Annotated in this window: 49 protein-coding genes (2 of these 49 only partly in view); 19 read left to right on the forward strand and 30 right to left on the reverse strand. The window is 63.5% G+C overall.

Translation table 11 applies throughout. The annotated features are described in order from the left end of the window. Positions 1 to 596, forward strand: partial view of a cytochrome c gene (locus DyAD56_RS16730; RefSeq protein WP_102303894.1) — the end only. Its footprint begins 688 nt before the window's first position; 596 of the gene's 1,284 nt are visible here — the last part of the coding sequence; its start codon lies beyond the left edge, outside the window; it ends in the stop codon at positions 594 to 596. Between the two features lie 6 nt (positions 597 to 602). Here DyAD56_RS16730 and DyAD56_RS16735 read toward each other — a convergent pair whose 3' ends face one another. Then, entirely contained in the window at positions 603 to 1,580 is a 978-nt protein-coding gene (locus DyAD56_RS16735; RefSeq protein WP_102303895.1) for an NAD-dependent epimerase/dehydratase family protein, read from the reverse strand. Between the two features lie 91 nt (positions 1,581 to 1,671). On the opposite strand from DyAD56_RS16735, the gene DyAD56_RS16740 reads away from it, so the two are divergent. Next, complete coding sequence (locus tag DyAD56_RS16740; RefSeq protein ID WP_102303896.1) at positions 1,672 to 2,565, forward strand: LysR family transcriptional regulator; 894 nt, start codon at positions 1,672 to 1,674, stop codon at positions 2,563 to 2,565. Here the strand turns inward: DyAD56_RS16740 and DyAD56_RS16745 are convergent. Further along, positions 2,550 to 3,059, reverse strand: a complete 510-nt coding sequence (locus tag DyAD56_RS16745) for a mismatch-specific DNA-glycosylase (protein WP_102303897.1) — start codon at positions 3,057 to 3,059, stop codon at positions 2,550 to 2,552. The two genes, DyAD56_RS16740 and DyAD56_RS16745, sit on opposite strands and share 16 nt — an antisense overlap. A gap of 181 nt (positions 3,060 to 3,240) precedes the next feature. Here DyAD56_RS16745 and rng point away from each other — a divergent pair, with 181 nt between their 5' ends. Together rng and DyAD56_RS16755 are read left to right on the forward strand one after the other, a co-directional pair. After that, positions 3,241 to 4,728: a ribonuclease G gene (gene rng / locus DyAD56_RS16750; protein ID WP_102303898.1), complete on the forward strand. Its 1,488-nt coding sequence runs from the start codon at positions 3,241 to 3,243 to the stop codon at positions 4,726 to 4,728. Between the two features lie 38 nt (positions 4,729 to 4,766). Continuing rightward, positions 4,767 to 8,675: a YhdP family protein gene (locus DyAD56_RS16755; protein WP_102303899.1), complete on the forward strand. Its 3,909-nt coding sequence runs from the start codon at positions 4,767 to 4,769 to the stop codon at positions 8,673 to 8,675. 49 nt (positions 8,676 to 8,724) lie between these two features. Here the strand turns inward: DyAD56_RS16755 and DyAD56_RS16760 are convergent, their stop codons facing one another. After that, a complete protein-coding gene (locus tag DyAD56_RS16760) occupies positions 8,725 to 9,930 on the reverse strand; it encodes a sterol desaturase family protein (protein WP_102303900.1) in 1,206 nt (401 codons plus the stop codon). 142 nt (positions 9,931 to 10,072) lie between these two features. On the opposite strand from DyAD56_RS16760, the gene tldD reads away from it, so the two are divergent. The 4 genes from tldD (at position 10,073) to DyAD56_RS16780 (ending at position 14,553) form a co-directional block, all read left to right on the forward strand. Beyond that, positions 10,073 to 11,512 carry a metalloprotease TldD gene (tldD, locus tag DyAD56_RS16765; RefSeq protein ID WP_102303901.1) on the forward strand — a complete coding sequence of 480 codons (1,440 nt, stop codon included), beginning with the start codon at positions 10,073 to 10,075 and terminating at the stop codon, positions 11,510 to 11,512. Between the two features lie 110 nt (positions 11,513 to 11,622). After that, complete coding sequence (locus tag DyAD56_RS16770) at positions 11,623 to 12,783, forward strand: DUF4034 domain-containing protein (RefSeq protein WP_102303902.1); 1,161 nt, start codon at positions 11,623 to 11,625, stop codon at positions 12,781 to 12,783. A 157-nt stretch (positions 12,784 to 12,940) separates the two neighbouring features. Continuing rightward, a complete protein-coding gene (locus DyAD56_RS16775; RefSeq protein ID WP_199179010.1) occupies positions 12,941 to 14,347 on the forward strand; it encodes a putative sulfate exporter family transporter in 1,407 nt (468 codons plus the stop codon). Further along, positions 14,344 to 14,553 carry a hypothetical protein gene (locus DyAD56_RS16780; protein ID WP_199179011.1) on the forward strand — a complete coding sequence of 70 codons (210 nt, stop codon included), beginning with the start codon at positions 14,344 to 14,346 and terminating at the stop codon, positions 14,551 to 14,553. The genes DyAD56_RS16775 and DyAD56_RS16780 overlap by 4 nt, the downstream gene beginning before the upstream one ends. Positions 14,554 to 14,593: 40 nt before the next feature. Here the strand turns inward: DyAD56_RS16780 and yjgA are convergent, their stop codons facing one another. Next, positions 14,594 to 15,178 carry a ribosome biogenesis factor YjgA gene (yjgA, locus tag DyAD56_RS16785; protein ID WP_233202538.1) on the reverse strand — a complete coding sequence of 195 codons (585 nt, stop codon included), beginning with the start codon at positions 15,176 to 15,178 and terminating at the stop codon, positions 14,594 to 14,596. Between the two features lie 28 nt (positions 15,179 to 15,206). Beyond that, on the reverse strand, positions 15,207 to 15,455 hold the full coding sequence (locus DyAD56_RS16790; RefSeq protein ID WP_102303905.1) for a DUF1653 domain-containing protein: 249 nt from the start codon (positions 15,453 to 15,455) through the stop codon (positions 15,207 to 15,209). Between the two features lie 371 nt (positions 15,456 to 15,826). Between DyAD56_RS16790 and pmbA the strand changes: the two genes are divergently transcribed. Both pmbA and DyAD56_RS16800 read left to right on the forward strand, forming a co-directional pair. Next, on the forward strand, positions 15,827 to 17,179 hold the full coding sequence (pmbA, locus tag DyAD56_RS16795) for a metalloprotease PmbA (protein ID WP_102303906.1): 1,353 nt from the start codon (positions 15,827 to 15,829) through the stop codon (positions 17,177 to 17,179). Positions 17,180 to 17,278: 99 nt separating this feature from the next. Beyond that, positions 17,279 to 17,716, forward strand: a complete 438-nt coding sequence (locus tag DyAD56_RS16800) for a DUF4870 domain-containing protein (RefSeq protein ID WP_102303907.1) — start codon at positions 17,279 to 17,281, stop codon at positions 17,714 to 17,716. Between the two features lie 43 nt (positions 17,717 to 17,759). Here DyAD56_RS16800 and DyAD56_RS24115 read toward each other — a convergent pair whose 3' ends face one another. The 8 genes from DyAD56_RS24115 to DyAD56_RS16840 all read right to left on the reverse strand — a co-directional run bounded on the left by DyAD56_RS24115 (position 17,760) and on the right by DyAD56_RS16840 (position 27,248). Continuing rightward, the gene (locus tag DyAD56_RS24115; RefSeq protein WP_199179012.1) at positions 17,760 to 18,509 is read right to left on the reverse strand and encodes a hypothetical protein; all 750 of its coding nucleotides are present in this window, start codon (positions 18,507 to 18,509) and stop codon (positions 17,760 to 17,762) included. A gap of 113 nt (positions 18,510 to 18,622) precedes the next feature. Then, a complete protein-coding gene (locus DyAD56_RS16810; protein ID WP_102303909.1) occupies positions 18,623 to 19,522 on the reverse strand; it encodes a polyprenyl synthetase family protein in 900 nt (299 codons plus the stop codon). Then, positions 19,506 to 19,757: an exodeoxyribonuclease VII small subunit gene (locus DyAD56_RS16815; protein WP_102303910.1), complete on the reverse strand. Its 252-nt coding sequence runs from the start codon at positions 19,755 to 19,757 to the stop codon at positions 19,506 to 19,508. Before DyAD56_RS16815 ends, DyAD56_RS16810 begins: the two co-directional genes overlap by 17 nt. 70 nt (positions 19,758 to 19,827) lie before the next feature. Beyond that, positions 19,828 to 21,111, reverse strand: a complete 1,284-nt coding sequence (tilS, locus tag DyAD56_RS16820) for a tRNA lysidine(34) synthetase TilS (RefSeq protein WP_233202546.1) — start codon at positions 21,109 to 21,111, stop codon at positions 19,828 to 19,830. Continuing rightward, entirely contained in the window at positions 21,104 to 21,859 is a 756-nt protein-coding gene (locus tag DyAD56_RS16825; protein WP_102303911.1) for an NYN domain-containing protein, read from the reverse strand. The genes tilS and DyAD56_RS16825 overlap by 8 nt, the downstream gene beginning before the upstream one ends. A 121-nt stretch (positions 21,860 to 21,980) precedes the next feature. Further along, complete coding sequence (locus tag DyAD56_RS16830) at positions 21,981 to 22,937, reverse strand: acetyl-CoA carboxylase carboxyltransferase subunit alpha (RefSeq protein ID WP_102303912.1); 957 nt, start codon at positions 22,935 to 22,937, stop codon at positions 21,981 to 21,983. A 97-nt stretch (positions 22,938 to 23,034) separates the two neighbouring features. Beyond that, the gene (gene dnaE / locus DyAD56_RS16835; RefSeq protein ID WP_102303913.1) at positions 23,035 to 26,604 is read right to left on the reverse strand and encodes a DNA polymerase III subunit alpha; all 3,570 of its coding nucleotides are present in this window, start codon (positions 26,602 to 26,604) and stop codon (positions 23,035 to 23,037) included. A 92-nt stretch (positions 26,605 to 26,696) separates the two neighbouring features. Then, positions 26,697 to 27,248, reverse strand: coding sequence for a TlpA disulfide reductase family protein (locus DyAD56_RS16840; protein WP_158241372.1), 552 nt, complete (start codon positions 27,246 to 27,248; stop codon positions 26,697 to 26,699). 223 nt (positions 27,249 to 27,471) lie between these two features. Here DyAD56_RS16840 and DyAD56_RS16845 point away from each other — a divergent pair, with 223 nt between their 5' ends. Beyond that, entirely contained in the window at positions 27,472 to 28,845 is a 1,374-nt protein-coding gene (locus tag DyAD56_RS16845) for an amino acid permease (RefSeq protein WP_233202559.1), read from the forward strand. A gap of 50 nt (positions 28,846 to 28,895) precedes the next feature. Here DyAD56_RS16845 and DyAD56_RS16850 read toward each other — a convergent pair whose 3' ends face one another. The 15 genes from DyAD56_RS16850 to rpsB all read right to left on the reverse strand — a co-directional run bounded on the left by DyAD56_RS16850 (position 28,896) and on the right by rpsB (position 44,115). Then, positions 28,896 to 29,105 (reverse strand): hypothetical protein, encoded by a 210-nt coding sequence (locus DyAD56_RS16850; protein ID WP_102303915.1) that lies wholly within the window; start codon positions 29,103 to 29,105, stop codon positions 28,896 to 28,898. A gap of 323 nt (positions 29,106 to 29,428) precedes the next feature. Then, positions 29,429 to 30,067, reverse strand: a complete 639-nt coding sequence (gene rnhB, locus DyAD56_RS16855) for a ribonuclease HII (protein ID WP_102303916.1) — start codon at positions 30,065 to 30,067, stop codon at positions 29,429 to 29,431. Next, positions 30,060 to 31,271 (reverse strand): lipid-A-disaccharide synthase, encoded by a 1,212-nt coding sequence (lpxB, locus tag DyAD56_RS16860; RefSeq protein ID WP_199179014.1) that lies wholly within the window; start codon positions 31,269 to 31,271, stop codon positions 30,060 to 30,062. Before lpxB ends, rnhB begins: the two co-directional genes overlap by 8 nt. A gap of 64 nt (positions 31,272 to 31,335) precedes the next feature. Then, positions 31,336 to 32,109: an acyl-ACP--UDP-N-acetylglucosamine O-acyltransferase gene (gene lpxA / locus DyAD56_RS16865; protein WP_102303917.1), complete on the reverse strand. Its 774-nt coding sequence runs from the start codon at positions 32,107 to 32,109 to the stop codon at positions 31,336 to 31,338. After that, positions 32,106 to 32,579: a 3-hydroxyacyl-ACP dehydratase FabZ gene (gene fabZ / locus DyAD56_RS16870; protein WP_083337560.1), complete on the reverse strand. Its 474-nt coding sequence runs from the start codon at positions 32,577 to 32,579 to the stop codon at positions 32,106 to 32,108. The genes lpxA and fabZ overlap by 4 nt, the downstream gene beginning before the upstream one ends. Then, entirely contained in the window at positions 32,572 to 33,600 is a 1,029-nt protein-coding gene (gene lpxD / locus DyAD56_RS16875; RefSeq protein WP_102303918.1) for a UDP-3-O-(3-hydroxymyristoyl)glucosamine N-acyltransferase, read from the reverse strand. Before lpxD ends, fabZ begins: the two co-directional genes overlap by 8 nt. Before the next feature lie 152 nt (positions 33,601 to 33,752). After that, positions 33,753 to 36,224 (reverse strand): outer membrane protein assembly factor BamA, encoded by a 2,472-nt coding sequence (gene bamA / locus DyAD56_RS16880; RefSeq protein ID WP_102303919.1) that lies wholly within the window; start codon positions 36,222 to 36,224, stop codon positions 33,753 to 33,755. A 218-nt stretch (positions 36,225 to 36,442) separates the two neighbouring features. Next, a complete protein-coding gene (gene rseP / locus DyAD56_RS16885; RefSeq protein ID WP_102303920.1) occupies positions 36,443 to 37,789 on the reverse strand; it encodes an RIP metalloprotease RseP in 1,347 nt (448 codons plus the stop codon). 22 nt (positions 37,790 to 37,811) lie between these two features. Then, positions 37,812 to 38,999: a 1-deoxy-D-xylulose-5-phosphate reductoisomerase gene (locus DyAD56_RS16890; protein WP_102303921.1), complete on the reverse strand. Its 1,188-nt coding sequence runs from the start codon at positions 38,997 to 38,999 to the stop codon at positions 37,812 to 37,814. Beyond that, positions 38,996 to 39,814 carry a phosphatidate cytidylyltransferase gene (locus tag DyAD56_RS16895; RefSeq protein WP_102303922.1) on the reverse strand — a complete coding sequence of 273 codons (819 nt, stop codon included), beginning with the start codon at positions 39,812 to 39,814 and terminating at the stop codon, positions 38,996 to 38,998. The genes DyAD56_RS16890 and DyAD56_RS16895 overlap by 4 nt, the downstream gene beginning before the upstream one ends. Positions 39,815 to 39,845: 31 nt before the next feature. Beyond that, positions 39,846 to 40,586 carry a polyprenyl diphosphate synthase gene (gene uppS, locus DyAD56_RS16900; protein WP_102303923.1) on the reverse strand — a complete coding sequence of 247 codons (741 nt, stop codon included), beginning with the start codon at positions 40,584 to 40,586 and terminating at the stop codon, positions 39,846 to 39,848. Between the two features lie 23 nt (positions 40,587 to 40,609). After that, positions 40,610 to 41,167, reverse strand: coding sequence for a ribosome recycling factor (gene frr / locus DyAD56_RS16905; protein WP_102303924.1), 558 nt, complete (start codon positions 41,165 to 41,167; stop codon positions 40,610 to 40,612). A gap of 158 nt (positions 41,168 to 41,325) precedes the next feature. Then, complete coding sequence (gene pyrH, locus DyAD56_RS16910) at positions 41,326 to 42,048, reverse strand: UMP kinase (protein WP_102303925.1); 723 nt, start codon at positions 42,046 to 42,048, stop codon at positions 41,326 to 41,328. A gap of 235 nt (positions 42,049 to 42,283) precedes the next feature. Beyond that, positions 42,284 to 43,162 (reverse strand): translation elongation factor Ts, encoded by an 879-nt coding sequence (gene tsf, locus DyAD56_RS16915; RefSeq protein WP_102303926.1) that lies wholly within the window; start codon positions 43,160 to 43,162, stop codon positions 42,284 to 42,286. A gap of 59 nt (positions 43,163 to 43,221) precedes the next feature. Beyond that, positions 43,222 to 44,115: a 30S ribosomal protein S2 gene (gene rpsB, locus DyAD56_RS16920; RefSeq protein ID WP_102303927.1), complete on the reverse strand. Its 894-nt coding sequence runs from the start codon at positions 44,113 to 44,115 to the stop codon at positions 43,222 to 43,224. 346 nt (positions 44,116 to 44,461) lie between these two features. On the opposite strand from rpsB, the gene map reads away from it, so the two are divergent. From map to DyAD56_RS16960, 8 genes are all read left to right on the forward strand, one after another. Beyond that, positions 44,462 to 45,226 carry a type I methionyl aminopeptidase gene (gene map / locus DyAD56_RS16925; RefSeq protein ID WP_102303928.1) on the forward strand — a complete coding sequence of 255 codons (765 nt, stop codon included), beginning with the start codon at positions 44,462 to 44,464 and terminating at the stop codon, positions 45,224 to 45,226. 102 nt (positions 45,227 to 45,328) lie between these two features. After that, entirely contained in the window at positions 45,329 to 45,688 is a 360-nt protein-coding gene (locus DyAD56_RS16930) for a hypothetical protein (RefSeq protein WP_233202549.1), read from the forward strand. A 124-nt stretch (positions 45,689 to 45,812) separates the two neighbouring features. Beyond that, positions 45,813 to 48,473: a [protein-PII] uridylyltransferase gene (glnD, locus tag DyAD56_RS16935; protein ID WP_233202551.1), complete on the forward strand. Its 2,661-nt coding sequence runs from the start codon at positions 45,813 to 45,815 to the stop codon at positions 48,471 to 48,473. Positions 48,474 to 48,561: 88 nt separating this feature from the next. After that, complete coding sequence (gene dapD, locus DyAD56_RS16940) at positions 48,562 to 49,389, forward strand: 2,3,4,5-tetrahydropyridine-2,6-dicarboxylate N-succinyltransferase (RefSeq protein ID WP_102303930.1); 828 nt, start codon at positions 48,562 to 48,564, stop codon at positions 49,387 to 49,389. After that, entirely contained in the window at positions 49,386 to 49,742 is a 357-nt protein-coding gene (locus DyAD56_RS16945) for a Spx/MgsR family RNA polymerase-binding regulatory protein (protein ID WP_102303931.1), read from the forward strand. Before dapD ends, DyAD56_RS16945 begins: the two co-directional genes overlap by 4 nt. Position 49,743: 1 nt before the next feature. Next, positions 49,744 to 50,811, forward strand: coding sequence for a VIT1/CCC1 transporter family protein (locus tag DyAD56_RS16950; RefSeq protein ID WP_102303932.1), 1,068 nt, complete (start codon positions 49,744 to 49,746; stop codon positions 50,809 to 50,811). Positions 50,812 to 51,120: 309 nt separating this feature from the next. After that, complete coding sequence (gene dapE / locus DyAD56_RS16955; RefSeq protein ID WP_102303933.1) at positions 51,121 to 52,254, forward strand: succinyl-diaminopimelate desuccinylase; 1,134 nt, start codon at positions 51,121 to 51,123, stop codon at positions 52,252 to 52,254. A 103-nt stretch (positions 52,255 to 52,357) separates the two neighbouring features. Next, positions 52,358 to 54,394 carry a S9 family peptidase gene (locus DyAD56_RS16960; RefSeq protein WP_102303934.1) on the forward strand — a complete coding sequence of 679 codons (2,037 nt, stop codon included), beginning with the start codon at positions 52,358 to 52,360 and terminating at the stop codon, positions 54,392 to 54,394. 56 nt (positions 54,395 to 54,450) lie between these two features. Here DyAD56_RS16960 and DyAD56_RS16965 read toward each other — a convergent pair whose 3' ends face one another. Together DyAD56_RS16965 and DyAD56_RS16970 are read right to left on the reverse strand one after the other, a co-directional pair. Next, entirely contained in the window at positions 54,451 to 56,871 is a 2,421-nt protein-coding gene (locus tag DyAD56_RS16965; RefSeq protein ID WP_102303935.1) for a penicillin acylase family protein, read from the reverse strand. A gap of 52 nt (positions 56,872 to 56,923) precedes the next feature. Then, positions 56,924 to 57,671 carry the 3' portion of a phosphodiester glycosidase family protein gene (locus DyAD56_RS16970; protein WP_102304019.1) on the reverse strand. 68 nt of this gene lie beyond the right edge of the window, so only the last 748 of its 816 coding nucleotides appear in the window; its start codon lies beyond the right edge, outside the window — the gene reads right to left on this strand; its stop codon occupies positions 56,924 to 56,926.

Genomic DNA, 57,671 nt, shown 5'->3' on the forward strand with positions numbered 1-57,671 from the left:
CCGCACAGAATTGGTACGCGCCCGATCTGAGCATGCAGGCGAATGGCGGCCTTGCAGGGTGGAGCGAACAGGACATCGTCGACCTGCTCAAGACCGGCCAGTCGGCGCGCGGCACAGCGTTTGGCCCGATGGCTGAAGTAGTAGCGCAGAGCACGCAGCACATGCACGAGGATGACCTGCGCGCCATGGCCACGTACCTGCAGTCGCTGCCACCGCGCACCGCGGCTGTCACCACCACGTCCGAGCTCGATACGCGAGCGATCCTGGCGCAAGGAGCCAAGGTGTATGCGGAGCGTTGCGCGGATTGCCACGGCAAGGACGGCAATGGCGCGGCGGGTATCTATCCGCCGCTCAACGGCAATTCCTCGGTCAACGAACCGACCGGCATCAACGCCACGCGCGTGGTGCTGCTGGGTGGCTTTGCACCGGTGACGGAGGGCAACGCCCGCCCGTATTCGATGCCGCCGTTTGCCCAGCAACTCAGCGATGCCGACGTTGCCGCCGTGGTCACCTACATCCGGCAGTCGTGGTCGAACAAGGCATCGATTGTGATGGAACGTGACGTTGCCCAAAACCGCCATACGCCGATCGACTGATCAGCGTCACGCATGCGCCACAGCGTTGGCTGCTGATGCGGGCATGCAGCCAGCGCCGGTCAGTGCAGCAGATATCGCCTGATCGACGGGCGTGTACAGATCGGTGCCGAGGAATGCCTTGAGTTTCTTATCGTCCAGTTGCACGGGGCCTCGCCACAGGTAGCGCATCTTGCACAGCTCGCGCAGCGTTTCATTGAAGGGCGAAGCGAGTCGCGCCAACCACCAAGGAAAGCGGCCGGCCTTGAGGCTGGCATTGCCGGTGGCACGGCGCAGAGAGGCGAGCATGGCGTGTCCGTCCAGCCAGTGGCCACCGAAGTGGAAACGTTCGAAGCGAGACAGTTCGTTCTCGCGGTCTAGCAGGCGCACCATCACTTCGGCCACATCCGGCAGATAGGCCCAGCTGTGGCCAATGCCGTAGTCGCCGGGGTAGGCCATGCGCGTGACGGGTTTGCCTGCTTGCATCAGTCCCTGCGCAAACCAGTTGTTGCCGGCGCTCGGGCCAAAGAAATCGCCACAACGCAGTACGAGCACCCGGTTGCCGACATCCGCTGCTGCCTGCAGGCGGTGTTCCATCTCCGCGCGGATTTCGCCCTTGCGCGTGGCCGGATGTTGCGGCGAGTCCTCGCGCAAAAGCGGGAAGGCGTCGGGGCCGTAGTTGTAGACCGTGCCGGGCAGCACGATGCGAGCGCCGCTGGCGCGGGCTGCGGCGATCGTGTTGTCCAGCATGGGTAGCACCAGACGTTCCCAGCCACGGTAGCCCGGCGGATTCACCGCGTGGACAATCACGTCGACGCCGGCTGCGGCCTCAAGCACATCGGCGCGCTGCATGGCGTCGCCGATCCGCCAGTCGATGCCTTGCCTTGCATCGGGTGCCTTACGCACGAGTGCGCGCACCTGCCAGCCATGCCGCAGCAGGGCTAGGCAGGTTTCCTGTCCGATGCCGCCATTGGCGCCAATCACCAGAGCCGTACGTTGGGTTTGCATGACGGAATCCTCGTTGGGAACAACACCAGCTTGCGGTTGCTGTGGATAAAAGAAAATTGCCCAATAGCGAAGATCTGCTATACAAATATGCATGGCTAACATCGAACCCGGTTGGGAGCTCTACCGCTCGTTTCTCGCCGTCATGCGGGAGGGCAGCCTGTCCGGTGCTGCCCGCGCATTGGCCATGACCCAGCCCAGTCTTGGCCGTCATATGCGCGAGCTGGAATCCCTGCTGGGCGCTCCGTTGTTTACCCGTACCCCGCAAGGGCTGGTGCCGACCGAGCTGGCACACGAGCTGGAACCCCATGCCCAGGCCATGGCGTCGGCGTCGGCGGTGCTGCGACGTGTCGCTTCGGCAGGGCACGCCGAGCTAAGCGGTACCGTCCGGGTCACCGCAAGCGAGGTGATCGGTGCCGAAGTGCTGCCTCCGATCCTGACGGAGTTCCGCGAACGGCATCCGAGCATCGTGGTTGAGCTGGTGCTGTCGAACCAGTCGGCCGACCTGCTGCGGCGCGACGCCGACATCGCGGTCCGCATGGTTCAGCCCACCCAGGAGGCACTGGTTGCCCGGCACGTGGGAAAGGTCGAACTGGGCATGTTTGCCCACCGCCGCTATCTGGATGCGCACGGATACCCGCAGGCGCTCAATGCGCTCGGCGGCCATGCACTGATCGGCTTCGATACAGAAACGCCCTACATCCGCCGCCTGCGCCCGGCGGGGCTGCCTTATGCGCGCGAACACTTCGCCTTGCGTACGGACAGCGATTTGGCGGCGCTGGCGGCCATACGCGCAGGCTTTGGCATCGGCATCGCCCAGGTGAATCTCGCGCGGCGTGATCCCCTGTTGGTTCGTCTATTTCCGGCCGAGCTCTCGCTGTCGCTGGAGACGTGGATGGTCATGCACGAGGACCTGCGCGCCAGTCTGCGCGTGCGCCGCCTATTCGATCATCTGGCGACAGCGCTGGAGGCTTACGCGCGCTCTTGAGCCGAACGCATCAGGGCGGCGAGTGACTGCCAGGGGGCGAGATCCCAGTGCCCGCGGGCCTGCCCGGATGGCGATGGCAGCACGAACAGCTGTGTCTGCCCGAAGCGTTCCGTTTGTGGGCCGTAGTTGACGGCATGCCCCAGTGCGGCGCGCGCGGCGGCCTTGCTGGTGAACGCCAGCACCCGCGGCGCATGGCGCTCCATGCGTTGGCGCAGCGCCGCGACGTCGAAGGCGTCGCGCGGAAGCTCGTCGTCGTTGCCCATGTGATGCTTGGCCAGATCGGTCAGGCCGATGCCCAGGGCGGGCAGCAGGGGGAACTCTGCGGGCGCGAACAGCCGGGGGGTGAGCTCCACGGCATGCAGGGCGCGCCAGAACAGGTTGCCCGGGTGCGCGTAGTAGGCGCCTTCCTCGGCGGAACGACGGCCGGCGGCGGTGCCACAGAAGACCAGGGCGAGGCCGGGTTGGAGCAGGTCGGGCAGGATCGGGGCGGGCATCGTTCCGCAGCATACCGAGCCATCTCGTGCCCACCTAATCAAACACTCGTCGGTACACGAAATCCCCTTATTTGCGGGATAGTTGGCGTCGTTACCGATCTTCTGCAAAACAGATACGCGCGCGCATCGACAGTGTGCGCATCATGCCGCTATAAAGATCGCCCACGCATGGGAGCACCTGGTGAGCGAAGAAATCCTGATCAACGTGACCCCACGCGAAACACGCGTTGGCGTGGTCGAGAATGGCATGTTGCAGGAGGTGCACGTCGAGCGGGCCTCCCGCCGCGGTTACGTGGGCAACGTCTATAAGGGGCGCGTGCAGCGGGTGATGCCGGGCATGCAGGCGGTATTCGTGGACATTGGGCTGGAGCGGGCGGCTTTCCTGCACGCTTCCGACATCGTGCGTCCAACGCTGCCGGCCACCGGCGATGGCGCCGAGGTGAGTGGCGGCGGCAACGGCCATACGCCGTCGATTAGTGAACTGGTCCACGAGGGGCAAGAAATTGTGGTGCAGGTGGTGAAGGACCCGATCGGCACCAAGGGCGCCCGGCTTTCCACCCATCTGTCGATTCCGTCGCGCTACTTGGTGCTGCTGCCGCATGCGCGCACGCTGGGCATTTCCGCTCGCATCGAGGAAGAAGCCGAGCGCCAGCGCCTGAAAGAGGTGCTGACGTCTTTAATCGGCGAGAACCCGTCGGGCTACATCGTGCGTACCAATGCGGAAGGGCAGACCGCCGAATCGTTGGCCTTCGACGTCACTTACCTTGGCAAGGTGTGGCGCGTGGTGCAGGAGAACATCGTCAAGGCTAAGGTGGGCGAGCGCGTCTACGAGGAGCTCTCGCTGCCGTTGCGTAGCCTGCGCGACATGCTCAATGAGGACATCGAGAAGGTGCGCGTGGATTCGCGCGAGACCTTCGAGAAGGTCGTCAAGTTCGTCCACAAGTTCATGCCGCAGCTGGACGACCGTGTCGAGCACTATTCCGGCGAGCGGCCGATCTTCGATCTCTACGGGGTGGAAGACGAAGTCCAGCGCGCCCTGAAGAAGGAAGTGCCGCTCAAGTCGGGTGGCTACCTCATCGTCGACCAGACCGAAGCGATGACCACCATCGACGTCAATACTGGTGGCTACGTCGGTACGCGAAATCTCGAGGAAACCGTTTATCGGACCAACCTGGAGGCCGCGCAGGCGGCGGCACGCCAGCTCCGGCTACGCAACCTGGGCGGCATCATCATCATCGACTTCATCGACATGACGGACGAGGAACACCGGCGACAGGTGCTGCGCATGCTCGAAAAGGGCTTGCTGCGCGATCACGCCAAGACCACGGTCTATCCCATGTCGGCGCTGGGCTTGGTGGAAATGACGCGCAAGCGCACTACCGAAAGCCTGGAGCGCCAGCTGTGCGAGCCATGCCCGGCGTGCAGCGGGCGGGGCACGCTCAAGACTGCTGAAACGGTGACCTACGAGATCTTCCGCGAGATCACCCGCGCCGTGCGCCAGTTCAATACCGAAAAATTACTGGTGATGGCGAGCCCGAACGTGGTCGGCCGCATCCTGGAGGAAGAGTCCGTCGCGGTGGCCGAATTGGAAGAGTTCATCTCCAAAAGCATACGCTTTCAGGCTGAGGAGCATTATTCGCAGGAACAGTTCGATGTGGTTCTGCTGTAAGGCGCGGTGGATGCCGTGCAGCGCGTCGTGAGCCAGCCGTGACCATCTGGTTGAAACGCACCCATTTCTGCGCCCGGGCCTTGGCCTGGGTCGCTGGCGTGTCCTTGATTTCACTGGCCGTGCTGATGGGGCTTGCCCAGATGCTGCTGCCGCTGCTGGCGCGCCACCCTGAATGGGTCGAAGCGCAACTGTCCGCCAAGCTGCATCGCCCGGTGACCTTCCAATCGATGGATGGGCGCTGGCAGCCATCGGGTCCGTTGTTCCTGATCCGCGGCATGACGATCGGATCAGGTGATGGCGGCGCGTCGCTCCAGATCCCCGAGGCGGAAATCAAGCTGGACCCAGGCGGTTGGCTACTGCCTTCGCGGCATGTAGTGAATCTGCACGCCCGTGGTCTGCAGTTCGACATCAGCCGTGACGCCGATGGCACCTGGCATATCAACGGTATCGGCCTGGCCGGTGGCGCGGAGCGACAGAAGCCGGGCTTCAGTCAGTTGTCGGTTGGCCTGTCTCTGAGTGATACGCGCCTGGACATCACCGACAACCGCATCAACCGGCACTTCACGCTGCTAGCTGATCAGTTGCAGCTAAGCCGACAGGGCAGCCGCATCCGCGTGGGCGCGCTGCTGCGCCGCGAAGATGCGCCTGGCCAGGTGCGTGGCGCAGGCAATTTCAGCGACGACGGCGCCGATGGCAAGCTGTGGATCAGCGGCAGCAACCTGGATCTGCATGCCATGTCGACGGGCATCGATATGGCCGGCTATACGGCCGATGGCGGTAGCGGTTCTTTCGAGAGCTGGCTCGACTGGCGTGATGCCCGCGTGGTGCGCAGCCTGACGCGCTTCCATCTTCGCGACCTGAAACTGGGCAACCCCGATGGCGCCAGCGCCAGTGCGGATGCGCTCGATGGGTTGGCCGAAGTGGCGATTGGCAAAGACAGCTATACCGTGCGCTGGGCGGCGGACGATGGCGGCGCCGCCGTTATCGCGCTGAAATCCTTGGGAACCGACCAGGCCAGCGTCGAGGTGGCCGCACGCCAGTTACAGCTCGCGCCGCTGGTGCCCTGGCTGGCGCTCAAGCCCCAGATGTCACCCGGGCTGTCGCAATGGATCGGTGGTGGTAAGCCCCGCGGCCAGCTCACCCAGGCCAACCTGGCCTGGAGTCATGCCGAAGGGATGCGCTCGCTCTACGCGGCATTCGACAACGTCGCTATCAATCCTGTGGGCAAGCTACCGGGTATCGATGGCATTCATGGCGAGCTGCGTGGCGATGCACAGGCGGTGGCGGTGTCTCTGCCGGCACAAGCCACCGTCCTACGTTTCCCGCACACATTCCGCGAGCCGTTCGTGATGTCCAATCTGGGTGGCGACGTAGCCTTTTGGCAGGACGACGATGCCTTGCACATCGGCACCGACGCCCTGGATTTCGAAGGTGCAGGCTTCGGTGGGCAGGCACGTGGCGAGGTGGCATTACCGAATGCCGGTGGCCGCCCCTTCATGGATCTCTACGCCACGCTTTCCCCCTCCGACATAGTGGCCGCCAAGATGTTCTGGCCAGTCGATTCGATGTCGCCCGCCGCCGTGCAATGGCTGGACCAGGCCCTGATCGCCGGCAAGATAGATCATGCCGATGTGCTCGTGCGCGGTGACCTGAAAGACTGGCCGTTCCACCAGAACGAAGGCCGCTTCGAGGCTCGCGCCGAGATCAACGGCCTGGAGCTCGACTACGGACGCGACTGGCCGCACGCAGAGAACGTCAACGCCGTCGCCAACTTTATCAATGGCGGTATGTTCGTCGAGGTGAGTCAGGCGGAGTCGCTGGGCAATAAGGTCGATCGTGCAGTCGCGCTGATCCCGGAACTGGGCCATACCGTACTCGACCTCAATGTGAGTGGTAGCGGCACGGGCGCGAGCATGATCGACTTCGTGCAGCGCAGCCCCATCGGCATGCATCACACCGATACCCTGTCCAAGCTGAAACTGGGCGGCACGGGCGCTTTCGACTTCCACCTGTCCCTACCGGTGGCTGACGCAAGCAATCTCATCCTCAATGGCAGGGCGCAGCTGAAAGGCGTGGATTTCAACGCGCCGGAATGGAACCTCAGCCTCGAAAAGCTGACGGGTCCCGCAACGTTCGACAAGGCCGGCTTTCATGCGGGCCCGCTCGATACCAGTTTTCGAGGACAGCCTGCGAAGCTCGATCTCGCCATCGCGGGTGCAACCGGTCAGCCCAATGCGGTGCTGTCGGCCAAGCTGGCCGGCCGCTTCAGCATGGCCGAGCTAACGCAGGGCTACAAACAGCTCGATTGGCTCAATCAGGTGGCAACCGGGCGCAGCGATTTCACCGTTGGCTTCAATATCCTCAGCACCCCAGGTTCGGCTGCCGTCACGCAACAGCTCAGTGTGGATTCCATGCTCAGCGGCATGGCCTTGGATTTCCCTGCACCGTTGAAAAAGCCAGCGGATGACGCCTTACCGCTTCATCTGGACATGAACCTGCCCATGCAGGGCAGCGACCTGCAGTTGAGCATGGGGCAGGTAGTGCGCGCGCGCATGCGCCTTCCGCAGAACGACAGTCAATCGCTCGCAGCGACCTTCGCCTTCGGCACCAAGGCACCGGACTCCGTGCCCGACAAGGGTATTCGTATCCGCGGGCGGCCCGCCAAGCTGGATGTGACGGGGTGGACCCAGTACGCCGCAGCGGGAGGCAGCAGCAACGGTCCCGGTCTGGAAAGTATCGACGTAAACGCTGAGCAGGCGATGGTGTTTGGCCATCCGTTTGCGAGCATGCATCTGCTCGCCAGCTCGCAGCCTGATGGGCTGGTGGTGGACGTCGACAGCGCCGGGTTGGCCGGCCGCTTCAACGTGCCGCTCGCCGATCTTGGGCGGCGCGGCGTTACCGCGCGCCTGCAGAGGCTGTACTGGCCCAAGGACACCGCGGCGCCCAAGAAGGGCGATGCCGGTGCCGCAGAGGCGGTGGCGGGGCAGGGCACGGCCACGCCAACGTCGGCGAATGCCGCTGTGCCGGCCTCCAATCCCGCCGCGACGGGCATTACGCCCTCGGCGCTTCCGCCGTTCCATCTTTGGGTGAGCGACCTGCGTTTCGGTGATTCCAAGCTCGGCGATGCGCGACTGGAGACCTGGCCGACGGATCGCGGCATGCATATCGACCAACTACGAACCTTGTCGCGTGGTGTGCAGATCAACGGCGTCGGCGACTGGAACGGTACAGCGGGCGACAGCCACTCGCACATGCGCATCGATTTCGCTGCCGACAATATGGGCGACATGTTGGGTGCGTTCGGTTATGACGGGCTGCTTGCAGGCGGCAAGGTGCGCGCTCAGCTCGACGCGACCTGGCCCGGTGCGCCGTCCGCCATGGAGTTGGGCACCATGGACGGCAAGCTGAGCATCAACATTACCGACGGCCGTATGCCTGAAGTGGGGCCGGGCGTAGCGCGCCTGTTTGGCCTCGTGTCAGTGCTTGAGTTGCCGCGTCGTCTGTCGTTCGATTTCGGCGACGTGTTCGGCAAGGGGCTCGCCTTCGACGCTATCGCTGGCGACTTCAAGCTGGGTGACGGCAACGCCAACACCGACAATCTGCAGATCCGCAGCCCGGCGGCGGAGATTTCGATCAAGGGCCGCACGGGCGTTCGCGCCAAGGATTACGATCTGCAGGTGCAGGCCATTCCACACGCCGGCAACAGCCTGCCGGTGGTCGGTGCGTTCGTGGGTGGTCCCATCGGTATCGCGGCCGGCTTCGTCGCGCAGGGTCTGTTGGGGCACGGCATCAACCGTGCGGCCAGCGCGCACTACAAGATCAGCGGCAGCTGGGACAAACCCGTGATCACCGCGCTCGAGAAGAAGGACGAGCCCGTCACGCCGACGTTATTGCCGAATGCGGATCCGTCAGCCGCGCCAGCCCCGGCGAGTAGCAGCGCACGGTGATTTTGTTGCGTCGTAGGAGCGCACACGTGCGCTCCTACGACTACTCGTTTCAGGTGGCCGGATCGCGCGGCTTGGTGCTTCCACGAAACGGGAACAACTGCTGGCGCACGAAACCATCCGGCATGTAGTCACCCACAACGCCGTAGTGCTCAGGGAATTTCTTGGTCGACTTCACCGCCGTGCCGAACACGTAATCGAGAAAGGCGTAGTGCGCGGCGTAGTTCTTGTCGATGGCTTCGTCGTCGGACGCGTGATGCCAGTGGTGGAAGTTCGGCGTCACGATGAGGAACTTCAGCGGGCCCCACGGCAGGTGCACGTTGGCATGGTTGAACACCGCCTGGAAGCCCACCACGATGATGTAGGCGTTCATCACACCCTCGCTGAAACCGAGGATGTAGAGCGGCGCTAGCACGGCCACGCGCGTGAATATCAGCTCAAGCATGTGCTGGCGCGAACCGGCCAGCCAGTCCATCGTTTTCACCGAATGATGCACGGCGTGGAAGCGCCACAGGAACGGCACCTCGTGATAGGCGCGATGCGTCCAGTACTGCGCCAGGTCGGCGACGAGAATGCACAGCAGCAACTGCGGCACGAACGGAAGATGCTTCACGTACTGCTGAAAATCGCTGCTGACCAGCCATCCAAACAGATGATGCAGCAGGAAGTTCACCACCAGCAGCGCCAAGCCGACAATGAAGTGGTTCACCGCGAAATGCTTGAGGTCGGTCTGCCATTCCTTGCGGAACAGCGTCTGGCCCTTGTAGAGCGGAAACAGCTTTTCGATCACCACGAAAATCAGCGTCGAGCCGAGCAGATCCAGGATGAACCAGTCGAGGCCGATGTACGGCGTGTGATCCGGGAAATTGCCCACCGGCACGCGTGAGCCGCCTAGCGCCGTCGCCACGATCACCAGCGCGAACGCCACCATGCTCAGTTGCCGCGCACGGCCAAGGATGATGTTCGCCAGCGACATGCCGCCGGAGACGAGCAGGGCGGCCAGGAGCAACTGGCGAAGCAGGTCCACCGAGTACCTGTGGCGCAGGTCCGGCGTGGTCAGGTATTGGGGAAAGTGGAAAGCCAGCACACCGAGCAGGCACAAGAAGCCCAGCGACAGAGCGATCACGCTGCTGATCTTGCCCATGCCCGGCTTGAGCTCGCCGTCCCTGTGCAGCAGCTCTCGGGTTTCCTCGATGGGGGCCTTGATGGCGCGGTCGAGAACCTTGTTGGCCATCGGTTGCCGGGGGGTATCGCTCATACGTGATCCTTCACATGCTCGTCATAGATACGGCCTGCATCGTACCTGTTGGGGCGGGGCAGCTCCATGCGACGGTCTTTAAACCCCCGTCCGGCGGCCCCAACTTGGTAAAGTCCTCTTTTCTGCAAACGGCACCGACTTCATGGATTCCCTGATCGCGCAGGCAGAACGTCGCCTGCTGTCGCCGGGCGGCTTGGCCGCCACCGACCTCGACCGCGTCTTCAATCAGCTGATGGGTCCCTCCATCGACGCCGCCGACCTGTATTTCCAGCATTCCCGTAGTGAGTCCTGGGTGCTGGAGGAGGGCATCGTCAAGGACGGCAGCCATTCCATCGAGCAGGGCGTGGGCGTACGTGCGATCAGCGGCGAGAAGACTGGTTTCGCCTATTCCGACGAGATCGTGCTGCCCCAGCTGCTGGAGGCCTCCAAGGCGGCCCGCGCCATCGCTCAGGGCGGCAACGGTGCAGGCAAGCCGCTGGCCTTGAACGGTGCGCGCCAGCTGTATCCGGCCATCGACCCGGTCGAGAGCCTGCCCAACCCCGACAAGATCGCCCTGTTGCGCGAAGTGGACGCTTACGCACGCTCCCGCGATCCACGCGTGAAGCAGGTCATCGTGAGCTTGGCAGCGACCATGGATACCGTGCTGGTGGCCGCCTCCGACGGCACGCTGGCCGCCGACGTGCGCCCGCTGGTTCGCCTGAACGTTGCTGTGATCGTGGAGCACAACGGCCGACGCGAGCAGAGCCATGTGGGTGGTGGCGGCCGCTATGGCTACCGCGAGCTGCTCGAGAACGGCCGCGCCATGGCCTTCGCCGATGAAGCGGTGCGCCAAGCCTTGGTAAACCTGGAAGCGGTCGACGCGCCGGCCGGCAGCATGCCGGTGGTGCTTGGCCCCGGTTGGCCGGGTGTGCTGTTGCACGAAGCCATTGGCCACGGCCTGGAAGGCGATTTCAACCGCAAGGGCAGCTCGGCCTTCGCCGGCCGCATCGGCCAGCGCGTGGCCGCGCCGGGTGTCACCGTGGTGGACGACGGCACGCTGCCGGGCCGCCGTGGCTCGCTTAGCGTGGACGACGAAGGCACACCCACCGAGTGCACCACGCTCATCGAGGACGGCACCCTCAAGGGCTACATGCAGGACAAGCTCAACGCCCGTCTGATGGGCATGGCGCCCACCGGCAACGGCCGCCGCGAATCCTTCGCACAGCTGCCGATGCCGCGCATGACCAACACCTACATGCTCGCCGGCCAGCACGACCCGCAAGAAATCATCCGCTCGGTGAAGAAGGGCCTGTACGCCGTGAACTTCGGCGGCGGCCAGGTGGACATCACCAACGGCAAATTCGTGTTTTCCGCCAGCGAGGCTTACCTGATCGAAGACGGCAAGGTCACCCGCCCCGTGAAAGGCGCCACCTTGATCGGCTCCGGCCCCGACGTGCTCACCCGCGTCTCCATGATCGGCAACGATCTCGCCCTCGATGAAGGCGTGGGCGTGTGCGGCAAGGACGGCCAGAGCGTGCCGGTGGGCGTGGGCCAGCCGACGCTGAAAGTCGATGCAATGACAGTGGGCGGTACGGCGTCCTGAGGGTCGGGTCACATCGCCTCGAGGCGGTGCTTTCTCAGATCGAAGGGGCTGTGTGAATATCAGGTGCAAAGCGGCTCAATCAGGGCCGCTTTCTATGGAGGGGGACGGATATGGATCGTTTATTGCGGTTGTGCATCGCCGTGGCCGTTGGCTGTCTGTCGGTTTCTGCCTCTTTGGCCGACTCGCCAAACGCCGGGGTAGATGCGAAGCTGCAAGGCGTATTGCCCATCGTTTCCTCGGACGATTCGCGGCACGCGTTTACACCTGACGAGATGAAGTCATTTCTGATCGCTCGCGCCAAGGCCGAAAAGATCAGCGACCGATTGCAGCGTTGCCTCGACTATCCGGACCCTCCAGGCAGTCGCTGGACACACGAAAGCGTTGCCGCCTATTGCCGCTTCCGTTTGCAACCCGTCATCAATCGCGTGGAGATGAAAGCCCTGCTTGATGGGGGACATGCCGCCGATATCGACCGGCGTCTCACAGAGTGGGAACACCAACCGAAAACGCATCCCGAAGCGTTCTGGCGAATGATCAGCGAGGACTTCGTTCGGTCAGATGCCGACGCTCGCCAGCTTCTCGAGGCTTGGAAACAGCAGTCCCCCACCAGTGCGTTTGCGTATGCGGCAAGCAGTTACGGTTTTCTTCAAGAGGCATGGGAGGCGCGAGGAGGGGACTATATCCAGGAGACGCCGCGTGCAAAGATCAATGCGATGGAAACACTGTTGGCACGAGCCGAAGGTGATCTGCGGCACGCCATCAAGCTCGATCCATCCGTTGCGTTGCCTTATGCCGTCATGATCGAAAGCGGAATCATGCTAGGCGACGACGCATCCGTTGCCGACGCCGCCAAACATGGCATGCTTGCCTCGTTACCAAGTTTGCCCGTCTACGAGGCGCTCGCCCTTGCGGCGCAGCCTCGTTGGGGTGGTAGCCTAACGACCCAATCGAATCTGTTGGCATCGGTGCAGACGAATGCGGCGAAGAATCCTTTGTTGGTAGTCGTCCGCGCCAAAATTCTGAGTGAGCAGTTGGGGCTTGGCTGCTATTGCAGTTCGCGCCAGGAAGATTCCGTGTACCGAACAGCGCTCGATCAAACGGCGAGTCGCACGGAGCTTTTTGACGCGGGGGAAAGTGCGCTTAACGACGGCCAATACAAAGTGGCTGTGATCTACCTGTCAGAGGCATCGCGTTTCGACTATCCGGGCGTAGAAGAAAAGCTCAGTGTCGCCATGGCCCATCTAGATCCAACGCTCCAGAAATCACACTAATGACACTGTAGTCTCCGGCTATATAGATAGTACGAAAGCTCATTTCGCTTTTGCCCTCGTCGCGGGGACAGTGCATTGCGGATGCCTATGCCTGAGGCATTTAGATCAGACGTACTGACGTCCGCAATCACCTTACGCCCTGGTGGGGGATATTGCGATGAGCGAAGCAGTACGTGTTCTATCTGGCCCTCAGGCTCGTGCTCAAGGCGCGCGATTGGGTGTGTTCGCCAATGAGGACTGGTGGTCGGTATGGATCGGCCTCCTGGTGATCGTCGTGGCATGGGCTTTGTTCGCCAACGGAAGTAGCCTTAAATGGCTGGCGGTGGCGCCAGCGAAGTGGAAGACGCTCGCCGACGCATGGCAGGGCATTGCGTCGCACTGGCCGAATTACCTCGCTCTCTTCGCTGCGTTTACGCTGCTGTTCGGTACCGGCCTCGCTGTGCTCGGGCATTCGTTGTCGCGTTTCCTGCCGGCATTTCTAGTGCTGTTCGTGGTGTCGTTGCTGATCTTTACGGTGTCGGCGTGGACAGAGGCGTCGTGCTACAACCTCGAAGCGCCTCTGCTTGCATTGGCGCTAGGCCTGCTGGTGTCCAACACCGTGCGGTTGCCGGAATGGTTCCAGTCCGGATTGCGCGTGGAGTTCTACATCAAAGTAGGCATTGTGCTGCTGGGTGCGACCTTGCCGCTAACTTTGTTGTTCTGGGCGGGACCGGTGGCTGTGGGCCAGGCGACCATCGTGTCGCTTGCCACGTTCTTCAGCATCTTTTTCGTAGGCAAGGCGTTAGGTCTCGATAAGCGCTTCGCGGCCGTACTCGGCGTCGGTGGTGCGGTGTGCGGCGTTTCCGCGGCGATCGCCAGTGGCGGCGCAGTGCGCGCGCGGCGCGAGGATACGTCGGTAGCGATCACGCTGGTGGTGGTGTGGGCTATCGTGATGATCTTCGTGCTGCCGTTTGTGTCGCGGGCATTGGGCCTGTCCACGGCTGTGGCTGGCGCATGGATCGGCACATCCGAGTTCGCGGATGCCGCGGGCGTCGCCGCGGCGCAGGCTTATGGCGATGCGGCGCGCAATGCGGGCGGTGCCATTGCCGGCGCCCCTGATGCTGCCGTGCAGGCGTTCACCCTGATGAAGGTGGTGGGGCGTGATATCTGGATCGGCATCTGGGCATTCGTGTTGGCCTGGGTGGCGACCACACGATGGAATACCTCGGAAACCGGCGTACAGGCGAAAGCCGACGTGCGTGAAATCTGGGCACGCTTTCCGAAGTTCGTATTCGGTTTCGTGCTCGCGTCTGCATTGGTGACGTGGATCGCCAGCCACTACTCGCTGGCCGATTACCGCAAGGTGGTGACGCCGGACCTGGTTGCGCCGATCAGTACGTTGCGCACATGGGCCTTCACGTTTTGCTTCTTGAGCATCGGGCTTACCACGCGCCTGCGCTCCTTGGCGGCCACGGGCTGGCGCCCCCTGTTGGCGTTCACGGCGGGCGTGGTGGTGAACGTGATCATCGGCTACGTGCTGTCGGTGCACGTGTTTGCCGATTATTGGAACGGATTAGGCGGGTGACCGCCGTCGCTACGCTGGATGCGCGCTGTGAGCGCTGTCGCTTCCGTCGTGATGATCCGCGGGTGACGGAACAGCGCCTGCCAGGGCTGACGTCATTCGGCTCGGCTTATGGGGCGAGCATCGGGGCGAGTGCGTTGTGCGAGGTGCACGACTGCTTCGTGTCGCCGGGAGATACGTGCATGCAGTTTCGTCCGAACGACGATTGAGGGGAGTTGGGTCGCGCACGCGTGCGCGACCCACGAGAACTCAGTCTTCGTTCTCTTCCGCGCCGTCGATGTCACCTTCGTCATCGATGATCTCGTCGGTGACGGCGCCGCTCGCCAGATCCTTGAGCAGCTGATAGATCTCGCGGTACGCACGCGGTGGCTTGTTGCCATCCTTTTCGATCTTTGCCTGGCGCACCAGGGAGCGCAGGTGCTGGCGATCGACGCCCGGATATTGCGCAATCACGTCGCTCATCGCGTTGTCCGGGTCGGTCAACAGGCGATCGCGCAGGGCTTCCAGCCGATGCATCGCGGCCGTCTCCTGGCGCTGGAGGTCGCGGTTCTCGCCCAGCGCGGCGCGCACGCCGTCAAATACGCTGGTGTCGTGGCGGCGCATCACCTTGGCTAGAAAGGCGAGCTGGCGCTTGCGTGCAATGTGCGCGGTGATGCGGCGCGTATTGGCAATTTCACGCTCCACGTCTTCCGGCAATTCCAGCTTGGCCAGTTTGCTCGGGGGTAGCTCGAGCAATTGAACGGCCAGCGCCAGCACGGCCAGCGCGTCGCGGCGTTGCTGGGTGCGGGTGGGGCCGTAGTCGTGGTCGGGGTCGTCGGTATAGGTGCGTGGCACGGATGTCTTCCAGCAGTGGATACGGTGTTCAGGGCGTTGCGACGACGCCGTCGAGCAGATCGGGTTCGGCTTGTTCCAGCGCGAAGCGGAGGATGGGCTCGCCATCCAGTTCCACGGTTTCGCAGAACATCACGGCGGGGCGCACCCACAGGCCGTACTCGCCATAGAGCGCCTGGTAGACCACGACCTCTTCCATCGTCTCGCTGTGCCGGGCGGTGCCCAGGACGCGGTAACGCTGGCCTTTGTAGTGGCGGTAGATGCCGGCTGTCAGTGCCATAGCTTGGCTCCGTGACGCTCTTTGCTTTCGGGGACGCGCCCCCATTTTGGGATGCTGCGCGGTAGGACCGCGTATTCTACCCGTTCCTGGAGTCTGGTTCGTGCCTTCCTGTGGCCCGCGTTTGCCGCCCAAACCCCTGCGTGAGTGTTCCGTGGCGCAGCGCCTGACTGGCCGTCAGGTCAAGCCGCCGGGCGCTCACGCAGGGGTTTGGGCGGCAAACCCTTCGGGCCGGGTCTGTTTGCCCGCCAGCCTTCGTCATCTCTCAGTCGTGTATTGACATACACTCCCTCGCTCTTCCTTGACTGGCGCGCAAACAGCTCCCGGCGCGGGTCACAGGAAGGCACGAACCAGACTCTAGTGCAGGAATCCTTGTGACCCAGCTGAGCCCGACCCAAGACCGCAGCAATGACGAACTCGAGCGCCTGGCCCAGTTGGCGGAGGACGTGATTCGCCGGGCCCGCGCCGCTGGTGCCAGCCAGGCTGAGGTCGCTGCCAGCATCGACACGGGCCTGAATGTGAACGTGCGTCTGGGCGAAGTGGAGACGGTGGAGCACACGCGGGACCGCGGGTTCGGGCTCACCGTGTATTTCGGGCAGCGCAAGGGCTCGGCCAGCACGGCCGACCTTAACCCTGATTCGATCCAGGCCACGCTTGAACAGGCCTGCGCCATCGCCCGCTTCACCGAGGAGGATCCGGCCGCGGGCCTGGCCGACGCCTCGCGTATGGCCACCCAGTTCCCCGATCTAGACCTGTGGCACCCGTGGCGCATCGAGACCGACGAAGCCATCGAACTGGGCAAGCAGATCGAAGATGCCGGGCGCGCCCATGCCGGCATCACCAATTCGGATGGCGCCAGCGTGCAGATGGGCGAGAGTCTCGCCGTGTATGCCAACTCGCACGGTTTCCTGGGTCGCGAGCGCGGCACGCGCCATTCCCTATCGCTTGCGCTTATCGCCGGTGACGACGATGGCATGCAGCGCGATTACTGGTACGACAGCGTGCGCTCGGCGGGCGACTTCATCAGCGCGCAGACGCTGGGTGACAAGGCCGCGGAGCGGACGCTAGCGCGCATGGGCGCACGCAAGCTCACTACACGCCAGTGCCCGGTGCTGTTCACGCCGGATGTGGCACGCGGGCTCATCGGCCACCTGCTAGGCGCGGTCAGCGGCGGTGCGCTCTACCGGCGCGCCAGCTTCCTGTTGGACCACGCGGGGCAGCAAATCATGCCGTCCTGGATGACCATCGTGGAGCGCCCCTTCATCATGCGCGGACAGGGCTCCGGCTCGTTCGATGCGGAAGGTGTGGCCACCCGCGATAGCGCGCTGATCGAGAACGGTGTGCTCGCCCGCTACGTGCTGGGCAGCTACTCGGCGCGCAAGCTCGGGCTGGAATCCACCGGTAATGCGGGCGGCATACACAACCTGATCGTCGAGCCGGGCCAGGATGACTTCCAGGGCCTGCTCAAGCGCATGGGCACCGGGCTGGTGGTAACCGAAGTGATGGGGCAGGGCGTGTCCACCATCACGGGCGACTACTCGCGCGGCGCTGCCGGCTTTTGGGTGGAAAACGGCCAGATCGCCTATCCGGTGGAGGAAATCACCATCGCGGCCAACCTGCGCGACATGTACGCCAACATCGTAGCGGTGGGTTCGGACGTGGATCACCGTTCGCATCTGCTGACCGGCTCCATTCTGCTGGAGCAGATGACCATCGCCGGTGAGTGACTACCTGCACCAGTAAATCGGGCGGACAGTTGCTAGGATCGGAGTCGTCAGCGGGGGCTGGCACAGAAAAAAACAGGCTCACGACCAGGAGAAGTGCGCATGAGCGTCCCACCCGAGTCCGTCGTACCGCCGCCGTCGAACGGTCCTACCGCACCGTCCGATCTCCCTTCTGCCCAGGAACGCCAGTGGGCGATGTTTGCCCACCTGTCCGCCCTGCTGGGTCTCATCCTCACCGGGCACTGGCTCGGCTGGGGCTGTTTCCTGGGGCCGCTGATCATCTGGCTGGTGAAGAAGGATTCCATGCCCTTCGTGAATGATCAGGCGAAGGAGGCGCTGAACTTCAACATCACTGTTGCGATCGTGTTCTTCGCGCTATTCGTGCTCACTCTGATCACGCTGGGGTTGGGCGTGCTGATCGCCGTGCCCGTGGGTGGGATCGTTGGCATCGCGTGGTTGGTGTTCGTCATCATCGCGGCCATTCGTGCGAACGAAGGCGTGCGCTATCGCTACCCGTACACCTTGCGACTGATCGGCTAGATAGCCTCTATGAAAAGGCGGCCCACGGGCCGCCTTTTTCACCTCAGTGGAGCCCCACGTAGGTGCGTTTGAAGGTCACCGGCTGTTCCAGCGAGGGCACCTTCCATGCACCTGTGACGACCATCTGCGCAGCATTGGGCGTCATCGCCCAGGTCTGGTCGAGCTGGGTGCCGTCGGCGTAGCGTATATTCACCGTCAGCTGGCCGTTCTCCACATGGCCGCGCACCATGGCGTTGCCGTTGAGTGTCTGTCGTGCCACGCCGTCCAGTTTGCCGGTGAGTTGGTCGCCGTTGTCCAGGCGGATCTGGAAGGTCTTCTCGTCCTGCTGCACGAGCAGCACGGAGTCGGCTTTCAATGTGGGTGGCATCGGATAGGTGGCCGTCGCGATCGGGTCCTTATCGCTGCCGCTGGTCGGCTTGCTGCTGTTGTCGCCATGACGGCCGTGTCCGCCACCGCCCATGCCGCCACCACCGTGGCCGCCCATGCCCCCACCTCCCATGCCTCCACCACCGCCCATGCCGCCGTGACGGCCACCGTTGCCGCTGGTGGCAGGAGTAGGGCTGGACGACGATGAGGCGGGCGTAGTGGCCTGCTGGCTGGCCAGTTCCTTGCGTGCTTCTAGACGCATTGCGGCGGTCAGGGCATCGGACGTATCGCTGTTGCGATCATCCAGACGCCAGGCGCCGGTGAAGTCGGTGTTCTGGGCAGCGATGGCCGTGCCGGCGAGCAGCAGTGCTGCGATGACGCCGGCGAGACCAGCACGCGCGTGACGTGCGAAACGAAATAAGGGCATGGCAGTCGGAACGGTGAGGGGCGTGACCCTTTGGAAACGTTCCAGCGCGGTCGTTGTTGACGCGTCGTCAGTGAGGCGTAAGCGTCAAAGGGGAGCAGCCGCCTGCTACGGCTCTACTTCAGCCGCGCTGCGGCGTAGTGCGCCAGCTCTTCCAGCAGCACGCGACCTTGGCCAAACGGGGCGATGGCATCCAGGGCCTCCCGCGTGAGGTGTTCAAGATGTTCGCGGGACGCATCCATGCCGATGATGGACGGGAAGGTAGGTTTGTCTGCCGCCGCGTCCTTACCCGCCGTCTTGCCGAGCACCGCCGATTCGCCTTCGACGTCCAGAATGTCGTCACGCACCTGGAACGCCAGGCCCACGGCGTGGCCGTAGCGGTCCAGTGCGGCGAGCTCCTCGGTGGTCGCGCCGGCGGCGAGGCCACCGAGTTGCACGGCGGCACGGATCAGCGCGCCGGTCTTGCAGGCATGCATGAATTCCAGCTCGGCGAGCGTGAGCTTGCGGCCCACGGCGGCCAAGTCCAGCGCCTGCCCGCCGGCCATGCCGTCGGCGCCGCAAGCGCGGCCCAGTACACGCAGCATTTCCACGCAGCGTACGGGCGACACGCCCGCGTCCACGTCGTGGGCCAGCAATTCGAACGCCAGCGCCTGTAGCGCGTCGCCAGCGAGGATCGCCATGGCTTCGCCAAAGACGATATGGCAGGTGGGTCGGCCGCGACGCATGGCGTCGTCGTCCATGGAGGGCAGGTCGTCATGCACCAGCGAGTAGGCGTGGATCAACTCCACGGCCACGGCAGGAGCGTCCAGACTCGACCCCACTTCCCCGAGCGCATGGCCGGCGGCGTAGACCAGCAGCGGGCGCAAGCGCTTGCCGCCGCCAAGCACGGCGTAACGCATCGCCTGGTGGAGTTCCACGGGGGCGGTGTCGGCGGGGGGGAGCGAGCTGACAAGCGCCTCTTCAGCGCGGGCGATCAGCGACTTGAGCTGAATACCAAGCTCAGAGCTGGGGTTCAAAGGGTTCGGCAGTGTCTGGGGCATCGGGGTCGAGCAGCATTCGTACGCGTAACTCGGCATTTTCCAATGCCTGCTGGCAATGGCGATAGAGGCCGATGCCGCGCTCGAAAGAGGACAGGGATTCGTCCAGGCTCAGCTCGCCCCCTTCCATACGCGCAACCAGCTGTTCGAGTTCGTCCAGCGAGTGTTCGAAATCGGCGGCGGGAGCGACGGGAGCGGATGCAGACTTGGCCATGGCCCGCAAAACTAGCGCAGGGGCCGTGCGGAATCAATCCGCGAAGGTGGCTGTTGCAGCAATAAGGTGGTCACCACGCAGCTTGCCAGCGGGGTTTGGCGCCAGCCAGCAGCGCTATGCCCCGCTCGGTAAGCCAGCGATCACCTACGCCGATGAGTTCGTCCCCCACGAACAGCAGGGGGCAAGCCACCCGCCGCCACGGGGGCATGCCGCTTTGCTGGAACAGGTCGCGCAACTCGCGGGTATGTGCGTCCCCAGCAGGGCGCAGGCGTTCGCCCCCTCGGCGCAGGCGCACGGTCAGCGCGCTGTCCAACCGTGTCGGAGGGTCGAGCAACAGGCTTCCGCCGTCTGGCAGGGCCAACGGTTCACCGTGCCAGTCCGCCTGCCACTGCGGGTCCACCCCATGCTGAGGTGGAAGCGCCCATAGCCGGTTTTTCCAGACATGCACTTCGGCGCCAGGCCAGCGGATACAGGGCAACTGGCCGTCGCGGGCCACGCATTGGCGCTCGATCTGCTCACGTTGTGCGGTGGTGGGCGCGGTGAGTCCGCGCGAGTGCAGCCAGTCGTCGAGCAGGGGGTGCCGCAAGGCCGGTGTGAGCGAGAGCCAGCCGACGGCGTCGAGGCTGCCGCTGGATGGGTCGAGCAGGTGGGACTGTGCCGCGCGCCACTGGCGCTCCAGCGCCTCGCTGGCGGAGCGGTGGAGGCGAGCGCTATGGATGATCGAATCCACCGCTTGTGGCCAATGCTGACTCAGGCGCGGCAGAATTTCGTGGCGAAGGAAATTCCGCGAAAGGCGCGCATCACGGTTCGAAGGATCGTCGATGCAGGGAAGTGCGTTCTGCTCCACGTAACGGCGCAGGACATCGCGAGGCGTATCCAGCAAGGGGCGCCAGAGCAGTCCGTCACCGAGGCGTCGCGTTGCGCGCATGCCGCCAAGACCTTCGGGGCCGGCGCCGCGCAGCAGTTTCAGCAGCACGGTTTCCGCCTGATCGTCGCGGTGATGCGCCAGCACCAGTCGCTCGCCTTTCTGCAGCGATGCGGCGAACGCGCGGTAGCGCGCATCGCGCGCCGCGGCCTCCAGGCCATAGCCGCGCGCATGGTCGACATCCACCCGCAGCACCAGGCACGACACGCCCCATTCGCCAGCAAGCTGCCGGCAGTGCTCAGCCCATGCGTGGCTATCGGCATGCAGTCCATGATCGATGTGCAGCGCTCGCAGTCCCTGTGCCTGCGGCAGTTGCGCCAATGCATGCAACAACGCGGTGGAATCAGGGCCGCCGCTATAGGCGACGCATAGAGGGCCGGCCGGGTGCGCGTGCAGCGCGTCGCGCAGGATGTGGTTCAGTTCATTCACGGGCGGTGGCTTTCTTGCTCTTGTTGCGCACGTAGATCACCTTGGGGCGACCTTCGCCGGCATTGCGGCGATCCATCTCGAACAGCGTAGTGGCGGTGATCAGTTCGCTGAGCTTGTTGTAGCCATAGCTGCGCGCGTCGAAGTTGGGGCGCTGCTTGGTGACGATTGAGCCGACCCCGCTCAGGGTAGCCCAGCCGTCGTCGTCCGATGCCGCATCTACCGCGTTGCGCAGCAGGTTCACCAGGCTGGAATCCTGCTTGAGTTGTGCGGCAGTACGCGGCTTGAGCGGCTGCTCCTCATCCGGCTTGGCGACCAGGATATCGGTGTAGATGAACTTGTCGCAGGCAGCCACGAACGGGTCGGGTGTCTTACGCTCACCGAAGCCGTAGACGATCAGGCCGGATTCGCGGATGCGCGCAGCCAGTCGGGTGAAGTCGCTGTCGCTGGAGACGATGCAGAAGCCATCGAAGCGCCCGGAATACAACAGATCCATCGCGTCGATGATCATGGCTGAGTCGGTGGCGTTCTTGCCGCTGGTGTAGCCGAACTGCTGGATGGGCTGGATCGACTGCGTGAGCAGTTGTTCCTTCCAACCCTTGAGGTGATTGGACGTCCAATCACCATAGGCTCGCTTCACGTGCGCCGTACCGTACTTGGCAACTTCGGCGAGCAACGCCTCGGAGATGGTCGGCTGCGCGTTGTCCGCGTCGATAAGAACGGCGAGTTTGGTGGCGTGTTCGCTGGCCATGAACGCATTTCCGGACGATGGTGCCCGGATGGTAGGTCAGGAAGACAGGGCAGTGAGTGAAGAGGGATCTGCGTCGGGATATGGTCTTCTCGCCGCGCACCCCTCCCGACTCAGGCTGGGCTCACTCGGTGTAGGCACCGTAGCCGCGCAGGCGCTTGTAGCGCAGCTCCAGCAGATCCTTCACCGGCAGGGCTTCGAGTTCGTCGATCTGGTTGAGCAGCACGGCCTTCAGGCGTACGGCCATGGAGTGCGGATTGCGATGGGCGCCGCCCAGCGGCTCGCGCACCACCTTGTCGATCAGGCCCAGTTCCAGCAGGCGCGGAGCGGTGAGGCCCAGCGCTTCGGCGGCGTCCTTGGCCTTCTCCGCACTCTTCCACAGGATGGAAGCGCAGCCTTCTGGCGAGATCACCGAGTACGTCGAATACTGCAGCATGACGGTGCGATCGCCCACGCCGATGGCGAGCGCGCCACCGGAGCCGCCTTCACCGATCACGGTGCAGACGATAGGCGTCTTCAAGTCGGCCATTTCCAGCAGGTTGCGGGCAATGGCTTCCGACTGACCGCGCTCTTCCGCACCCACGCCCGGGTAGGCGCCTGGCGTATCGATGAGCGTGATCAGCGGCAGGCCGAATCGTTCGGCCATCTTCATAAGGCGAAGTGCCTTGCGGTAACCCTCAGGACGCGGCATGCCAAAGTTGCGGCGCACCTTGCCCTTGGTATCGCGTGCCTTCTGATGGCCGATGATCATCACCGAACGGCCATTGATGCGGCCGAGACCGCCGACGATGGCAGCGTCGTCCGAGTAGGCGCGGTCGCCGGCGAGTTCGTGGAATTCGTCGCAGATCACGCTGATGTAGTCGAGCGTGTACGGCCGGCCAGGGTGACGCGACAACTGCGTCACCTGCCACGGCGTGAGGTTGCGGAAGATCTCGTTGGTCTTGAGCTTCAGCTTTTCGCGCAGACGCCCGACTTCTTCGTCGATGTTGAACGCCTGCCCATGGCTGGCGTGACGAAGCTCTTCAATCTTCGCGTCCAGCTCGGCGATGGGTTGTTCGAAATCGAGGAAGTTAGGATTCATTCGGTGCAGTTCATGACACGGAAGCGCGCAAGTATACCGGTCTAGAAAAGAACGCGGGAACGGATGCGTATGGGAAACGTGAAGGCTGGCGCGGGGTTCAATCGCCGCGCGGACGGTCGTCCGTCTTGACGATGCGTAGCTTGGCCGCCTCGACGCCGGGAATCGCGCGGATGGCACGCAGGAGCTCAGGGATCGCATCCACGCGCCAGTCCTCTCCCAACTCCAGATCCGCCTGGGCAAGGGCGTTGTGGTAGCCGTGAAGAATCACGCTGGCGCGTCCACCGCGGTAGCCGGCGAGCGTGCGGCGCAGGTCGTCAATGAAGGCGGGGTTCACGCCGTTCAGTTTTAAACGCAGCAGGCGAGCGAAGCGGCGGCAGGCATCACCCAGGGTGTAGGCGCTGCGGGCACGCACGGCGAAACCACCGCCGGAGAAATCGTCGATGCGCAGGCCACCTTCGACGATCAGCAATTGGTCGCGCGTAAGCATCGGGGCGATCTGCTGGTAGAGGTCGCCGAAGAAGCTCACCTCGATGATGCCGGTACCGTCCTCGAGTCGGACGAAGGCATCGCTATCACCGCGCTTGCGCACAGCAGTGACCATGCCGGCTACCGTCCACGGCGTGTCCGGACCGCGGCGGAAACGGTTTTCGTCACCGTCGTTCTTGCGCGGCTTGGGCGGTTGATAACGATCGCCGATCTCGCCCAGAGGACAGGTTGAGAGCTGAGCTAGCTCGTCCCGCCATGGATCAGTGGGATGGCCGGAGAGATAGTGGCCGAGCGTGTCGCGTTCGCCTTGCAGCAACTGTTCGAGTGGCCACTCGGCCACCATGGGCAGATCCACCTCGACCGTCGGCGCGTTGGCGCTCCCGTTCTCGGATGACATGGACGCGCCGAACATGTCGTTCTGGCCAGACTGCTTGTTTTTCAGATGCTGGTCGGCCGCCTTCATGGCGTTCGGCAACTGCGCCATCAGGCTGGCGCGATTGGGCGCTAGCGCATCGAGCGAACCGGAAAGAATCAATGCTTCGAGCACGCGGCGATTGAGCTTCAGCGAATCCACGCGGCGGCAGAAGTCGGCGAGATCCTTGTACACGCCACCGCGTTTGCGCTCGTCGGCAATCGCTTCGCAGGCACCCTGACCCACGCCCTTGATGGCGCCGAGACCGTAGCGGATCACCTTCGGCTCGACGGCAACAAACATGAACTCTGACGTGTTGATGTCCGGCGGCAACACCTTCAGGCCGATCGCCTTCGACTCGTCGATGAAGGTCACCGCCTTGTCGGTGTTGTCCATGTCCGACGAGATCGTCGCGGCCATGAACTCCGCGGGGTAGTGCGTCTTCAACCAGGCGGTGTGGTACGAAACCACGGCATATGCGGCGGCGTGTGACTTGTTGAAGCCGTAGCCCGCGAACTTCTCCATCAAGTCGAAGATTTCGTCGGCTTTTTCGCCGGTGAGCCCGTCCTTGGCGGCACCCTCGCGGAACTTGGCGCGCTCCTTCGCCATTTCCTCGAGTTTCTTTTTACCCATCGCGCGGCGCAGCAGATCGGCGCCGCCGAGCGAATAGCCGCCCACGATCTGCGCCATCTGCATCACCTGCTCCTGATAGACCATGATGCCGTAGGTCTCTTTCAGGATCGGCTCGACGCGCGGATCGGGATACACCACTTCCTCGCGGCCGTGCTTACGGGCGACGAAGCTGGGGATCAGGTCCATCGGGCCGGGGCGGTACAGCGCCACCAGCGCGATGATGTCCTCGAAACGGTCGGGTTTGGCATCCTTGAGCATGCGTTGCATGCCCGAGGATTCGAGCTGGAACACGGCGACGGTCTGCGCCTTCTTCAGCAGCTCGTAGGTGGCCACGTCATCGGTGGCAATCGCCGCGATGTTGAGTTCTTCCTCGCCACTCACTGCGCGACGCGCGTTGATGGCTTTCACCGCCCAATCGATGATGGTGAGCGTGCGCAGGCCGAGGAAGTCGAACTTCACCAGACCAACCGCTTCCACATCGTCTTTGTCGTACTGCGTGACGACGCCGGCGCCGCCCGGTTCGCAATACAGCGGGGCGAACTCGGTCAGCGGCCTGGGGCCGATCACCACGCCACCGGCGTGCTTGCCGACGCCACGCGTCAAGCTTTCCAGGCTCAGCGCCAGGTCGATTAGCGTGCGTGCTTCTTCGTCCTGGTCGTAGAGGTCGCAGAAATCCTTGACGATGCGATCGGGCTCTTTCTTCGCCTTCTCCGAACGACCCAGCGCGCATTGCAGCGTGAGATCCAGCGGGCGGGGCGGAATGAGCTTGGCGATGCGGTCCACCGCGTTGTAGCCCATGCCGAGCACACGACCGGAGTCGCGCAGCACAGCCTTGGCCGCCATCGAGCCGTAGGTGATGATCTGGCTGACGTGGTCGCGGCCGTATTTGCGTGCGACGTAATCGATCACCTCATCGCGGCGATCCATGCAGAAGTCGATGTCGAAGTCGGGCATCGACACGCGTTCGGGATTCAAGAATCGCTCGAACAGCAGATCGAACTGGATCGGATCGAGATCCGTGATCTTCAGCACCCAGGCGACCAGCGAACCTGCACCCGAACCACGGCCCGGGCCCACGGGAATGCCGTTCTGCTTACCCCAGTTGATGAAGTCCGCCACGATCAGGAAGTAGCCGGGGAAGCCCATCTTGATGATGACGTCCAGCTCGCGTTCCAGCCGCGCTTCGTATTCCTCGCGCGTACGGCCGGGCGCGACGCCGGCGAATTCCAGTCGTTCCTTCAGGCCGTCGCGTGATATCTCGCGGATGTAACTGGCCAGGTCATGGCCTTCCGGCACCGGGAAATCAGGCAGGTAGTACGTACCGAAGTTCAGTTCCAGCGTGCAGCGCTTGGCTAGCTCGATGGTGTTTTCCAGCGCCTCGGGAATATCGGCGAACAACGCCTCCATTTCTTCTGGCGACTTGAGGTACTGCTGGTCGCTGTAATCGCGTGGACGCTTGGGGTCGGCGAGTACGCGCCCCTGATTGATGCACACGCGCGCTTCGTGCGACTCGAAGCCGTCCTGCTTGAGGAAGCGCACATCGTTGCTGGCAATCACCGGCAGGTCGAGCTGTGCGGCAACGCCTAGCGCGGCGGCGTTCCAGTTTTCCTCGCCCTCGCGACCGGTGCGGGTCAGTTCAAGGTAGAGGCGATCGGCCATCTGCGTCGCGAAAGCATGGACGCGTGCCACGGCTGTATCCACACCCTGGTTCACGGCGACACGCGCGACTTCGCTGTCGCGGCCGAGCACGGCGATCAGGCCGTGCGTCGCTTCCGGCGTGAGCCAGGTGGCATCGACCATGGCCCGGCCGCTGTGCTGGCCGTCGCGCCATGCGCGCGACACCAAGCGGGACAGATTGAGGTAGCCCGCATGGTTCTGGACAAGCAGGGTAAGACGCCAGGGACGCGGGTCATCCGGCGAACTGACCCACACGTCGCTGCCGCCGATCGGTTTGATGCCGGCCGCGCTGCAGGCTTTGTAGAACTTCACCAGCGCGAACATGTTGCTGTCGTCGGTCAGCGCGACTGCCGGAATACCCAGGCGCACGCAAGCCTCGACCAGCCCCTTGATGCGGACAGTCGAGTCGACCAGCGAGTATTCGCTGTGAAGGTGGAGGTGAGCGAAGCGAACGGACATGGCGCACGCGCAGGATGGATCCACAGCCTAACGGCGCGGCCCGGACCGGGCAAGAATTGACATTGCCTCCGGCGTGACTTTTTCGCGCTGGATCAGGAGGATGCCGGAGGGGTGACGGTAGCGGCCGTTGCTCCCGGCGCCGGCTGTGCGAGCAGATCGTCCACGTCCGACATGATGATGTTGAGCATGTTTTCGTCATAACCCGTGTAGACGTGGGCGATACGCCCATCTCGTCCGATCATCACCATGAAGGGCAACGTCTTGATGTCGTAAGGCTTGCCGATGCGCCCGTCCGGCGGGTCATAGGTCAGGATGATGTCGAGGCTCTTCCAGCGGTTGCGGAGGTCTTTGAATGCCTCGTAGGTGTCGTCATGGTTCACGCCGATGACTTGCAGGTCGGCGGTGCCTTTGAGTTTCTGGAGTGCGGCGAGTACCGGCAGCTCCTTGCGGCAGTAGCCGCACCACGACGCCCAGAACGACACGACGACCACCTTGCCGCGCAGACCGGACACACGCACGTCGTGTCCGTCGCGATCACGGCCGAGTTCGTCTGAAGGGATGGCGCCTACCTCAGGACGGGCGTGACCCAGGGTGGCCGTTATCAGGGCCAGTACGGCCAGCATGCTTCGAACAGAGCGTCTCATCGGTCCTCTCCTTGACCGGGCCAGCATAGCGAACGCGGCGTCCGTCCCGCCGGCCGAGGGCGGGCGGACGAGCGGTGGTTGCAGGGAGCGGCTGGGGCTGTCATGGTCCGGTGCTTTCACCCTGGACGGCAGCCCTGACGCTGCCCGGAAAACACCGATGTCACTGATCCGCTCGCTGTTCACCGTCAAACCCATCGAGGCCTCGCTTGCCGCCAGCGACAACATGCGGCGCACGCTGGGCCTGAAGGACCTGATCGTCCTGGGCGTGGGAGCGGTGATCGGCGCCGGTATTTTCGTCATTACCGGGCAGGCGGCTGCCGAACACGCCGGTCCGGCCCTGACCATTTCATTCGTGCTGGCCGGCCTGGCCGCAGCGTTGGCGGCACTGAGCTATGCGGAGTTCGCCGCCATGCTGCCGGTCTCGGGCAGTGCCTACGTCTACGCCTACGCCACCTTTGGCGAATTGCTGGCGTGGTTCATCGGCTGGAACGTGGTGGCTGAGTACCTGTTGGCGGTGTCGTCGGTGGCCGTGGGTTGGTCCGGTTACGGGGTGGGCCTGCTGCACAGCATCGGCGTTGATGTACCGGCGGCGCTGGCGAATGCGCCGTTGGCGTTCAAGGACGGCCACTTCGTGGTCACCGGGGCCTGGATCAACTTGCCGGCCCTGCTGGTGGTGGCGGCGATCACCACGTTGCTCTACTCCGGCACGCGTCAGTCGACGTTGTTCGCCAGCGTGGTCGTGGTGCTCAAGGTGTTGGTGGTGATCCTGTTCGTGGTGTTCGGGCTGCAGTACATCGACACCTCGTTGTGGCATCCGTACGTGCCGGCGAGCCAGGGCGGCGACCACTATGGCTGGGCCGGTGTGTTCCGTGCTGCAACCAGCGTGTTCTATGCCTATATCGGTTTCGACGCGGTGGCGACGGCAGCGCAGGAAACGCGCAACCCCCAGCAGAACGTGCCGGCCGGCATCCTGATCTCGTTGGCCATCTGCACGGTGCTCTACATCGTGGTGGCGGCGGTGCTGACCGGACTTGTGCCGTATGCGCAACTGGCCACGGCGGAGCCAGTTGCGACGGCGCTGGCCGCGCATCCAGCGCTGGCATGGCTGAAAGTGCTGACGCAGATAGGCGCAGTGGCGGGCCTGACCTCGGTGATCCTGGTGATGCACATGGGCTTGGCACGCATCCTCTACACGATGGCGGGTGATGGCCTGCTGCCGCGCATGTTCGGCGCCGTGCATGACCGCTTCCGTACGCCACATCGCACGACGGTGCTGGTTGGTGTCATCGGCGGCCTGCTGGCGGCGGTGTTCCCGCTGAGCCTGCTGGGTGACCTGCTGTCGATGGGCACGCTGCTGGCGTTCGCCACGGTGTGCATCGGCGTGCTGGTGCTGCGCCGCACGCGCCCGGATCTGCCGCGCGGTTTCCGTGTGCCCGCCGCATCGGTGGTGTGCCCCTTGGGCGTCGTCGTCTGCCTGTTTCTGCTGGCGCAGATGAACAGGGGTAACTGGATGCTGCTGGCAGGCTGGACCACGGTCGGCATGCTCATCTACATCGGCTACGGCTATCGCAACAGCCGTTTGCGTGTGGGTAGCTGATCGCCAGCATCGCGGCGACGATGGCACTCCACCGTCGCCAGCGCTGCGTCTTACCAGATGTGGAAGCGCTCCGCGCTTTGCGGATGATCGATGTAGTGATCCAGCCCCTGTACCCGGAGCGGATGCCGGTCGTAGTCGACATGCCGGAGTTCGGCATTTGCGGTGTCTGCCATCTCGTCAGGGGTGAGCTGCGATAAAGGCATGACGTCCGGGTGGCTGTTGGGTGTGGACGGGTCGTTCGGGCGGCGGATGGTGCTCATAACGGACTCCCGCGGTCGAATGCGCGCTTGGTTGGAGTCTTCAATCCCATGCGGTGGGGAGACGTGCATGGGGCCTTCGTCCCTGCCTGACGGAAGCGCACCGGACTCGGTGGCTTCGCTTTCCTATCCATTGGGATGCAGCGGCGGCCTGAAAGGTTGCACTAGCCAATGGCGCGGGCCGAGCGCTGTTCCATGGATTCAAGCTTAGATTAGCGCTGTTGCACGCGGGTGACGCCGGCCATTAGGCATGCTTTTCGGTGTTCGTATTGGCCCTGCGATTGCTTCGCCGATGCGACGCAGCGGCCGTGATCCGGACGTCTATGTCAGAACAGCACGCCCTGGTCCACCAGGATCTTCACCGGCGCAAAACTACGGCGATGGTGCGGGCAGGGGCCTAGGCGCTTCAGAGCGGACAAGTGTGCCGGCGTGCCGTAGCCTTTGTGCTCGGCGAAACCGTAGCCGGGGTGTTTACGGTCAAGCTCCACCATCCATCGGTCTCGCGTTACCTTGGCGAGAATCGACGCGGCGCTGATCGCTGGTTCCAGTGCGTCGCCGCCGATGATGGCGCGGCCCGCGCATGGCAGATCGCGAGGCAACGCATTGCCATCGATCCATGCCTCGTGCGCCGCCGGCGTCAGGCCCAACAGCGCGCGACACATACCAGTCATGGTGGCTTGGTAGATGTTGATCCGGTCGATCTCGTCGGACATCACCATCACGATGCTGTGTGCTAGCGCCCGCTCGACGATCAGCGGATAAAGCGCCTCGCGCTTCTGCTCGGTGAGCTTCTTCGAATCGTTGAGCCCCTCGATGGGGCGTGCTGGATCGAGGATAACTGCAGCGACCGCGACAGGGCCGGCGAGCGGCCCGCGGCCTGCTTCGTCCACGCCGGCAATGAAGCGTGTTTCCAGCACCGTGCCGGCCGCGTTAGCGGTGCGTCGAGTGGCTTTCGCCTCAACCATGATGCGCCTCGATCATCTCGGCGACGGCATCGGCTGCGAGGTCGCCGGCATGTCCTTCCAGATCGCCGCGCAGCGCCAGATGCAATTGTTCGAAAGCGGCGACGATGGCGCCGCGCCGCTCGCTGTCGTGGAATAGCGACAACGTTGTTTCGGCGAGCTTGTCGACCGTGAAGTCGTCCTGCATGAGTTCGGGAACCAACACGATGTTGTCGCCCATACCGCTTGCTCGCGCCAGGATGTTCGGCAACGAATAGACGTCTGTCTTGAGCATGTTGAGCACCTTGGCGATGCGGTAGCTCACCGGAGACACGCGGTAGCCGACCACCATAGGGCGCTTGGCGAGCATGGCTTCGAGCGTCGCCGTGCCGGAGGCGAGCAATACCACATCGGCTGCGAGCATGGCTTCGTGCGCGTGGCCATCGATGAGTTGCGGCGTGCTCTCATCTTCGCTGGTGCCGACGAGTTCTTTTAATGTCGCATGCACGCGCTCGTTGGCGGCAGGAACGATGATGCGAAGACCTGGCAACTGCGCGGCGACCTTGCGCGCTGCCTGGATAAAGGCCGTGCCCAGCTGTTTGATTTCGGAGCCGCGGCTGCCCGGTAGTACCGCAAGCACGGGCACGTTCTGTGGAATGCCAAGGAAATCGCGGGCGCCGATGCGATCGGATACCAGCGCGAACCGGTCGGCCAATGGATGGCCAACGAAGCGCGCATCGATACCGTGCCGGGCATAGATGGCCGGCTCCATCGGGAACAGGCACAGCACGCGGTCGGCGCTGCGTCCGATCTTTTCCGCCCGCTTCTCGCGCCACGCCCAGACCGATGGGCTGACGTAGTGCACGGTACGGATGCCCGCTTCGCGCAGGCGCTTTTCGACACCCAGGTTGAAATCGGGCGCATCGATGCCAACCACCACGTCGGGCTTTGCCGCCACGAGGCGCGCAAGCAACTCCTTGCGCAGTTTGAGCAGGCGGGGCAGGTGAGACACCACCTCGGCAAAGCCGAACAGCGACAGCTCCTTGATGTCGTACCAGGAGTCGAAGCCGGTGGCCTGCATGCGCGCGCCGCCGATACCGACGAAATGTGCCAGCGGATAGCGGCGTTGCAACGCCGCTATCAGGTCTGCGCCAAGCTGATCGCCCGAATCTTCGCCGGCGATGATGGCGATGGTCGGCGTTCTGACTGTCGCATCTGTTATGGACATATCGTTACGTCAGCCGTCAGAGCCAGAGCGCGTGCCTGATTCGTTGATATGTGCTGCGCACATATCAACGCGCCAGCGAGCGCTCGCTGCTGTCGATGAACTCGAGCATCGCGCGCACGTCTTCACTGTCGTTGGCCTGCACGCTGAGCTGTTCGCGTGCGTCGGCCAGGGTCAGTCCTGCCATGTACAGCGTGCGATACGCGCGCTTGATGGCCGAGATGCGCGCCGTGTCGAAACCGCGGCGCTTAAGGCCTTCGCTGTTGATGCCGCGCGGGCGGCCGCGCTGCTCGTTGGCCATTGTCACGAACGGCGGCACGTCGGAACCAAGCAGGCAACCCATGCCGATGAAGGCATGCGCGCCGATCTTGCAGAACTGATGGGCGCCGGAGAATCCCGCCATCACCACCCAGTCACCGATCTCCACATGGCCGGCCAGCGCGGAGTAGTTGGAGAACACCGTGTTGTTGCCGATCTTGCAGTCGTGCGCGATGTGGACGTAGGCAAGAATCAGGTTGTCGTTGCCAACCTGAGTCACGCCGCCGCCGTCGCCGGTGCCGCGATTGATGGTGACGTACTCGCGGATCAGGTTGCGGTCGCCAATCAGCAGTTCGGTGTGCTCACCGTTGAACTTCTTGTCCTGCGGATCGCCACCCAACGAGGCGAACTGGCTAATGCGGTTGTCACGACCAATGCGCGTGGGGCCCTGGATCACCACATGCGGGCCGATCACCGTACCTTCGCCGATATGCACGTCGGCGCCGATCACGGAGTACGCGCCGATGCTGACGCCGCTGGCGACGACGGCGGTAGGATCGATCTGCGCAGTGGGGTGGATCATTTGTCGGACCTCGCGGCGCACATCAGTTCGCAGCTGGCCACGACCTTGCCGTCGACGATGGTGCGTGCCTCGAACAGGCCCATGCTGCGCAGCAGGCGCTTGAGCTCGACTTCCAGGCGCAGCTGATCACCCGGTACCACGGGGGCGTTAAAGCGCGCGTTGTCCACCTTGGCGAGGTAGAACAGCGGGCTACCCGTGGTGCCCTTCAGGCGGCTGGAGATCTGCGTCAGCAGGCCGGCTGCCTGTGCCATCGCTTCCACGATCAACACACCCGGCATCACCGGATGGCCGGGGAAGTGGCCCTGGAAGAACGGCTCGTTCATCGTCACGTTCTTGATGGCCACGGCACTCTTGTCCGGCACCAGTTCGATCAGGCGGTCGACCAGCAGGAACGGATAGCGATGCGGCAGCAGCTGCTGGATCGTTTCCACGTTCACGGGCAGATGGAAGGGCACGGTCAGGTCACTCATTATTGCTGTCCTTCTCCAGCGCCGAGAGCCGGCGCACGTATTCATCGAGATGCTTGAATCGGGCTGCGTTGCGCCGCCATTGGCGACTTTCCTGCAGCGGTGCGCCCGAGGAGTATTCACCCGGCTCGCGGATGGAATGCGTGACCAGGCTCTTGGCGGTAATGTTAACGCGGTCCGCCAGCTCCAGATGGCCGAGCACGCCGGCGTTGCCGCCGATCATGCAATAACGGCCGATCTTGGCGCTGCCGGCCACGGCGGAGCAGCCTGCCATGGCCGTGTGGGCGCCGATATACACGTTGTGGGCGATCTGGATCTGGTTGTCGAGGCGCACGTCTTCCTCGAGGACGGTGTCGTCCAGCGCGCCGCGGTCGATGGTGGTGTTGGCGCCGATTTCACAGTCGTCGCCGATGCGCACGCCGCCGAGCTGCGGCAGCTTGATCCAGTGATCGCGGTCAAAGGCGAGACCGAAGCCATCCGAGCCGATCACGGCGCCCGGATGCACCAGCACGCGCTTGCCCAGCGTCACGCGGATGACCAGGGTCACGCGCGCCACCAGGCGGCATTGCGCGCCAATCGTGCATTCGGGGCCGATGATGCAGTGCGGGCCGAGAATGGCGCCATCCTCGATGACGGCACCGTCCTCGATCACGCAGCCGGGGCCAATGCTGGCGGTCGGCGCCACTTGGGCGCCCGGTGCCACCACCGCCGTGGGGTGGATGCCCTGCGGCGAAGCGGAATGGCGCTCGAATAAGGCGGCGATCTTGGCGTAGGCCACATAAGGGTCGTGGGCCACCAGGGCGGCCACCGGGCTGTCCGCGACGTTTTCCTCACGCATGACCACTACGCCAGCGCTGGTAGCCGTCAGCTGCGATGCGTATTTGCTGTTGGAAAGGAAGCTCAGCTGGCTCGGGCTGGCGCCGGCCAGCGTGCCCACGCCATCGATGACGCGGGAGCCGTCGCCATGGCTGACGAGACCGAAGCGCTCGGCCAGCTCGGATACGGTGGTTTGAAAAACGCTCATGTCAGCTCCCTGCAATCAGACCATTGTAGGTCGCCTCGGCGGAGGCATCAAAAGATGGCCCTAAGAGTGGCCCCCAGGGATGGTTGCCACCATAAAAGAAGGCGCGGCATGGCCGCGCCTTCTGCTGTGTTACCCCTTGGGTGGTCAGCTCGTCAGAACTGGCTGCCGAAGGTGAACTGGATGCGCTCTTCGTAGTGACCATCGTCCGCCTGGGTGCGCAGCGGCACGGCGAAGTTGATGATCAGCGGGCCGATGGGCGCCTGCCAATGCAACGACAGACCCGTGGAGACGCGCAGCGTCTTGGCGGTGAAGCTCTGGTAGTCGGTATAGGCGTTGCCGACGTCCACAAACCACGACACGCGAGCGGTGTTGATGTCCTTGAGGAACGGCAGCGGCAGATACAGCTCAGCCGTACCTAGCACCTTGAACGCGCCACCCAGGGGCTGTGCATAGCTGTACACGCTGCCTGGGCAGGTGCCGTCGGACAGCGGGGTGATCGGTACCTGTTTGCCCGCAGCATTGGTCGTGGTGCCCACGCAGACGCGAGGACCCAGGGTGTTGTCCTGGAAACCGCGCACGTCGCGCACGCCGCCGGAGTAGAAGTTCTCCCAGAACGGGAAGGTGATCTTCTGGCCCGCCTGGTAGATGCCGTCGTCGCTGCTGTTGTCGAAGGTCTGGCCGTAGGTCTTGCCGTAGCCGACCTGACCGTCCACGTACAGCACGAAGCCCTTGCCGATCGGCCAGTAGTGATTCGCCTCGCCCATGATCTTGTAGTACTGCACGGTCGAACCGGGCAGGGCGATATCGGTAGACAGCGAGATCAGGCCGCCGCGAGTGGGCGCCCAGTAACCGTTACGCGTGTCGTGGTTCCAGCCCAGCGTGGCATCCCAGGTATGGATGGTCTGGTGGCCCAGCGCGTTCTGGTAGTCGATCAGAATCTGCGGCGAGTAGTTGGCCGTCTGCGTGACCGTGTTGCCGTTCGAGTCGGTGGTCAGGTACTGGTAGCTGAGGTTGATCTTGTTGCTGCTGAGGCCCAGGCCCGCGCGGATATTGTCCGTTTCGGAAATCGGGAAGCTCAGGAAGCTGGAGAACGACTTCATCGAACTTTCGTAGTTCACGAAGTCGCTGTTGGTATCGCCGTAGTTGCTCTTGGTGTAACCGGCGTTATAGCCGATACCCACGCCGCTATCGGTGAGATACGGGTTGAAATAGCTCGCGTTGATGCTGGTGGAGTAGTCGCTGCGCGATGCGCCCACGGTGAAGCTGTCACCGGTGCCCATGAAGTTGTTCTGCGACACCGACGCGGACAGGATGATGCCCGAGTACTGCGAATAGCCCACACCGAACATCAGGCTGCCGGCGGACTGCTCTTCCACCTTCGCGGTCAGGTCGACCTGGTCTTCGGTGCCCGGCACCAGCGCCTTGTCGATGTTGACCGTCTTGAAGTAGCCCAGGCGCTGCAGGCGGATCTTGGAGCGGTCGATGGCCGGCTGCGAGAACCAGCTGCCTTCCAGCTGGCGCATTTCGCGGCGCATCACGTCGTCTTCCGTGCGGGTGTTGCCCTGGAAGATCACACGGCGCACATACACGCGCTTGCCCGGCTCGATGTAGAGCGTCAGGTCGACGGTGCGCTTGTCCTTGTCCAGCTTGGGTACTGGCGTCACCTTGGCGAACGCATAGCCGATGCTCGCCAGGATGTTCTTGATCGAGTTGGTGCTCGCCTCAATCGCCTTGCGGTTGAAGGTGTCACCCTTGTGCACGTACACCAGCTGATGCAGCGCGTCCTCGGGGAGGATCAGCTCGCCGAGCAGGTGAACGTCGGAAATGGTGTAGATATCGCCTTCCTTGACGCTGGCGGCGATGTACATCGAGCGCTTGTCCGGGGCGATCGTCACCTGTGTGGAGTCGACGCCAAAGTCGGCGTAGCCGCGGTCCATGTAATAGGACTGCAGCTTCTCCAGGTCGCCGGAGAGCTTTTCACGCGAGTACTGATCGTCCTTCGAATACCAGGACAGCCAGCCAGGAGTGTTCGATTCAAAACCCGAGCGAATCTCCTTGTCGGTGAACGCCTTGTTGCCGACGATGTTGATTTCCTTGATCTTGGCGACCTTGCCTTCGCGGATCTCGATATCGACGGCGACGCGGTTGCGATCAAGCTGGGTCACGTGCGGGTCGACCGACACGTTGTACTTGCCGCGGTTGTAGTACTGGCGTACCAGTTCCTGCTGCACGCGGTCCAGCGACAGGCGGTCGAAGGTCTCGCCTTCGGACAGGCCGATCTCCTTCAGACCCTTGCGGAGATCTTCTTCTTTGATGTCCTTATTGCCGCGCAGGCTCAGCTTGGCGATGGACGGGCGCTCGACCACCTTGATGACCATGATGTCACCTTCGCGGTCGATCTCCACGTCACTGAAGAACTTGGTTTGGTACAACGCGCGAATGGCACGCTGAGCAGCGTCGTTGGTCAGGCGGTCGCCACGATTCACCGGCAGGTAGTTGAGTACCGTACCGGCTGAAATGCGGCTGAGGCCATCGATACGGATATCGGAAACGACAAACGGCTCGAACGCGAGGACATTGGCGGATAGTGAGGCAAGCAGGATCAGGGCGGCGATACGCTTCATCGTCGATTCCGTTGGTTTGTTCCGATGAGGCGGCCTAGACCGCCCCGATCAATACGTGAAGCCAGGACAAGCCCAGCCTTGAAAGGGTGCTTGCATCGTCCCCAGATGCGCAGGGTGAACCATCGCCACGTTTCTGCCGCAAGCGCATCGAGTGCGCACGCTGCAGATACGCCTGTCCCTCGGACATCGCGCGCGACTTTCGTCAAAGCCGGCACGCGTCACGCAGGCAGGAAGCGGTGGATGTCGTTGTAGAAAGCCAATCCCATCAACGTAAACAGCATGACTAGGCCGACATACTGACCGGCCATCATGGTGCGTTCGCTGACGGGGCTGCCCTTGACCAACTCAATAAGGTAATACAGCAGCCAACCGCCGTCCAAGACGGGGATCGGCATCAGGTTGAGAATCGCAAGACTCAACGAGACCATCGCAAGGAAACTGAAGAACCAACCGACGCCCATGCTGGCCGAGGCATTGGCCACCTGGGCGATGCCGATCACGCCGGAAAGGTTCTTGGTCGAAGCCTGCCCGGTCAGCATCTTGCCGATCATGTTGAAGGTGGAGGCGGCGCTATTCCAGGTCGTTTCCAGCGAGGCGCCCATGGCCTTGAGCGGCCCGTAGCGCAGGATGGCCTGTTCGCGCTCGGCAAACTTCACGCCGATCACCCAATTGCTCGGCTGGCCTTCCAGGGACTCCATACGGGCCGTGACGGACAGGGGAATGGTCTTGCCAGCACGTTCCACCGTGATGGCCAGCGTGGGCGACTTGGCGGCTTCCTGCGGCACTAGTCGCTGGAATTCTTCGAAGCTGCCGATGGCAACGCCGTTGAGGCTGACGATGCGGTCGCCATCCTGCACGCCGCCCTGCGAAGCAGGTTTGCCCGGCAGGACGTCGTCGATGACGGCTGGCGAGGGCGCGAGCTTCAAGCCGAGCTTGTCCAGGTACTGGCCGATGTCCTGCCCGGCGGGCAGCTGGTTGAGGGGTAGCACAAGATTGCGCGTACCGCCGTCCGTGCCGCGCACCTGCATGGGCAGCGGATCGCGGCCGAGCAGGGCGTTGGCCACCGCGTCCATGGAGTCGCTCCACGTTTCTACGGCGTGGCCATTCACGCTGAGGATGCGGTCACCGGTACGCACGCCGGCTTCGGCGGCCATGGTTTGCGGAACGGCAGAAATGACAGGCGCGACGTCCGGCTTGCCCACCAGAAACATCAGCCAGAAAGCGAAGAGGGTAAAGACCAGGTTGAAGCCGGGGCCCGCCGCCACGATGGCGATGCGCTGCCAGACCGGCTTGCCGGTGAATTCTTGGCCGGCTAGCGCGGGATCGATCTCGCCTTCGCGGGCGTCGAGCATCTTCACGTAGCCGCCGAGCGGGATCATGGCGACCTGGTACTCGGTGCCATCCTTGCCGATGCGCTTCCAGATGGCTTTACCGAAGCCCACAGAGAAGCGCAGCACCTTGACGCCGCAGCGCCGTGCTACCCAGTAGTGTCCGAATTCGTGAAAAGTCACCAGCACGCCGAGCGTGACGAGTAACCAAAACACTGAGCCAAATACACTATTCATCGGTGAGAGCTTATCAGGCTTGTCAGCAGGCGTTGCGAAGGATGCGGCGGGCGGCCTCGCGGGCCGTCCGGTCGCGTTCATTCAGGGTCTGGACATCGACCACAGGTTGCGGCGGCAGTTCCGTAAGTACGCTCTCGACGAGATCGGCAATGCCGAGGAAGGGCAGGCTGCCAGCCAGAAATGCCTCTACGGCGACTTCGTTGGCGGCGTTAAGGATGGCGGTGGCGTCACCACCGGCTCGCAGCGCCTGGAAGGCCAGCGCGAGGCAGCGGAATGTATCCAGGTCCGGCTGCTGAAAGGAAAGTGGTGCGCTGGCAGCCAGGTCCAGCGGAGCCACGCCCGCTTCGATGCGTGTGGGCCACGCGAGCGCATGGGCGATGGCCGTGCGCATGTCCGGGTTGCCCAGCTGGGCCAGAACCGATCCGTCGACGTACTCGACTAGCGAGTGCACGAGGCTTTGCGGGTGCACCAGCACGTCGATGAGGTCGGGCGCTGCGCCGAACAGGTGGTGCGCCTCAATGACCTCCAGGCCCTTGTTCATCAGCGTGGCCGAGTCCACCGAAATCTTGCGCCCCATCACCCAGTTCGGGTGCTTGCATGCCTGTTCTGGCGTGACGCCGGACAGTTCTGCGCGGGTGCGGCCCCGGAACGGTCCGCCGGATGCGGTCAGGATGAGGCGGCGTACGCCGCTGGCTGCGAGTGGCGAGCGGCCACTAGGTAGGCACTGGAAGATGGCGTTGTGTTCCGAATCCACCGGAATCAGCTCGCCGCCACCTACTGCCAACGCGTCGAGTAGCAACGCGCCAGCCATCACGATGGATTCTTTGTTGGCAAGCAGCAGGCGCTTGCCGGTGCGTGCGGCGGCCAGGGTGGAATCCAGCCCGGCGGCGCCTACGATGGCGGCCACCACCGTGTCGCACAGCGTGCCCGATACCGCCTGCGTGATGGCATCGTGCCCGCTGGCGATATCGCAGCGTACGCCCGCTGCGGCGAGGCGACGAGACAGCTCGCTTTCCAGCGCCGGATCGGCGATGACGGCGAGGTCAGGCTGGAAGCGGATGCACAAGTCGGCCAGTGCCGCCACGTTGCTGTGCGCCGTGAGTACGGTGGCGCGGAAGCGATCGGGGTGGCGGGCGATGACGTCAAGCGTGCTGCCACCGATCGAGCCGGTGGCGCCGAGCACCGCAACCTTGCGCGGCGGCTGGCTCATAGACCGAGCAGCAGCATGCCGGCGGCAAAGACGGGCATAGCTGCAAAGACGCTGTCGAGGCGATCAAGCAGGCCGCCATGGCCGGGGAAGAGGTTGCCGGAATCCTTCACGGCGGCGTGTCGCTTCATCAGGCTTTCGAGCAGGTCGCCCACGACGGAAGCAATCACGGCGAACACCGACAGCACCAGCAGGCCGACCAGCTTGCCGCCGGAAACGCCGAGCATCATGCCGCCCGCGCCGGCAACGATGGCGCCGGCGACAAACGCACCGTACACGCCGGCCCAGGTCTTGCCGGGGCTGATGGTGGGCGCCAGTTTGCGGCGACCGAACTGGCGGCCACTGAAATACGCGCCAATATCGGCCGCCCATACGATGAAGAGGGCCAGCAGGGTCCACCAGTTACCCTGCGCGGACGAACCGTGGATCGTCACTACAGCGACCCACGCCGGAACGATCACAAGGAAGCCCGCGCCCAGCTTCATCAGGTGATTTTCGCGCGTAGGTGCCGCGCCGAACGCGAAGTGACGCAGCCACTGGCAGACCACGAGCCACCAGCCGACGCCGACGCCAATCAGAATGGGCCATGCGACGCCGCCCTGCGCCAGCCAGCAAAGCGCGAACGCCGCGGCCGTCAGGATTAGAAGTACGACGCGTGGAAGGGTTTGCTTGAGGCCAGAGAGGCGGGTCCACTCCCACATGGCGGCCAGGAACGCGATGGCGATGATCACTGCGAAGACGCTTGTTGGCGCCAGCAGGATCAGTAGGATCACCAGCGGAGCAAGCAGCAGTGCGGTCAGGGTGCGCTGGAGCAGCATGGGTGTCCTTGTGCAGACTTGGAGCGAGCCATCAGGCCTTCTTGGCGACTTGTTCGCCGGTCTTGCCGAAACGGCGTTCGCGGCGTGCATAATCTTCGATGGCGCTCTTCAGGCAAGCCTCGTCGAAATCAGGCCACAGGGTATCGGTAAAGTGCAGTTCCGCGTAAGCAAGCTGCCACAAAAGGAAGTTGCTGACGCGGCACTCGCCGCCGGTCCGGATGAAAAGATCCAGTGGTGGCAAGTCGGCCAGGCACATCCAACGACCAAGCAGTTGCTCGTCGATCTCATCGGCACGCAATTCGCCGCGCGCCACCGCTTCTGCAGCCTTGCGTGCCGCCTGCACGATGTCCCAGCGCCCGCCGTAGCTCACGGCGATGTTGAGGTGCAGTGCATCGTTGCCAGCGGTGCGCGCCATGGCGGCCATCATGCGCTGACGCAGGCCGGGCTCGAAGCTGGCCAAGTCACCGACGAAGCGCAGGCGCACGCCGTTGCCATGCAGCTCGTCCACTTCCTTGTCCAGGGCGCGAACGAATAGCTCCATCAGCGCGCCGACTTCTTGTTCCGGGCGCAGCCAGTTCTCGCTCGAGAACGCGAAGAGAGTGAGTACCTTGACGTCCTGGCGCAGGCAGCCCTCGACCACGTTGCGTACGGCCTTGCGTCCGGCGTTATGGCCGAACGTGCGCGGTCGGTGGCGGAGCTTTGCCCAGCGACCGTTGCCATCCATCACGATGGCGACGTGGCGCGGTACCCGCGCGAGGTCGGCGCTGGTCATGGGAGGCTGAGGCCCGATGGCGCTCAAAGCGCCATCAGCTCCTCTTCCTTGTTCTTCACCACGCCGTCTACGTCCTTGACGAAACGGTCGGTGAGCTTCTGGATCTCGTCCTCGGCGCGGCGCTCATCATCCTCGGTGATCGCCTTGTCCTTGAGCAGATCCTTGACCTGCTGCATGGCGTCGCGACGCACGTTGCGGATGGCGATCTTGGCTTCTTCGCCTTCATGCGCCACGTGCTTGGCCAGCTCGCGGCGACGCTCTTCGGTGAGCGGCGGCATGTTCAGGCGGATGGTGGTGCCGGCGGTGTTCGGCGTGATCCCGATGTCCGACGCCATGATGGCCTTCTCGATCGGGGCGACGAGAGTCTTTTCGAACGGGGTAATGATGATAGAGCGCGAATCGCCCAGCGCGACGTTGGCCACCTGGTTGAGCGGCATGTCCGAGCCGTAGTACGGCACCTTGATGCCATCGACCAGCGCGGTGCTGGCGCGACCTGTGCGCAAGCGCGTCAAGGTGTGCCTGAGCGAGTCGATGCTCTTGCCCATGCGGGTCTGGGCATCGTTCTTGATGTCGTTAAGCATGGGAAACACCCCTCAAACCGTGCAAGCCGCCGAGTATAGCAGGGGGCTATGGGGCGTTGGGGTGGCGTGAAGCGGGCCTTGCGATGGGTATCGCCCGTACGTGCGCTAGAACGGTGGCGCACGTATCGGCCCCCTCCCTGGAGAGAGGGCCGATCGGATTACTGGTCGCTGACGATGGTGCCGATGTGCTCACCATGCATGATGCGCATGAGGTTGCCAGCAACGGTCATGTCATAAATGCGCAGCGGCATGCCGTGGTCGCGGCATAGGGCGATGGCAGCAGTGTCCATCACGGCGAGCTTCCGCTCGATCACTTCGTCATAGGTGAGCGTGTCATAACGTGTGGCATCAGCGTGACGTGCAGGATCGGCTGTGTAGACGCCATCCACCTTGGTGGCCTTCAGCAGCAGGTCTGCGCCCACTTCCACAGCGCGCAGAGCGGCAGCGGAGTCCGTGGTGAAGAACGGATTGCCGGTACCGGCGGCAAACAGCACGATGCGGCCCTTCTCGATGTGGCGCACAGCGCGGCGGCGGATGAAGTCTTCCGATACGTCGTGGATCTGGATCGCGCTCATCACGCGGGCATAGCCCCCGCGACGCTCGATGGCGTCCTGCATGGCCAGCGCGTTCATCACGGTGGCCAGCATGCCCATGTGGTCGCCGGTGACGCGGTCCATACCGGCAGCAGCCAGGCCTGCGCCACGGAAAATGTTACCGCCGCCGATGACGACGCCGATCTGGATGCCGGCTTTTTGTACTTCGATGATTTCGTCGGCCAATCGGCCGATGACCTTGGGATCGATGCCGTAATCGGCTTCGCCCATCAAGGCTTCACCGGAGAGTTTGAGCAGGATGCGACGGTACTTAATAGGTTCGCTCATGGGGTCTCCGGATTGTGTGGGGCAAAACGCGCGCATTGTAACGGCAGTGACGCGAGCGGGTAAGAGTTTCGTGCCGCTGGCGGAGGCGAAAACCCTGTTTCATCGCGGGGTTGGCGAAGGAGGCAGCAGTGGGATGGCCGGCTTGGGGTAGGGCGGCGCGGCTGCGGAGGGCTTTCATAAAAAAAGAAGCCGCGGTTGTCCGCGGCTTCTTCGAGACTACAGGTGGTGCGAGGCCTTAGCCCTGCATCGCCTTGGCCACTTCGGCCAGATAGTCTTCCTGCACCTTCTCGATGCCTTCGCCTACGGCCAAGCGGATCACCGCTACAACGTCAGCGCCTTCCTTCTTCAGGACGTCACCCACGGTGGTGTTGGTGTCGAGCACGTACGGCTGGCCGACCAAGGTCACTTCCGAGACGATCTTGTTGATCTTGCCGGAGATGATCTTTTCCAGGATGTCGGCCGGCTTGGCCTTGTCCTTCTCGGTCATCTGGCTCAGCGCGATTTCCTTTTCCTTCGCGATGAACTCGGCCGGGACGTGTTCCGGCTTGATGTGCGGCGGGTTCATGGCCGCCACGTGCATGGCGATGCCCTTGGCCAGCTCTTCCGAGCCGCCCTTGAGCGCCACGATCACACCGATCTTGCCGCCGTGCGAGTAGGTGGCCAAGGGGCCATCGTTCGCGACGTGGGCAATGCGGCGCACTTCGATCTTCTCGCCGATGGTCGCGGTCTGCGCCTTGGCGGCGGCCTCGACGTTGTCGGCGCCCGGGAAGGCGGCAGCCTTGGCGGCGTCGATATCGGTAGCGCCCGAAGCCAGCACGGCCTCAGCGATTTCGTTGGTGAACTGGATGAAGTTCGGCGCCTTGGCGACGAAATCCGTCTCGCTGTTCACTTCGACCAGCACGGCCTTGCCGTTGGCCTGGGCCGTAGCAATACGACCTTCAGCGGCGACGCGGTCGGCCTTCTTGTCGGCCTTGGCCAGGCCGGTCTTGCGCAGGTATTCCACAGCGGCGTCGATGTCGCCGTTGTTTTCGACCAGCGCCTTTTTGCAATCCATCATGCCGGCGCCGGAGCGCTCGCGCAGTTCGCTAACCAGTTTTGCGGAAATGGCGGTCATCTGGGTTCCTCAAAAGCTTTGATGCGCCCCGACCCTTGCGGGCCGGGGCAGGGTAAGGCTTACTCGCCGTCCGACGACGGTTCGTCACTGCGGCCGCTGCGGCCACCGCGACCACCGTCACGACGCGGTGCGCCGGCACCCTTCTTAGCCGGGCCGCGATTGTTGCGGTCGTCACGGCGCGGGGCAGCCTTGCGCTCTTCCTTGGCAACCGGGTTGCCTTCTTCGTCGAGTTCAACGAACTCGTTGGCGTCGCCCTGGGCGGCAGCCGGCGCAGCGGCCTTGCCTTCCAGGATGGCGTCAGCGGCAGCGCGGGCGTACAGCTGGATGGCGCGGATGGCGTCGTCGTTGCCCGGGATGGCGTAGTCGACCAGTTCCGGGTTGTAGTTGGTGTCGACCACGGCGATGACCGGGATGCCGAGCTTCTTGGCTTCCTGCACGGCGATGTCTTCATGACCGATGTCGATGATGAAGAGGGCGTCAGGCAGACGGTTCATGTCCTTGATGCCGCCCAGCGAATTCATGAGCTTGTCGCGCTCGCGGCGGCGGGCCAGCACTTCGTGCTTGACCAGGCGGTCGAAAGAACCGTCGGTCTCGGCGGCTTCCAATTCCTTGAGGCGGGCAACCGACTGCTTCACGGTGCGGAAGTTGGTCAGCATGCCACCCAGCCAGCGGGCGGTGACGAACGGCATGCCGGCGCGTGCGGCTTCTTCAGCCAACGGCTCGCGGGCCGAGCGCTTGGTGCCAACGAACAGCACGGTGCCGCGCTTCTGCGCGATCGCCGAAAGGAAGTGCATCGCATCGGTGAAGAGCGGCAGCGTCTTCTCGAGGTTGATGATGTGGATCTTGCCGCGGGCGCCAAAGATGTACGGGGCCATCTTCGGGTTCCAGTAACGGGTCTGGTGACCGAAATGCACGCCTGCTTCAAGCATCTGGCGCATGGTGACTTGTGCCATGGGTAAAACTCCGATTGTTGGGCCGCCCTGGTTCAAAGGGGGATTGGCCCGGGGGTTGGGACCTCCACGTATCCCCGGCTTCGACCCCGTCAGCCCAATTTATGGAAGGCTGGTCAGGGCACCCCGAAGGCGGTGTCGACGCGTGTGTGGCGTTTTAGGTGTCCAATCAAGGACTTGTAGGGGTTGTACCGCAAGACGGTTACAATCTCCCTCCGCTTTGCAAAGACAGCCGAGGCCGTAGAAACGGATATCTCGGGTCAGCAAAACTTCGAAATTATAGCCGGCGTGCCGGCGGTGCGGCAAGTCGCTGGATTTTCAGCCGGTTAGTCGCCATGTGAGTGGAACTATGGCAGTCACCCTTAAAACTCCCCAAGACATCCAGGCCATGCGTGAGGCCGGCAAGCTGGCGGCCGAAGTGCTCGCCATGCTCAAGGAGCACGTAAAACCGGGCGTGACCACGGAAGACCTCGATCGGCTGGCCTACGAGCACATTGTGAACGTGCAGAAGGCGATTCCGGCGAATGTGGGCTACAACGGCTTCCCCAAGACGTTGTGCACCTCGGTCAATCACGTGATTTGCCACGGTATTCCCACCCCGGGCAAGGTGCTGAAGGACGGCGACATCATCAATCTCGACGTGACCGTCATCAAGGATGGCTGGCACGGCGACACCAGTCGCATGTACTTCGTGGGTACGCCCTCGGTACTGGCCAAGCGGCTGGTGGACACCACCTATGAAGCCATGATGCACGGCATCCAGGCCGTACGCCCGGGTGCGACGTTGGGCGACATCGGCGCGGCCATCCAGAAGCACGCGGAAGCCGCCGGCTTCTCAGTGGTGCGTGAGTACTGTGGCCACGGTATTGGCAAGGTCTATCACGACGAGCCGCAGGTGCTGCATTACGGTCGTTCGGGTACCGGGTTGGAACTCAAGAAAGGCATGACCTTTACCGTCGAGCCGATGGTCAACGCGGGCAAGCCGCAGACCAAGCAACTGCCGGACGGTTGGACGGTAGTGACCAAGGATCATTCGCTGTCGGCGCAATGGGAGCACACCATTGCAGTGACGGACGACGGGTTCGAAATCCTGACGTCCTGGCCGGACCAGTAAAACGTAAAAAGCTTCGCCTTCACGTCATCTGGACACCCCGAATCGCAAGTGCATGCGACGATCGCAGCTCGGGGTGAGATAACTGACATGGAGGAAGGGGAAGTGCGCAAACTATTCAGCGTTTTCGCAGTCGGGGCGTTTCTGATGGCCAGTCTGGCCATAGTGCCAACGTCGGCACGGGCCCAGACCAGCGGCGTGTCGCTGCTTTGCGGCGGTAGTGATATTTGCGAGGTGAGCGTGGCAAACACCACGTCGCCTCAGCCGTTCCACTACGCATGGTCTTTCAACAGCAACGGTCTGAATGTCATCTATCCGGCCAACTGTACGGACAAGGACTCCTGCATGTTCTATTGCCCGAGCAAGCAAGGTCGTATCCAGGCCAGCGTGACGGCCACCGACGCTAACTACCAGTTCATCGGTTCGGCCTCGTCCATGGCCATGTGTACGGCACAGCCCCTCTAAACGCAGTGCCCGAAGGCCCACCGTCAAACGGTGGGCCTTCCCTGGTGGATGCATCCGCCTTTTCCCGTACCGCGCTTGCTATCGTTGACGCCTGCTTTCTTTCAGCTTCGATGGCATCGCGCACGTGACCGATTCTCTTCTGCCGATCCGCCTTCCGCCGCTACCGCGGCTGCCGGTGGCCGTGCCTCGCTCTGGCGTGTCGACCGAGGCGAGACGGGCGTTGCGCCAGTTGTTGGGTGACGTGGATCGCGCGCTCGCCACCTCGTTTCGCGACGGGGCCGATGCCACCGCATTGGCCCGCCGACGTGGTGATTCGGTGCAGCGCATCGTGGTGCATGTGTGGACGGCCTGTCTGGGCGAAGTCACCGATGCTGCGCTGTTTGCCGTGGGGGGATTCGGACGCGGGCTGTTGTTTCCCCATTCGGACGTCGATCTGCTTGCGCTGGTCGGTCCGTCGGAGCCGGCTCGCCTGCGTGCGCTCGAGCAATGCTTTGCCACACTGTGGGACATCGGACTGAAGGTCGGTCACGCCGTACGTGACCTTCCGCAATGTCGAGCATTGGCGAAGCAGGACGCCAGCGTGTTCACCAGCTTGCTCGATGCGCGACGGCTAGTGGGTGATCCGGTGATGGAGGCCGGGCTGAAGGCCATCGTCGACGATCCGTCGATGTGGCCGCCAGCGGAGTATCTGGCCGTGCGCCTGGCTGAGCGGGACGCGCGCCACGCGCGTTACAACGATACGGCATACAACCTCGAGCCCAATCTCAAGGATGGTCCTGGCGGTTTGCGCACGCTCGATGCGTTGCGTTGGCTGGGGCGCCGCCTTGCGCATGCGGACGACTTTGACGACATGGTTGTAGAAGGCCTGCTCGATCCGGCCGAGAAGGATTCGCTCGAACAATCCGAAGCCACACTTCGTCGCTATCGGTATGCGCTTCATCTGGAAGCGGGGCGTGCGGAAGAGCGTCTGCTGTTCGACTACCAGCGAGCGCTCGCCGCGCGACTGGGCTTCCAGGACGAGCACGAGAAAAACCTCGGCGTGGAGCAATTCATGCAGGGCTATTACCGCGCCGCCAGCCAGGTCGAGCGATTGGGCGTGCAGATTGCCGAGCGATTCGAGGAAATGTTGGAGCCACCGGCGACGCCGCAGCCGGTAGGCGAGGATTTCGTGCGTTGTGGCAAGCGCTTGGCGCTGCGCGATTCCGATCTCTTCATGCGTCGGCCGGCCACGCTGGTCGAAGCGTTCATTGCGCGGCTCGGCGAGCGAGGCATCACCGGCTTTACAGCGGATACCATGCGACGCATGCACCAGGCGTCGGCGGTGCTGGAACGTACGTTGGGTGATGACCCGGACGTACTGGCTGCCTTCCTGCGTTTGCTGCGCTTGGGCGCACCAGCGGTGGAGGCGATGTGGCGCATGAATCGCCACGGTCTGCTCGCCGCGATCCTGCCTGCGTTCGGCAAGGTGTTCGGCCGCATGCAGTACGACCTCTTCCATGTCTACACGGTCGATGAACATACGCTGCGCGTATTGCGCAACGTCGCGCGCTTTGCGGATGCAGAGGCCGCGAACGACTTTCCCATTGCGTGCAAGATCTGGCCGACGCTGCCGAAGCCGGAATTGCTCTTGCTGGCGGCGCTGTTCCACGACATTGCCAAGGGGCGTGGCGGCGATCATTCCGTGCTCGGCGAGGAGGACGCATTAGCGTTCGGACGCCGGCTTGGGTTATCGGAAGAAGACGTCCAACTGGTCGCCTGGCTGGTCCGCTGGCACTTGCTGATGAGCACGACAGCGCAGCGGCAGGACATTACCGATCCCGATGTGGTGCATCGCTTTGCTGACACGGTGGGCACGCCGGAGCGGTTGGATTATCTGTATCTGCTGACCATTGCCGACATCATCGGCACGAGTCCCAAACTATGGAACGGCTGGAAGGACAGGCTGCTCGCCGACCTCTACACGGCCACCCGTTATGCGTTGCGCAGCGAGGACGAACTGCCTTCCGATGCGGAAGCGCGGGTGCGTAGCTGCTGCGATCAGGCGCTGGCTTTGCTGCAGCAGGAAGGGTTCGGCGCCGATATCTGTCAGCGCGTTTGGCGCGGATTTCCCGAGTCGAGTTTCTTGCGCCACCGGCCGGAACAGATCGCCTGGCAAACGGCGGCCATCGTGCGCGCCAAGGGCGAGACGCCGCTGATCGAAGTTCATCCGAAGTCGGTGCGCGGTACCACCGAATTGTTTGTCTACGTGCCTGATCGCGACGGTTTGTTCGCCGCTGTGACGGCCATGTTGGACCGCCTGCATTTCTCCGTCATGGAAGCGCGCGTCCTCAGTTCACCGACGGGCATGGCGCTGGATACCTTCCTGCTGCTGGAATCGGATACACAGCAGCCCGCTACGCCCGAGCGCGCGGACGAGTTGAAACAACGCTTGCATCGTGCGTTGTCGCAGCCGGGTCATGTGCACCAGCCATCGCGTCGGAGCATGTCGCGCCATCTCAAGCATTTCCAGGCCACGCCGAAGATTTCCTTCAGTACGGTCCAGGGCCGCACGCGCTTGGCACTGGTGTGTAGCGATCGTCCTGGCCTGCTCGCTGCCGTAGCGCAGGGCATGACGGATGCCGGTGTTCGCGTGCACGATGCACGCATCGCGACCTTTGGCGAGCGCGTGGAGGATTTCTTCCTCATCACCGACCGCCACGATGCACCCCTCAGCGTCGAATTGCAGGATCGCCTGTTGCACGCATTGCTCGAGCGGCTGGGGCCGGCAAAGGAAAGGCGGGCCTGACTCGCGATAGACGGCTTTTCTTGTCAGAATCACGTGTCCCCGCGGCCTTCGCATGGCCGCTTCTTCCGAAATTCATAGCGTGAGCGCCATGCAAACCATCGAAACTCTTATCAACGATGCCTTCGACCGTCGCAACGACCTGACCCAGGCTGAGATCGACACGCATTTGCGTCCGGCCGTGGAGCAGGTGATCGATCTGCTGGAATCTGGCGAGCGCCGCGTCGCCGAACCCGACGGCAAGGGCGGTTGGTCGGTGAACCAGTGGATCAAGAAGGCGGTGCTGCTCTACTTCCGCCTTAACGGCAACCGCGTGGTGGATGGCGGCCCGGCGCTGGCCTTCGACAAGGTGCCGCTGCGTTTTGCACATGGCAACGATGTGGAGCTGGAAGGCCTGGGCGCACGCGTGGTGCCAGGCGCGCTGGTGCGCCGTGGCGCGCACATCGCGAAAGACGCGGTGCTGATGCCAAGCTACGTCAACATTGGTGCGTATGTCGGCGCGGGCACCATGGTCGACACTTGGGCCACCGTGGGCTCGTGCGCGCAGATTGGCGCGGGCGTGCATCTTTCCGGTGGCGTGGGTATCGGCGGCGTGCTGGAGCCGCTGCAGGCCAACCCGACCATCATCGAAGACAACTGTTTCATTGGCGCGCGCTCGGAAGTGGTTGAGGGCGTGATTGTGGAGAAGGGCAGTGTGATCGGCATGGGTGTGTTCCTCGGCCAGTCCACGCGCATCTATAACCGCGCCACGGGCGAGATCAGCTACGGCCGCGTGCCTGCGGGCAGCGTGGTGGTGGCCGGCAGCCTACCGGCGAAGGACGGCTCGCACAGCCTGTATGCCGCAATCATCGTGAAGCAGGTCGACGAGAAGACTCGCAGTAAGACCGGCATCAACGAGCTGCTGCGGAGCGCTGAATGAGCGCGACCCTGTACGGACTCACTACCTGCGATACCTGCCGCAAGGCGCGTAACTGGCTCGATCGCTTCGAGGTGGCTTATACCTTCGTTGACTACCGGGCAAATCCCGTGCCTGCAACCACGCTCAAGGCGTGGGCGCAGCAGTTGGGCGGCTGGGAAAAGCTGGTGAATAAGTCGTCCACCACGTGGCGCAACCTGCTTCCGCAGCGGAAGGACCCTGGCAGCGATCCGGAGTGGACCTTGCTGCTCAAGGAGTATCCCGCGCTCGTGCGCCGTCCGGTAGTCGTTCAAGACGATGGCTCGGTCAGCGTCGGCTTCACGGACAACGGCTTCAAGAAGCTGTTTGGCCAGTGACATGACGAAACCGCGCTCGGCACGGCACTACCGCACCAACCTGCGTATCGAGCGCGACAATGCTGTGCTTTACGACAACCTCGCCGCGCTCGCCTCGGACGAGCCGTTGCGTCGTGCCTATCGTCGTATTGCCGACGGCGAGCGTGCGAATGCAACGTTCTGGGAAGAGCGCCTGAAGCAGATGGGGGAGGCGGTGCCTGCTGCCCGCGTGGGTCGGCGCGTGCATGTGCTGACCTGGTTCGCGCGTCGCTTTGGCACCGAGTTCGTGATGCCAACCGTCGTGCGTCTGGAACATGCGGATCATTTGCCGACACCGGTGGATCGCAGCAGTCATCGGGATCATTTCCAGGAACCCGCTGCGCCTGTCACGCGAAGCGGCCGCCATCGCACGCAGAGCGGCAATACGTTGCGCGCCGCTGTTCTCGGCGCCAACGACGGCCTGGTCTCCAATGCTAGCCTGGTGATGGGCATGGCCGGTGCCGCATCGGGCGACCACGCGATCCTGCTGGCGGGTTTCGCCGGTCTGGTGGCGGGTGCGTGCTCCATGGCGCTGGGTGAGTGGCTGTCGGTCAACAGCTCGCGCGAGTTCTATCAGGCGCAGATTGCGGCACGCGCGGAACGGCTGGCGGTGTCACCGGAAGACGGTGCCCTGAGTCTTGCGGGTATCTACCGCGACAAGGGTTTGGAGCCGAAGACGGCGGATGCGCTGGCGGAGCAGATCTCCGAGCGGCCGCGTACGGCGCTCGACACGCTGGTTCGCGAGGATCTGGGCATTGACCCGGAAGAGCTTGGCGGGTCGGCCTGGGGCGCCGCGATCTCTTCGTTCTGCCTGTTTGCGTTGGGTGCACTGTTTCCTGTCGCGCCGTATCTCTTTCTCAAGGGTGGTGCCGCGTTCACCGGCAGCATCGTATCGGCGGTTGTGGGATTGGTGTTGATCGGTATGGGCACCGCCTTGTTCACTGGGCGCAGCATGGTGTTCTCGATCGCACGCCAGTTGGCCATTACCGTGGCTGCCGCCAGCGTCACTTATGTCGTGGGACATGTGCTGGGTGTCGCACTGGCGGGTTGATCGCTGGCTGTTTGCCGATGGGCCCAAAAAAAGCCCGCTGGAAGGCGGGCTTTTTTCGTTCAACGCAAACGTCTGTCCGGCCTTTTCATCATTGCCGTTGGGATTGGCATTCGGTGCCTTCGTCTTCGGCAATGGGAAATCCTTGGATTTCTAATTTTGCTGGAACGACAGCCCGTCCTGATGGCTTGCCTGATTCGCATTGTGCTGCGCCGCTCAAGGGGGGGGAGCTTGTCCAGTGTCTTCCGGCCAAGGCCCCCCGGGGGCAGCCTTGCTATTCTCCATAGACCTCACTGATCTCCCGTAGGCCCTATGTCGGACGTTCTCGATCTCGCTTCTGAATTGATTCGCCGCCGTTCGGTGACGCCCGACGATGCCGGTTGCCAGGCACTGATCGGCGAGCGCCTCAAAGCGGTGGGCTTTCGGGTGGAGCATTTGCGTTTCGGGGAGGTCGACAACCTGTGGGCGACCCACGGCAGTGGCGGTCCGTTGCTCGTGTTCCTGGGGCACACTGACGTGGTGCCGTCCGGGCCCATCGAGAACTGGAGCAGTGACCCGTTCGAGCCGACGATCCGCGATGGCTACCTGTATGGCCGTGGCGCAGCCGACATGAAGGGCGGCGTGGCGGCGATGGTGGTGGCGCTGGAGGCCTTCGTGAAGGCGCATCCAGATCACTGCGGGCGAGTCGGTCTGCTGCTGACCAGCGACGAGGAAGGGCCGGACAATCTCGATGGCGTGCGTCGCGTGGCCGAGCACTTTCGCGCCACCGGCGAGCGCATCGACTGGTGTGTGGTGGGCGAGCCTTCGTCGAAGGAGAAACTAGGTGACCTGATCCGTGTCGGGCGACGCGGTTCGTTGTCGGGCACGTTGCTGGTGCGGGGTATCCAGGGGCATGTGGCGTATCCCGAGAAAGCGCGCAATCCGATCCACGCGTTCGCGCCCGCGTTGGTTGAGTTGGCAGCGGAGCGCTGGGACGAGGGCAACCAGGACTTCCCGCCGACGTCTTTCCAGGTGTCCAACCTCAACGCAGGCACCGGTGCCAACAATGTGATTCCCGGCACGCTGACGGCGCTGATCAATTTTCGCTACAGCACAGCGAGCCGCGCGGAAGACCTGCGCAAGCGCACCGAGACCATCCTCGACAAGCATGGCGTGGATTGGCAGATCGAATGGACGCTATCGGGCGAGCCGTTCCTCACGCCGCCCGGTGGCGCGGTGCGCAACGCGGTCGTGTCGGTGTGCAAGGAGCTTTGTGGCATATCGCCGGAAGAGAGCACTGGCGGTGGTACCTCCGACGGTCGCTTCATTGCACCGCTGGGTGCGGAAGTCGTGGAGCTGGGGCCGGTGAATGCCACTATTCACAAGGTGGACGAATGCGTGTCGGTGGCTGATCTGGAAAAGCTGCCGGCGCTGTATGAGGCTGTCTGCACGCGTCTGCTCGATTAGCGAACGGCGATGCACATGCATCGTCGCTCTGGTTCGTGTTTGTTCGAGGTCATTGCTTCACCGGCAAGTAACTTTCCCTCACGCACGTGTAAAGGAGATATGCATGCGCAAGCTATTGCTCGTGGCGGCCATCGCGGCCGCTTGTGTGGCCATCCCCTCGTGGGCTGATGTCCCTGCTGCATCGACGAATGCTCCACTGATCGAACGTACCGCGTTGTTCGGCAACCCCAGCCGAGTGGCGGGGCGACTGAGTCCCGATGGACAGTGGCTCGCGTGGATCGCGCCACGCGACGGCGTGCTGAACGTGTGGGTGGCGCCTGTGGATCATCTGGATCAGGCGCGTGCGTTGACCGACGACAAGGCACGCCCCGTTCGCCAGTATTTCTGGGCGCCAGACTCCTCCTCCATCCTCTACGTCAACGACAAGGGCGGCGACGAAAACTTCCTGCTCTACAAGGTGGGCGTAAAGGATGGCAAGGCGCAGTTGCTAACGCCTTTCCAGAAAACGCGCGTGGAGGTTGTCGGCACTAGCACGCACATCAAGGACCGCATCCTGATTGGTGTGAACAATCGTGATCCGCGCTGGCACGACGTCTACAGCGTCGATCTGAAGGACGGCAAGCTCACCAAGGTGTTCGAGAACACCGGCGACTATGCTGCTTTCACCGCCGACGATTCGCTCACGCTAAGGCTGGCCTCGAAGGCGCGTCCCGATGGCGGCACCGACTTCTATCGATTTGAGCAGGGCAAGGTGGAAGCCAAGCCGTTCGCCAGCGTGGGGTTGGATGATTCGCTCACCACCGCTCCGCTGAGCTTCACCGCCGACGGCAAGACGCTGTACTGGATCGACTCGCGCGATCGCGACACGGCAGCGTTGGTTGCGCAGGACGTAGCGAGTGGCAAGACCACCGTGCTTGCGGAGAACCCCAAGGCCGATATCGACGACGTACTGACCGATCCGAAGACAGGCAAAGCGCAAGCCTATGCCTCGCAGTACCTGAAAACGGAATGGACGGCCATCGATCCGGCGGTGAAGGGTGACCTCGATTTCATCAAGTCGCAGCTCAAGGGCAATATCGGCATTAGCTCGCGCACCGATGCGGACGATGAGTGGGCGGTGACCATCGACCCGGTGACGGCGCCGGCCACCACCTATCTCTATGACCGTAAGGCGAAGAAGCTCGACAAGCTGTTCGTGAATCGCCCGGAGCTAGAGAAGGTGACGCTGTCGCCCATGTATCCGGAAGAGATCCGCACGCGTGACGGCCTCACCGAGGTGTCGTACCTGACGCTGCCCGCTGGCAGCGACAAGGCGCATGCCGGTCGTCCGGACAAGCCACTGCCCTTGGTGCTGTTTGTGCACGGTGGTCCCTGGGCGCGTGACACCTACGGTTACAACAGCTACCACCAGTGGTTGGCTAATCGCGGCTACGCGGTGTTGTCGGTGAACTATCGCGGCTCGACCGGCTTCGGCAAGAAGTACATCACTGCCGGCAACCTGGAGTGGGCCGGCAAGATGCACAACGACCTGATCGATGCCGTGCAGTGGGCGGTGAAAAACCACATCACCGAGCCGGACAAGGTGGCGATCATGGGCGGCTCGTATGGCGGCTACGCCACGCTGGTCGGCCTCACCTACACACCCGACACGTTTGCCTGTGGCGTCGATATCGTGGGTCCATCGAACCTCAATACGCTGCTCAAGACTGTTCCGCCGTACTGGGAAGCGCTCAAGGTGCAGTTCTACAACCGCATGGGCGATCCCTCCACGGCCGATGGCCAGAAACTGCTGCATGATCGCTCGCCGTTGTTCAAAGCCGACGACATCAAGCGCCCGTTGCTGATCGGACAGGGCGCCAACGATCCGCGTGTGAACCAAGCGGAGTCGGACCAGATCGTGAAGGCCATGGACGCAAAGAAGATCCCCGTGACCTACGTGCTGTTTCCCGACGAAGGGCATGGCTTTGCGCGTCCGGAGAACAGCATTGCCTTTAACGCTGTGGCCGAGCAGTTCCTGGGCAAGTGCCTGGCGGGCCGGGTCGAGCCGATCGGCAACGCGCTGAAAGCATCGACGGCAACGGTCCCGCACGGCAAGGAGTTCGTGCCGGGATTGTCCGAGGCTATTCAGTCGACCAAGTAACGCGGGTCTTGGTGCGGTAAAGAAAAGAGCCGCCCTTGGGCGGCTCTTTTCTTCGTTTATCCCTTGGCGGGAAGTAGTGTCAACGTGTGTTGGTCCGGCCCAGGCAGCAGCGGCGTCGGTCGTCCGTTCACCCAGTCTTCTTCGCCCGCGCCGTGGTACGGCGACAGCGGGTTGTCGCTCTGGCCACCGGGCATGTGCAGGATGCTCTGCGCATCGTGACCGGGCATGGCGTCCAGGCGTTCGGAGGCGCCGAAGCCGGGCGAGACCACGCGGGGCATGTTGTGATCGCCTGCTACCGGCTCGTCAGGCATGTCGAGGAAGCGGCCGATGAAACCGGGCAGGGCACGCGACAATGGATGGCGGATGTCCGTGCGGTTGTGTTCACCCCACGTGCGGGCGGCGAGGCCACCCGGCTGCTTTCCAAGTTCATCCGCTACATCGTGCGCGGCAGCGTTGAGCAACGCATTCCAGTTGTCGTACTTCGGATCCAGCAGATTCATGGGGCGATCGCGCACCATCGTCCACACCGCAGCTTCGGCATCGACCAAGCCTGGCCAGGCGAAATCATCGTGCTTGGCTTTCACTTCAGCAACGAAGGGAGCAAGCGCTTTCTCTTTCACCTTGTCGCGGAAGGCGCGTACCAGCCGATAATCCACGCTGTCGATCGATGCGCGGCCAATCCATGTCGCTGTGAGCTGGCGCAGTTGTTCCAGGTCCGGATCGTGCGTGCCCGCCAACGTGTCCTGCAGCAGGCGCTGCCAGCGCGTAAGCAGTACGGCGCGGTTGTCGAGCTGCACATCGAGCATGTTGCCGGGGGTGAAACTGTTGCGGGCGCGTAGATCGTCGCGAATCTGCTGTGCTCGCGCGCCCAAGTCGTGGCCGCCGTTGCCGAGCAGCTCCAGCTCCGCGCCATCGATGGTGCGGTTGTTGGCAGTCCACAGGCGACCGTCGGCAGGATCTTCGATGCGTGGGTATTGCGATGCCTCGGCGCACCCCATCCAGCCGGTGTCGGCGGCGGACCAGTCGGCCGGGAGTTGCGGGTCGAAACCTTTTCGCAGTGGAATGCAGGTGCCGGTGACAGTCCAGCCGATATGGCCGGCACTATCGCCGGCGAGCAGATTTTGCGGTGGCATGCCCATATCAGGGGCGAGGTCGAGCGCGGCGTGCGCACTGTCGGCGTGCTCCAGCTGCATCATGCCAAGGTTGTAGCCACGCGGTCGGTCGCCGATCCAGGCCAGCGCCAGCGGCGTGCCGTCCAGGTCCTTGCCCATGATCGGGCCCCAGCGTGTGCCTTCCACTTTCAGGGTGTGGCTGGGAGCGTCCTTAATGCGGATGACTTCGTCGTGCGTCTCGATGGTGGCCCAGCCTTCGGGCACCTTGTAGCGAGAGGTGTCATTCGGGTCGCGCTGCACGCGCACCCAGTCGGCCCAGTCGCCGTAGCTGTTGGTGAAGCCCCAGGCAACCTGGCCGTTCGAGCCGACCACCAGCGCAGGCGTGCCGGGCAGCGACACGCCGTTGGCGTCGCGCTGGCCGCCGGGTGCGGTGGTATCGGGGTAGCGCAGGCGCACGCGAAACCAGATGTTGGGCACGCGCAGGCTTAGGTGCATGTCGTTCGCGACGATGGCAGCGCCGGTTTCGGTCAGGCTGCCGGCAACTGCAAAGTTGTTGCTGCCCGGTCGCGCCGCATCCAGCGCGGGGAGCAGGGCAGCAGTCACCGCACTGCTATCGCCGCTAGTAGTGGGAGCTGCCTTGCGCAGGTCGAACACATCGGCGCCTGGGGTCACCGGTGGATGCGAGAGATCGCCCTGCAGCGGCGCCTCCCAGTCCGGGTCGGGCGAGAGCAGGAAGTCCGCGACCGGCGCAGGCAGTACGTTGCGCAACTGGGCCATGTGCAATTCGCGCTCGTCGCGGCCGTCGCCATTGAGGTCCAGGTACATCGCTGCGATGACGAGGAAACTGTCCTCGGGGCGCCACGCCTGTGGCTTGGTATTGAGCAACAGGTATTCCCATAGCTTCACATGCAGGTGCGCGAGACCAGCGTTCACGCCCGCGGCGTACAGGTCCAGCGTGTGCTTCTGGTCCGGGGGCAGGGCGGCATAGGCAGCTTCCGCCACGCTGCGCAGGCGATGACGGCGATGGTTGAGGTCGGTATCCAACGCCTTCGCACCCACGAGTTCGGACAGTTCGCCCGCCGGTAGGCGGCGCATCAGGTCCATCGCGAAGAAACGCTCCTGCCCATGCACGTAGCCCATGGCGTAGGTGACATCATCGCGGCTCTTGCCCTGGAAGGTGGTCGTGCCCAGTGCGTCGCGGGTGACCGCGACCGCATCGCCGAGGCCGGGGAGCTTCACATCGCCATCGAGCTGCGCGCGGCTGCCCGCCAGCAAGAACCACCCGGTGGCGATCGTGCCCAGCACCAGGATCAGCAAAGTCCCAAGAAAGTAACGAAGCCAGCGGAAACGTCGGGGTCGGGTCATGGCGCGAGTGGCTTGGTCCGGAAGAAGGAGGAAAGACCGCCGACGTGCGCGGTCATGGCGTGGATTGCGAAAACACCGCGAAGATCCCGGCGTAGGGCTTCACCATGAATGTGGGCGCGCCGGCGTAGCCTTCACCCTCCACATAGAACTGCGAAATGGTGCCATCCAGGTACAACGCGTCGCGGCAGCCGATTTCTTCCTTGAACAGTCGCGCGAAGGTGTGGAAATTCACCGGCGCCTCGCTCACGGCGAACACGACGTGGTGTGGGGTTTTCGCACACACACCGCTGCGCCACTTGAGGCTGTTGGAGTCGTCGATGAACTGATCGTTGAGCTTGCCGTCGATTACCAGCATGGGGCCGGACTGGCTGGCCCATTGGGCCGTTTTCCCCGCCGCCTTGAACGCGGCGCTGGTCTGCACGGCGGCGTGGCCGTCGGGATAGATAGCAAATACGCCGTTGGGTAGCAGCGAGAAATTGCCCGAAGCGGGATTGCCGTGGGCAAGGTTGAGTGGCACCGAGGTCTTGCCGTTCTCCACGTACAGGCCCAGTGGCGCGAACTGGCGGTCGTAGATCCCTGCATTGGCGGCGAACAGCATGCGGCGGTTATGCGACATACCCCATTGGCGCAACGCATTGATGGTGCCGAAAGGCTCGCCGCTTTCCGGGTCCTTCCAATGCAGGCTGAGCGTTTCGCGCTTCAGGTCGATGCTGACTAAGCGGAAGTTCTGGCCCTCGAAAATCTCTTCCTTGCTGGTTACCGGTTGCGCCTGGTGGTCACAGCCCGCTGCCAGCACAACG

The sequence above is a fragment of the Dyella sp. AD56 genome (assembly GCF_002878475.1).
In the GTDB taxonomy this organism is placed as follows: Bacteria; Pseudomonadota; Gammaproteobacteria; order Xanthomonadales; family Rhodanobacteraceae; genus Dyella.

Bases quoted from the DNA above. Each gene is read 5' to 3' on its own strand.
- DyAD56_RS16735 (WP_102303895.1), bottom strand. From the start codon at position 1,580: ATGCAAACCCAACGTACGGCTCTGGTGATTGGCGCCAATGGCGGCATC.
- DyAD56_RS16740 (WP_102303896.1), top strand. From the start codon at position 1,672: ATGGCTAACATCGAACCCGGTTGGGAGCTCTACCGCTCGTTTCTCGCC.
- DyAD56_RS16745 (WP_102303897.1), bottom strand. From the start codon at position 3,059: ATGCCCGCCCCGATCCTGCCCGACCTGCTCCAACCCGGCCTCGCCCTG.
- DyAD56_RS16760 (WP_102303900.1), bottom strand. From the start codon at position 9,930: ATGAGCGATACCCCCCGGCAACCGATGGCCAACAAGGTTCTCGACCGC.
- tldD (WP_102303901.1), top strand. From the start codon at position 10,073: ATGGATTCCCTGATCGCGCAGGCAGAACGTCGCCTGCTGTCGCCGGGC.
- DyAD56_RS16770 (WP_102303902.1), top strand. From the start codon at position 11,623: ATGGATCGTTTATTGCGGTTGTGCATCGCCGTGGCCGTTGGCTGTCTG.
- DyAD56_RS16775 (WP_199179010.1), top strand. From the start codon at position 12,941: ATGAGCGAAGCAGTACGTGTTCTATCTGGCCCTCAGGCTCGTGCTCAA.
- DyAD56_RS16790 (WP_102303905.1), bottom strand. From the start codon at position 15,455: ATGGCACTGACAGCCGGCATCTACCGCCACTACAAAGGCCAGCGTTAC.
- DyAD56_RS16800 (WP_102303907.1), top strand. From the start codon at position 17,279: ATGAGCGTCCCACCCGAGTCCGTCGTACCGCCGCCGTCGAACGGTCCT.
- DyAD56_RS24115 (WP_199179012.1), bottom strand. From the start codon at position 18,509: ATGCCCTTATTTCGTTTCGCACGTCACGCGCGTGCTGGTCTCGCCGGC.
- DyAD56_RS16815 (WP_102303910.1), bottom strand. From the start codon at position 19,757: ATGGCCAAGTCTGCATCCGCTCCCGTCGCTCCCGCCGCCGATTTCGAA.
- DyAD56_RS16825 (WP_102303911.1), bottom strand. From the start codon at position 21,859: ATGGCCAGCGAACACGCCACCAAACTCGCCGTTCTTATCGACGCGGAC.
- DyAD56_RS16830 (WP_102303912.1), bottom strand. From the start codon at position 22,937: ATGAATCCTAACTTCCTCGATTTCGAACAACCCATCGCCGAGCTGGAC.
- dnaE (WP_102303913.1), bottom strand. From the start codon at position 26,604: ATGTCCGTTCGCTTCGCTCACCTCCACCTTCACAGCGAATACTCGCTG.
- DyAD56_RS16840 (WP_158241372.1), bottom strand. From the start codon at position 27,248: ATGAGACGCTCTGTTCGAAGCATGCTGGCCGTACTGGCCCTGATAACG.
- DyAD56_RS16845 (WP_233202559.1), top strand. From the start codon at position 27,472: ATGCGGCGCACGCTGGGCCTGAAGGACCTGATCGTCCTGGGCGTGGGA.
- DyAD56_RS16850 (WP_102303915.1), bottom strand. From the start codon at position 29,105: ATGAGCACCATCCGCCGCCCGAACGACCCGTCCACACCCAACAGCCAC.
- rnhB (WP_102303916.1), bottom strand. From the start codon at position 30,067: ATGGTTGAGGCGAAAGCCACTCGACGCACCGCTAACGCGGCCGGCACG.
- lpxB (WP_199179014.1), bottom strand. From the start codon at position 31,271: ATGTCCATAACAGATGCGACAGTCAGAACGCCGACCATCGCCATCATC.
- lpxA (WP_102303917.1), bottom strand. From the start codon at position 32,109: ATGATCCACCCCACTGCGCAGATCGATCCTACCGCCGTCGTCGCCAGC.
- fabZ (WP_083337560.1), bottom strand. From the start codon at position 32,579: ATGAGTGACCTGACCGTGCCCTTCCATCTGCCCGTGAACGTGGAAACG.
- lpxD (WP_102303918.1), bottom strand. From the start codon at position 33,600: ATGAGCGTTTTTCAAACCACCGTATCCGAGCTGGCCGAGCGCTTCGGT.
- bamA (WP_102303919.1), bottom strand. From the start codon at position 36,224: ATGAAGCGTATCGCCGCCCTGATCCTGCTTGCCTCACTATCCGCCAAT.
- rseP (WP_102303920.1), bottom strand. From the start codon at position 37,789: ATGAATAGTGTATTTGGCTCAGTGTTTTGGTTACTCGTCACGCTCGGC.
- DyAD56_RS16890 (WP_102303921.1), bottom strand. From the start codon at position 38,999: ATGAGCCAGCCGCCGCGCAAGGTTGCGGTGCTCGGCGCCACCGGCTCG.
- DyAD56_RS16895 (WP_102303922.1), bottom strand. From the start codon at position 39,814: ATGCTGCTCCAGCGCACCCTGACCGCACTGCTGCTTGCTCCGCTGGTG.
- uppS (WP_102303923.1), bottom strand. From the start codon at position 40,586: ATGACCAGCGCCGACCTCGCGCGGGTACCGCGCCACGTCGCCATCGTG.
- frr (WP_102303924.1), bottom strand. From the start codon at position 41,167: ATGCTTAACGACATCAAGAACGATGCCCAGACCCGCATGGGCAAGAGC.
- pyrH (WP_102303925.1), bottom strand. From the start codon at position 42,048: ATGAGCGAACCTATTAAGTACCGTCGCATCCTGCTCAAACTCTCCGGT.
- tsf (WP_102303926.1), bottom strand. From the start codon at position 43,162: ATGACCGCCATTTCCGCAAAACTGGTTAGCGAACTGCGCGAGCGCTCC.
- rpsB (WP_102303927.1), bottom strand. From the start codon at position 44,115: ATGGCACAAGTCACCATGCGCCAGATGCTTGAAGCAGGCGTGCATTTC.
- map (WP_102303928.1), top strand. From the start codon at position 44,462: ATGGCAGTCACCCTTAAAACTCCCCAAGACATCCAGGCCATGCGTGAG.
- dapD (WP_102303930.1), top strand. From the start codon at position 48,562: ATGCAAACCATCGAAACTCTTATCAACGATGCCTTCGACCGTCGCAAC.
- DyAD56_RS16945 (WP_102303931.1), top strand. From the start codon at position 49,386: ATGAGCGCGACCCTGTACGGACTCACTACCTGCGATACCTGCCGCAAG.
- DyAD56_RS16950 (WP_102303932.1), top strand. From the start codon at position 49,744: ATGACGAAACCGCGCTCGGCACGGCACTACCGCACCAACCTGCGTATC.
- dapE (WP_102303933.1), top strand. From the start codon at position 51,121: ATGTCGGACGTTCTCGATCTCGCTTCTGAATTGATTCGCCGCCGTTCG.
- DyAD56_RS16960 (WP_102303934.1), top strand. From the start codon at position 52,358: ATGCGCAAGCTATTGCTCGTGGCGGCCATCGCGGCCGCTTGTGTGGCC.
- DyAD56_RS16965 (WP_102303935.1), bottom strand. From the start codon at position 56,871: ATGACCCGACCCCGACGTTTCCGCTGGCTTCGTTACTTTCTTGGGACT.